Origin of the sequence: Streptomyces sp. NPDC056527 (assembly GCF_042794475.1) — a bacterium.
In the GTDB taxonomy this organism is placed as follows: domain Bacteria; phylum Actinomycetota; class Actinomycetes; order Streptomycetales; family Streptomycetaceae; genus Streptomyces.
Genome location: NZ_JBHTTQ010000026.1, coordinates 1 through 46,314, shown reverse-complemented (window position 1 = coordinate 46,314; position 46,314 = coordinate 1). Strand labels below are relative to the sequence as shown.

44 protein-coding genes are annotated in these 46,314 nt (G+C 71.7%); 34 read left to right on the top strand and 10 right to left on the bottom strand.

All coding sequences use genetic code 11. The features are described from left to right. The first annotated feature begins 240 nt into the window (after positions 1-240). The 6 genes from ACFQ7Q_RS15875 (at position 241) to ACFQ7Q_RS15850 (ending at position 7,662) form a co-directional block, all read left to right on the top strand. Positions 241-1,026: a hypothetical protein gene (locus ACFQ7Q_RS15875; protein ID WP_383554823.1), complete on the top strand. Its 786-nt coding sequence runs from the start codon at positions 241-243 to the stop codon at positions 1,024-1,026. 216 nt (positions 1,027-1,242) lie between these two features. Beyond that, positions 1,243-2,088 carry a DegV family protein gene (locus ACFQ7Q_RS15870; RefSeq protein WP_383554820.1) on the top strand — a complete coding sequence of 282 codons (846 nt, stop codon included), beginning with the start codon at positions 1,243-1,245 and terminating at the stop codon, positions 2,086-2,088. A 108-nt stretch (positions 2,089-2,196) separates the two neighbouring features. Further along, on the top strand, positions 2,197-3,258 hold the full coding sequence (locus ACFQ7Q_RS15865; RefSeq protein WP_383554818.1) for a helix-hairpin-helix domain-containing protein: 1,062 nt from the start codon (positions 2,197-2,199) through the stop codon (positions 3,256-3,258). Further along, entirely contained in the window at positions 3,255-5,711 is a 2,457-nt protein-coding gene (locus ACFQ7Q_RS15860) for a ComEC/Rec2 family competence protein (protein WP_383554815.1), read from the top strand. The genes ACFQ7Q_RS15865 and ACFQ7Q_RS15860 overlap by 4 nt, the downstream gene beginning before the upstream one ends. 43 nt (positions 5,712-5,754) lie before the next feature. Next, positions 5,755-6,396: a winged helix-turn-helix domain-containing protein gene (locus tag ACFQ7Q_RS15855; RefSeq protein ID WP_383554812.1), complete on the top strand. Its 642-nt coding sequence runs from the start codon at positions 5,755-5,757 to the stop codon at positions 6,394-6,396. A gap of 9 nt (positions 6,397-6,405) precedes the next feature. Then, positions 6,406-7,662, top strand: a complete 1,257-nt coding sequence (locus tag ACFQ7Q_RS15850) for an MFS transporter (RefSeq protein WP_383554809.1) — start codon at positions 6,406-6,408, stop codon at positions 7,660-7,662. 23 nt (positions 7,663-7,685) lie between these two features. Here ACFQ7Q_RS15850 and ACFQ7Q_RS15845 read toward each other — a convergent pair whose 3' ends face one another. Further along, complete coding sequence (locus tag ACFQ7Q_RS15845; RefSeq protein WP_383554806.1) at positions 7,686-8,168, bottom strand: pyridoxamine 5'-phosphate oxidase family protein; 483 nt, start codon at positions 8,166-8,168, stop codon at positions 7,686-7,688. A 123-nt stretch (positions 8,169-8,291) separates the two neighbouring features. On the opposite strand from ACFQ7Q_RS15845, the gene ACFQ7Q_RS15840 reads away from it, so the two are divergent. Continuing rightward, positions 8,292-9,122, top strand: a complete 831-nt coding sequence (locus ACFQ7Q_RS15840) for an arylamine N-acetyltransferase (protein ID WP_383554804.1) — start codon at positions 8,292-8,294, stop codon at positions 9,120-9,122. Between the two features lie 12 nt (positions 9,123-9,134). Here ACFQ7Q_RS15840 and ACFQ7Q_RS15835 read toward each other — a convergent pair whose 3' ends face one another. After that, complete coding sequence (locus tag ACFQ7Q_RS15835; protein WP_383554802.1) at positions 9,135-9,395, bottom strand: hypothetical protein; 261 nt, start codon at positions 9,393-9,395, stop codon at positions 9,135-9,137. A gap of 33 nt (positions 9,396-9,428) precedes the next feature. Here ACFQ7Q_RS15835 and holA point away from each other — a divergent pair, with 33 nt between their 5' ends. Next, entirely contained in the window at positions 9,429-10,415 is a 987-nt protein-coding gene (holA, locus tag ACFQ7Q_RS15830; RefSeq protein WP_383554799.1) for a DNA polymerase III subunit delta, read from the top strand. Positions 10,416-10,792: 377 nt separating this feature from the next. Here the strand turns inward: holA and rpsT are convergent, their stop codons facing one another. After that, positions 10,793-11,059: a 30S ribosomal protein S20 gene (gene rpsT, locus ACFQ7Q_RS15825; protein WP_137989361.1), complete on the bottom strand. Its 267-nt coding sequence runs from the start codon at positions 11,057-11,059 to the stop codon at positions 10,793-10,795. 185 nt (positions 11,060-11,244) lie between these two features. On the opposite strand from rpsT, the gene lepA reads away from it, so the two are divergent. The 3 genes from lepA (at position 11,245) to hemW (ending at position 16,563) form a co-directional block, all read left to right on the top strand. Then, the gene (gene lepA / locus ACFQ7Q_RS15820) at positions 11,245-13,116 is read left to right on the top strand and encodes a translation elongation factor 4 (protein ID WP_383554796.1); all 1,872 of its coding nucleotides are present in this window, start codon (positions 11,245-11,247) and stop codon (positions 13,114-13,116) included. 218 nt (positions 13,117-13,334) lie between these two features. Then, positions 13,335-15,209 carry an AMP-dependent synthetase/ligase gene (locus tag ACFQ7Q_RS15815; RefSeq protein ID WP_383554793.1) on the top strand — a complete coding sequence of 625 codons (1,875 nt, stop codon included), beginning with the start codon at positions 13,335-13,337 and terminating at the stop codon, positions 15,207-15,209. Positions 15,210-15,330: 121 nt separating this feature from the next. Continuing rightward, positions 15,331-16,563 carry a radical SAM family heme chaperone HemW gene (gene hemW / locus ACFQ7Q_RS15810; protein WP_383554790.1) on the top strand — a complete coding sequence of 411 codons (1,233 nt, stop codon included), beginning with the start codon at positions 15,331-15,333 and terminating at the stop codon, positions 16,561-16,563. Between the two features lie 194 nt (positions 16,564-16,757). Here hemW and ACFQ7Q_RS15805 read toward each other — a convergent pair whose 3' ends face one another. Both ACFQ7Q_RS15805 and ACFQ7Q_RS15800 read right to left on the bottom strand, forming a co-directional pair. Next, the gene (locus tag ACFQ7Q_RS15805) at positions 16,758-17,558 is read right to left on the bottom strand and encodes a DUF3097 domain-containing protein (RefSeq protein ID WP_383554787.1); all 801 of its coding nucleotides are present in this window, start codon (positions 17,556-17,558) and stop codon (positions 16,758-16,760) included. A 10-nt stretch (positions 17,559-17,568) separates the two neighbouring features. After that, positions 17,569-18,297 carry an MBL fold metallo-hydrolase gene (locus ACFQ7Q_RS15800; protein WP_383554784.1) on the bottom strand — a complete coding sequence of 243 codons (729 nt, stop codon included), beginning with the start codon at positions 18,295-18,297 and terminating at the stop codon, positions 17,569-17,571. A gap of 150 nt (positions 18,298-18,447) precedes the next feature. On the opposite strand from ACFQ7Q_RS15800, the gene hrcA reads away from it, so the two are divergent. From hrcA to ACFQ7Q_RS15780, 4 genes are all read left to right on the top strand, one after another. Further along, positions 18,448-19,467 carry a heat-inducible transcriptional repressor HrcA gene (gene hrcA / locus ACFQ7Q_RS15795; RefSeq protein ID WP_137989367.1) on the top strand — a complete coding sequence of 340 codons (1,020 nt, stop codon included), beginning with the start codon at positions 18,448-18,450 and terminating at the stop codon, positions 19,465-19,467. Continuing rightward, positions 19,468-20,607: a molecular chaperone DnaJ gene (gene dnaJ, locus ACFQ7Q_RS15790; protein ID WP_376433719.1), complete on the top strand. Its 1,140-nt coding sequence runs from the start codon at positions 19,468-19,470 to the stop codon at positions 20,605-20,607. Positions 20,608-20,680: 73 nt separating this feature from the next. Beyond that, positions 20,681-21,757 (top strand): nitronate monooxygenase, encoded by a 1,077-nt coding sequence (locus tag ACFQ7Q_RS15785; protein WP_383554780.1) that lies wholly within the window; start codon positions 20,681-20,683, stop codon positions 21,755-21,757. Then, entirely contained in the window at positions 21,754-22,497 is a 744-nt protein-coding gene (locus ACFQ7Q_RS15780; protein ID WP_383554777.1) for a 16S rRNA (uracil(1498)-N(3))-methyltransferase, read from the top strand. Before ACFQ7Q_RS15785 ends, ACFQ7Q_RS15780 begins: the two co-directional genes overlap by 4 nt. Here the strand turns inward: ACFQ7Q_RS15780 and ACFQ7Q_RS15775 are convergent. Continuing rightward, on the bottom strand, positions 22,494-22,862 hold the full coding sequence (locus ACFQ7Q_RS15775; RefSeq protein WP_383554774.1) for a hypothetical protein: 369 nt from the start codon (positions 22,860-22,862) through the stop codon (positions 22,494-22,496). The two genes, ACFQ7Q_RS15780 and ACFQ7Q_RS15775, sit on opposite strands and share 4 nt — an antisense overlap. Positions 22,863-22,956: 94 nt before the next feature. Here ACFQ7Q_RS15775 and ACFQ7Q_RS15770 point away from each other — a divergent pair, with 94 nt between their 5' ends. From ACFQ7Q_RS15770 to ACFQ7Q_RS15745, 6 genes are read left to right on the top strand one after another with little or no spacing between them, the layout of a single operon-like run. Further along, positions 22,957-24,429 carry an AAA family ATPase gene (locus tag ACFQ7Q_RS15770; protein WP_383554772.1) on the top strand — a complete coding sequence of 491 codons (1,473 nt, stop codon included), beginning with the start codon at positions 22,957-22,959 and terminating at the stop codon, positions 24,427-24,429. Further along, on the top strand, positions 24,426-25,487 hold the full coding sequence (locus tag ACFQ7Q_RS15765) for a tetratricopeptide repeat protein (RefSeq protein ID WP_383554769.1): 1,062 nt from the start codon (positions 24,426-24,428) through the stop codon (positions 25,485-25,487). Before ACFQ7Q_RS15770 ends, ACFQ7Q_RS15765 begins: the two co-directional genes overlap by 4 nt. Continuing rightward, positions 25,487-26,575: a tetratricopeptide repeat protein gene (locus tag ACFQ7Q_RS15760; protein WP_383554767.1), complete on the top strand. Its 1,089-nt coding sequence runs from the start codon at positions 25,487-25,489 to the stop codon at positions 26,573-26,575. Before ACFQ7Q_RS15765 ends, ACFQ7Q_RS15760 begins: the two co-directional genes overlap by 1 nt. Before the next feature lie 54 nt (positions 26,576-26,629). Beyond that, on the top strand, positions 26,630-26,989 hold the full coding sequence (locus ACFQ7Q_RS15755) for a histidine triad nucleotide-binding protein (RefSeq protein ID WP_383554873.1): 360 nt from the start codon (positions 26,630-26,632) through the stop codon (positions 26,987-26,989). A 4-nt stretch (positions 26,990-26,993) separates the two neighbouring features. After that, entirely contained in the window at positions 26,994-27,896 is a 903-nt protein-coding gene (locus ACFQ7Q_RS15750; RefSeq protein WP_383554764.1) for a ribonuclease Z, read from the top strand. Positions 27,897-27,900: 4 nt separating this feature from the next. Then, the gene (locus ACFQ7Q_RS15745; protein ID WP_383554762.1) at positions 27,901-28,899 is read left to right on the top strand and encodes an adenosine deaminase; all 999 of its coding nucleotides are present in this window, start codon (positions 27,901-27,903) and stop codon (positions 28,897-28,899) included. A gap of 30 nt (positions 28,900-28,929) precedes the next feature. Here the strand turns inward: ACFQ7Q_RS15745 and ACFQ7Q_RS15740 are convergent, their stop codons facing one another. Continuing rightward, the gene (locus ACFQ7Q_RS15740; RefSeq protein WP_383554760.1) at positions 28,930-30,264 is read right to left on the bottom strand and encodes an MFS transporter; all 1,335 of its coding nucleotides are present in this window, start codon (positions 30,262-30,264) and stop codon (positions 28,930-28,932) included. A 261-nt stretch (positions 30,265-30,525) separates the two neighbouring features. Here ACFQ7Q_RS15740 and ACFQ7Q_RS15735 point away from each other — a divergent pair, with 261 nt between their 5' ends. From ACFQ7Q_RS15735 to ACFQ7Q_RS15715, 5 genes are all read left to right on the top strand, one after another. Next, positions 30,526-31,641: a PfkB family carbohydrate kinase gene (locus tag ACFQ7Q_RS15735; protein ID WP_383554758.1), complete on the top strand. Its 1,116-nt coding sequence runs from the start codon at positions 30,526-30,528 to the stop codon at positions 31,639-31,641. Positions 31,642-31,746: 105 nt separating this feature from the next. Next, a complete protein-coding gene (locus ACFQ7Q_RS15730; RefSeq protein ID WP_376433743.1) occupies positions 31,747-32,769 on the top strand; it encodes a PhoH family protein in 1,023 nt (340 codons plus the stop codon). Positions 32,770-32,781: 12 nt separating this feature from the next. Beyond that, complete coding sequence (gene ybeY / locus ACFQ7Q_RS15725; protein ID WP_352187910.1) at positions 32,782-33,279, top strand: rRNA maturation RNase YbeY; 498 nt, start codon at positions 32,782-32,784, stop codon at positions 33,277-33,279. Positions 33,280-33,286: 7 nt separating this feature from the next. Next, positions 33,287-34,573 (top strand): hemolysin family protein, encoded by a 1,287-nt coding sequence (locus ACFQ7Q_RS15720; RefSeq protein WP_383554755.1) that lies wholly within the window; start codon positions 33,287-33,289, stop codon positions 34,571-34,573. Next, entirely contained in the window at positions 34,570-34,923 is a 354-nt protein-coding gene (locus ACFQ7Q_RS15715; protein WP_383554753.1) for an MmcQ/YjbR family DNA-binding protein, read from the top strand. Before ACFQ7Q_RS15720 ends, ACFQ7Q_RS15715 begins: the two co-directional genes overlap by 4 nt. A gap of 12 nt (positions 34,924-34,935) precedes the next feature. Here the strand turns inward: ACFQ7Q_RS15715 and ACFQ7Q_RS15710 are convergent, their stop codons facing one another. Continuing rightward, positions 34,936-36,324: an MFS transporter gene (locus tag ACFQ7Q_RS15710; protein WP_383554750.1), complete on the bottom strand. Its 1,389-nt coding sequence runs from the start codon at positions 36,322-36,324 to the stop codon at positions 34,936-34,938. Positions 36,325-36,415: 91 nt separating this feature from the next. Here ACFQ7Q_RS15710 and ACFQ7Q_RS15705 point away from each other — a divergent pair, with 91 nt between their 5' ends. The 7 genes from ACFQ7Q_RS15705 to era all read left to right on the top strand — a co-directional run bounded on the left by ACFQ7Q_RS15705 (position 36,416) and on the right by era (position 42,736). Continuing rightward, on the top strand, positions 36,416-37,303 hold the full coding sequence (locus ACFQ7Q_RS15705; RefSeq protein ID WP_383554748.1) for a helix-turn-helix transcriptional regulator: 888 nt from the start codon (positions 36,416-36,418) through the stop codon (positions 37,301-37,303). Positions 37,304-37,423: 120 nt separating this feature from the next. After that, entirely contained in the window at positions 37,424-38,152 is a 729-nt protein-coding gene (locus ACFQ7Q_RS15700) for a hypothetical protein (protein ID WP_383554746.1), read from the top strand. A gap of 27 nt (positions 38,153-38,179) precedes the next feature. Next, the gene (locus ACFQ7Q_RS15695; protein ID WP_329120733.1) at positions 38,180-38,542 is read left to right on the top strand and encodes a cytidine deaminase; all 363 of its coding nucleotides are present in this window, start codon (positions 38,180-38,182) and stop codon (positions 38,540-38,542) included. Positions 38,543-38,741: 199 nt separating this feature from the next. After that, positions 38,742-39,215, top strand: coding sequence for a hypothetical protein (locus tag ACFQ7Q_RS15690; RefSeq protein WP_383554744.1), 474 nt, complete (start codon positions 38,742-38,744; stop codon positions 39,213-39,215). Positions 39,216-39,408: 193 nt separating this feature from the next. Continuing rightward, positions 39,409-40,740, top strand: coding sequence for a beta-xylosidase (locus ACFQ7Q_RS15685; protein ID WP_383554742.1), 1,332 nt, complete (start codon positions 39,409-39,411; stop codon positions 40,738-40,740). Between the two features lie 68 nt (positions 40,741-40,808). Then, positions 40,809-41,756 (top strand): WxL protein peptidoglycan domain-containing protein, encoded by a 948-nt coding sequence (locus tag ACFQ7Q_RS15680; protein WP_383554739.1) that lies wholly within the window; start codon positions 40,809-40,811, stop codon positions 41,754-41,756. Between the two features lie 29 nt (positions 41,757-41,785). Then, entirely contained in the window at positions 41,786-42,736 is a 951-nt protein-coding gene (gene era / locus ACFQ7Q_RS15675) for a GTPase Era (protein ID WP_383554738.1), read from the top strand. 40 nt (positions 42,737-42,776) lie between these two features. On the opposite strand, the gene ACFQ7Q_RS15670 is transcribed toward era, so the two are convergent. After that, complete coding sequence (locus ACFQ7Q_RS15670; protein WP_383554735.1) at positions 42,777-43,040, bottom strand: protealysin inhibitor emfourin; 264 nt, start codon at positions 43,038-43,040, stop codon at positions 42,777-42,779. Between the two features lie 12 nt (positions 43,041-43,052). Further along, positions 43,053-44,120 (bottom strand): M4 family metallopeptidase, encoded by a 1,068-nt coding sequence (locus ACFQ7Q_RS15665; RefSeq protein ID WP_383554732.1) that lies wholly within the window; start codon positions 44,118-44,120, stop codon positions 43,053-43,055. Positions 44,121-44,451: 331 nt separating this feature from the next. On the opposite strand from ACFQ7Q_RS15665, the gene leuA reads away from it, so the two are divergent. After that, positions 44,452-46,209: a 2-isopropylmalate synthase gene (gene leuA, locus ACFQ7Q_RS15660; RefSeq protein ID WP_383554729.1), complete on the top strand. Its 1,758-nt coding sequence runs from the start codon at positions 44,452-44,454 to the stop codon at positions 46,207-46,209. Positions 46,210-46,314 lie beyond the last annotated feature (105 nt).

Here is a 46,314-nt window from a genome sequence, read left to right as displayed (position 1 = left end):
GGGGGGGGGGGGGGGGGGGGGCGCGGATACCCGCTGGGTGTGCGCCCCCCCCCCTCGGTTTCAAACCCGGGCCGCCGGGGGGGGCCCCCCCCCCCCCGGCGGGCCCGGGCGCCCACGGAGGTATAGGGGGCATCCCCTAAGGGCAGGTTGAGGGTTCCGATGGAACCCTCGGCCTGCCCGTTCCGTTTACCGTGGAAGAACGACAACCGAGGGAACTCGACCCACGCCGGAGGGGCGGACATGGAAGCCGCGATTGTGATCATGGCTCTGCTCTTCTTCGCCTTCGTGGCGCTGGGGGTCTACGCGACCGTGAAGGTGGTCAAGGCCGCCAAGCGCGGTGTCGACCGCACGATCAACCAGGCCCGGCGCACGGTCGAGGACACGACTCTGCGCGCCAAGAGCTACGGGCAGGGCGGGGTCGCCGGTGAGCTGGCCCAGCTGCGGCTCTCGCTGCGCACGTCGATGCGCGCGACCCAGGACGCCCTGCAGGCGGGCGTCGCCGAGGACGCCTCGCTCAGGGAGTCCCTCGACCTCTTCCGCCGGCTGAGCGCCCACGGCCAGGAGCTGGACGAGGACCTCAAGCGCCTGGAGCGGGAGCCGGACCGCTCGCGGGTCGCCGGACAGCTCACCGACCTGCGGGCGCGGACCGAGCAGATCACGCAGTCCGCGGACTCGCTCCGCTGGGCGGCCAGGGACCGCGCGCGGAAGTTCGCGGAGGACGACCTGTCCTCGCTGAGCCAGCAGATCGACGTGGAGGCGGGCGCGCTGCGGCACTGGTCGGAGCCCGCCGCGCAGGACTCCGCGCCGGGCGACTTCTCGTGGCCCGACGCCGGCGCCGCCGCCCCGGGAGCCGAGCGGGGGCAGGTGTGGCCCGCGGAGGCGGAGGCCGGTCCGCGCCCCGATGCGCAGGCCGCCGGGGCCCAGGCCCAGGGGCAGCAGGAGCCGCCGCCGGCGATCACGGCGCGCGATCCGCGCCTTGCCGCGTATCCGTGGGAGAAGTCGGCGCGGCCCGAGACCACCAACTGACACCGCCGATCCGCCCCGCGGGGCGCGCGGCCGACGTGCCGGGGTTCAGGCGGGCCGACGCGCCGGCTCAGGCCGTGTCCGCCCGGCGGTCGCGGGTGTGGCAGGGCGTTGCCGTGGCCGGTGAGGGAGGGCGCGGGGCCGGCGAGGGCGGTCCGGACGATCACCGAGCGAGGGCCGGGCTGCCATGCGGCGGCCTCGGCAGGTAACCTCCCGCTCATGTCCCGGCATGTCGCGATCGTCACCGATTCCACGGCCTACCTGCCACCCCAGGCGATGGAGCGGCACAGCATCACCGCGGTCCCGCTCACCGTCGTCATCGGCGACCAGGCCCTCGAGGAGGGGACCGAGATCTCGGCCCGCTCACTGGCCCAGGCGCTCCAGAAGCGACGGTCCGTGACCACCTCACGGCCGAGCCCCGACGTCTTCGCGGAGACCTACCGCGCGGCCGCAGAGGCGGGCGCGCGGGGCGTCGTCTCGCTGCATCTCTCCGCCGAGTTCTCCGGTACGTACGATGCCGCCGTGCTGGCGGCCAAGGGCGCCCCCATCCCGGTCCGCGTGGTCGACACCAGGATGGTGGGGATGGCGCTCGGCTTCTGCGCGCTCGCGGCGGCCGAGGCCGCGGACGCGGGCGGATCCCTCGACGAGGCGGTCGCCGCCGCGGAGAAGCGGGCGGCCGGAACCTCCGCGTTCTTCTACGTCGACACCCTGGACTATCTCCGCAGGGGCGGGCGGATCGGTGCCGCGCAGGCCCTGCTCGGCTCCGCGCTCGCGGTGAAGCCGCTGCTCCAGCTCGACGGGGGACGGATCGATCTGCGGGAGAAGGTGCGGACGGCCTCGAAGGCGATCGCCCGCCTCGAGGAGATCGCGGTGGAACGGGCGGGTTCCGGCGCGGTGGACATCGCGGTGCACCATCTCTCCGCGCCCGAGCGGGCCGCCGTCCTCGCCGACCGGCTGCGGGAACGGGTGCCGGGCATCGCCGAGCTGCAGGTCAGCGAAGTGGGCGCGGTGATCGGCGCGCACACGGGCCCCGGGCTGCTCGCCGTCGTGGTCTCGCCCCGCTGACGCGTTCGATCCCTCGTGTGAGTGACGGGTTTTTCCACAACTGAGCACTCATCCACGGAAATTGAGGCGTCTGAGCGGGTTCGGACAGATGTGCCTACCGTCCTGTCCATGGCTCTTCACACAGACACCGCAGCAGGCAACACCGCACGCACGGACGAGGCGGCACGGAGCGCGACGACGTCGGCGGCCACGTCCTCGGTGAGGAGGACGAGTGCGTCCAGCGGTCCTGGCCGCGGGCCCGGTTCGGACGGGAGGACCCGCGTCGGCGGGCGGGGATCGCCTCCTGGGCGGGCGCGGGGACGGGCGCGCGGGAGACGCGCGGTCGCGGCGAACGGTGCCGCCGTACGACGACGAGGCGAGGCGCTCTTCCCCTCCGCGGCCGCGCCCGCCGAGCCCGCACCGGCCGGGGAATGGGGCACGTCGGAGGTCGCGGCTCCGCCCGGAGCGCGGGAAGCGGAAGCCGCGCCCGGGAGGTGGGAGCGGCTCAGGCTCGCGCTGAGCGACCGGCTGCCGGTATGGGTGCGGTCGAGGTGCGGCCTCGAACCGAGGACGCTGGCCGCGCTGGCCGTGGTCCTGATCGTGGCCGCGGGGTTCGCCGGACGCTACTTCTGGGCCGGGCGGCCGGAAGCCGTCCGGGCGCCGGAGATCGTGAGCGCCGCGCCGCTGCCGGAGAGCGGGGCGTCCGCCGTGGTGTCGGCGGAGCCGCCGGCCGCGGCACCACCACCTCCGCCGGAAGTCGTGGTCGATGTGAGCGGCAAGGTGCGACGGCCCGGGGTGCTGACCCTGCCCGGCGGATCGAGGGTCGCGGACGCGCTGCGCGCGGCCGGAGGGGTCAAGCCGGGCACCGACGTCACCGGACTCAACCGGGCCCGCGTCCTCATGGACGGCGAACAGGTCGTGGTCGGCCTGCCGGCGGTGCCGAACGCCCTCGGCCCGGGCGTGGGCGGGGGCGGCGCGGGCACGGCCGGTGTCCGAGCGGGGCCGCTGAGTCTGAACTCGGCGACCGTGGAGCAGCTGGACACGCTGCCCGGGGTCGGGCCCGTACTCGCGCAGCACATTGTCGACCACCGTCTGGAGCACGGCGGATTCCGGTCGGTCGCCGAGCTGCGCGAGGTCACCGGGATCGGCGAGCGGCGGTTCGCCGAACTCGCTCCGCTGGTGCGGCCATGAGCGAGCGCCGCGCGCCGCGCGGTGCGGACGAGGAGGGCCCTGCGGATCTTCGACTCGTGCCACCCGCTTTGGCGGCCTGGGGAGCGGCCGCGCTGGCGGTGGGCGCCACCGGGTGGTGGGTGGTCGCGGGCGTGCTCGCCTGTCTGGCGGGGGCGGCGATGCTGCCGACGGTGGTCCGAGGACGGCCCGGTGGGCGGCTGAGGGTCACCGCGATCGCGGCGGCGCTGCTCTGCGCCGCGGCCGGTGCCGCGTCGGGCGGGCTGCACGCGGCGGATCTGAGGCGTGGACCCCTACCGGGCCTCGCCGGGGAGTACGCCCGGGTGGGCGCGGAAGTGACGGTCACCTCCGATCCGCGACTGACCCGGCCCCGGGTCCGGGGCGATCGGACGGCGCCGGTCTCCGTCGTCCTGAACGGAGAGGTGAACCGCGTCGAGGCGCCCGGCGGAGCGGTCCACCGCATCAGGACACCGATCCTGGTGATCGTGCCCGCCGGCGACGCGCAGCGGGCGTGGCTTCGACTGCTGCCGTCGACCGCGCTGCGCCTGACGGGGCGGCTCGCGCCCCCGGCGCGGCCGGGGGACCGGATGGCGGCGGTGCTGCGGGTCGACGGGGCGGGGCCGCCACGGATCACGGGGGCTCCGAGCGCCGTGCAGCGCACGGCCGGGAGACTGAGGGCGGGGCTGCGGCGCGCCACGGAGGACCTCGAACCCGACGCCCGGGCCCTGCTGCCCGGACTGGTCGTCGGAGACACGTCCCGGATCGGTCCGGAGCTGAGCGACGCCTTCGAGGCGACCGACCTCACGCACCTTCTGGCAGTGTCAGGTTCCAATCTCACGGTCGTGTTGCTGCTCCTGGTCGGTCGGCCGGGAGCCGCGATGAGGGTCGAGCGCGGCGGGCTCGCGCCCCGGCTCGGCATCCCGCTGCGGTCCACCGCTCTGATCGGCGGAGCTCTCACACTCGCCTTCGTCATCGTCTGCCGGCCCGATCCGAGCGTGCTGCGGGCCGCGGCCTGCGGCCTCGTCGTTCTGCTCGCCATCGGTACCGGGCGCCGCAGATCCCTCATCCCCGCGCTCGCGGCGGCGGTGCTGATGCTCGTGCTCTACGACCCCTGGTTGGCGCGGAGTCATGGCTTCCTGCTCTCGGTCCTGGCCACCGGGGCGCTGCTCACCATCGCTCCGCGCTGGAGCGAGGCACTGCGGCGGCGCGGAGTGCCGGGCAGGCTCGCCGAGGCGCTGGCCGCCGCCCTGGCGGCGCAGGCGGTCTGCGCGCCCGTCGTGGCGGTCTTCGCGGCACGGGTGAGCCTGGTCGCGATCCCCGCCAACCTGCTGGCGGAGCCGGCCGTCGCCCCGGCCACGGTCCTCGGGTTCGCCGCGCTGGCCCTCGCCCCGGTCTGGCTGCCGGCGGCCGAGTCGGTCGCGGAGATCGCGGCCTGGCCCGCGGGGTGGATCGCGGGGGTGGCCCGCACCGGAGCGGCGCTGCCGGGTGCGGAGACGGACTGGCCGGGTGGCTGGTGGGGCGGGTTGCTGCTGGCGGGTCTCTTCGGTCTGGTGGTGCTTGGGGCGTGGGGGCTGCCGTACCGGCGGCGGATGGCCGCGGGCTGCGTCGCACTGCTGCTCCTCGCGGTGGTCAGGCCACCGCCGCTGACCCGGGTGGTCACCGGATGGCCGCCGCCGGGCTGGGTGTTCGCGATATGCCAGGTGGGCCAGGGTGACGCGACCGTGCTCGCGGCGGGCGGGGACGCGGCCGTGGTCGTGGACGCCGGGCCCGATCCGGCTCTGGTGGACCGCTGCCTCCATGACCTCGGGGTCCGCCGGATCCCCTTGGTGGTGCTGACCCACTTCCACGCGGACCATGTCGCCGGGCTGCCCGGGGTGTTGCGAGGGCGGTCGGTGGGGGCGATCCAGACGACGGGGCTCGAAGAGCCGCGGGGGCAGGCGGCGTTCGTGCGGCGGACGTCCACGGCGGCCGGGGTTCCGATGGTCCGGGCCGGGCCCGGGGAGCGGCGGCGCCTGGGCTCGTTGGAATGGCAGGTGCTGTGGCCGCGCGGGGCCCCCGGGGCGGTGGAGCCGGAGGCGTCAGAGCCGAACGACGCGAGCGTCACCCTGCTCGTGCGGACGACGGGCGGGCTGAGCCTGCTGCTGCTCGGCGACCTCGAACCTCCTGCCCAGCAGCGCCTGTTGAGGGCATACCCCGGGCTGGCGCCGGTGGACGTCCTCAAGGTCGCCCACCATGGCTCCGCGCATCAGGACCCCGGGCTGATACGTGCGGTCCGGCCACGGTTGGCGCTGGTGTCGACCGGGAGCGGGAACCCGTACGGGCACCCCTCGCCCCGGACGGTGGAGGCGCTGCGGGAGGGGGGTGCGGAGGTGCTGCGGACGGACCGGGACGGAGCGATCGCGGTGACCGGGGCGGGCCGGGATCTTGTGGCCGTGCCGACCGGGCGACGCTTGTAAAGAAATCCTTGTAAAGAAGTCTTTCTATAGATAGCTTTACATCATGGAGAAGCCGATGAAGCAAGGCGACGACGAGCAGCCCCGGAGTATCAGCCTCACGGACCCCCGCGCCCTGCGGGCCTACGCCCACCCGACACGGATGACGCTGGTCGGTCTGCTGCGGCGGAGCGGTCCCTTCACCGCCACCCGGGCCGCCGAACTCACCGGGGAATCGGTCGCCAGCTGCTCGTACCACCTGCGGATACTCGCGAAGTACGGCCTGGTGGAGGTGGCGCCCGGCGGGCGGGGGCGGGAGAAGCCGTGGCGCGCCACGGCCCGGTACACCGCCTGGCCGGGGGACAGCGAGGACGCCACGGTCGCGGAGGCGGCGGACGCGCTGAGCACCGCGGTGGCCGAGCGGTACTTCGAGCGGGTCCTGCGTGCCATGGAGGACCGGCACCGGCTGCCGCGGGAGTGGCGGGAGGCCGAGATGTTCGGCGACTCCCTGCTCTACCTCACGCCGGACGAGCTGGCCGCCCTCGGCCGGCGGGTCGACGACTTGCTGCGGCCGTACGAGGGCCGGGAGTCCGACGCATCGCTGCGGCCCGAAGGGGCCAGGCCCGTCAGCGTGCTGCGCATCGCGTACCTGGACCGTGAGATCCCCGACGAGATTCCCGAGCTTCATGACGGCGACAGCGAGAGGTGAGGAATGAGAATGGCGGAACGCATACCCGCGCTCCTGCGTGAGCGGTCCTTCCGGCGCTACTGGACCGGCCAGACCATCTCGCTCGTCGGGGACCAGATCTCCCTCATCGCGATCCCGCTCGCCGCCGTGCTCGTGCTCGGCGCCGACGCGGCGGAGATGGGCTGGCTCAAGACCGCCGAACTGCTGCCCGCGCTGCTGCTCAACCTTCCGCTGGGAGCCTGGGCCGACCGGCAGGCCCGCCGCCGGCGCGCCATGATCGCCGCCGACCTCGGGCGGGCGGCCCTGCTCCTGACGCTCCCGGCCGCGTACCTGCTCGACATGCTCACCCTGGGCCAGCTCTACGCGGTCGCCTTCGGGGTGGGCGCCCTGACGGTGCTCTTCGAGGCGTGCAACGTGACGCTGTTGGTGGCGCTGGTCCCGACCGAGCGCTATGTACAGGCGAACTCACTGGTCAACGGCAGCCGTTCGATGTCGTGGCTGGCGGGGCCAGGGGCGGGCGGTCTGCTCGTGCAGTTCCTCACCGCGCCCTTCGCCCTGCTCGCCGACGCCCTCACGTACCTGCTCTCGGCGGGCTACCTGGCCCGGATCGAGCCCGTGGAACCGCCGCCCTCCCCGGTCGCCAAGGGCCACTTCACCGAGGGCCTGCGCTGGGTCGTCCGCAACGAGTCCATGCGGGCGCTGTTCGCGGCCTCCGGGACGATCCAGTTCTTCAACTACATGTTCCACACCCTGTTCGTGCTCTACGCCACGACCGAACTCGGCCTGAGCGCGGGCGTGCTCGGCGCCGTCCTCGGCGCGGGGGCCGTCGGCGGGCTGATCGGAGCCGCGGCCAGCGGTGCGGTCGTACGCCGCTTCGGCATCGGCCCGTCCATCGTCGTCGGCTTCCTCGGCTTCACCGTGCCGCTGTTGTTGATACCGCTCGCGGAGGGGCCGACGCTCCTGGTGGTCGGCCTGCTGTTCACGGCCGAGTTCCTCTCGTGCGCGGCCGTCATGGTCGTCGACATCGCGGCCGGGTCTTTCCAGATGGCGCTGATACCCGACGTCGTCCGGGCCCGGGTGATGGGTGCCTACCGCACCCTCAACCACGGGTTCCGTCCGGTGGGTGCGCTGGTCGGGGGCCTGCTCGGCGCGGCCGTCGGGCTGCGGCCGACACTGTGGGTCGCCACCGCAGGAGCCGTACTCGCCGTGCTGTGGCTGCTGCCCTCGCCGCTGCCGCGGACCCGTGAACTACCCGCGCCGGCGCAGGATCCGGTGCCCGCGGCCTGAGGCCGACGGGAGAGGAGCGCAGGTCAGACCAGCCACTCGCCGTCGCGCATCAGCTCCCGCTCGGGCAGTTCGTTCACCTCGCGCCAGGCCTTCACCGACCTGAGGGTGACCCGGAGGTATACCCAGGCGGACCGGTCGCGGGGATCCCAGGCCAGCTTGGTCGCGAAGGCATCGGCGGATGCCTTCGGCAGGTCGGAGCCCTCCACCTTCTCGGCCGTTCCCTCGATCAGGACCACGTCACGCGTGTGGCCGAGGCTGAGGCGGACCTCGCCGCTCGGGGTGAGGTTGCGGGCCGTGGGGTTGTTCCGCTTCGTGCAGAGCAGCAGGGTTCCCTCGTCGAGCCGGCCGTCCTGCGCGTCGGTGTCCCAGACGAAGGACAGCGGCACCAGGCACGGTTCGTCGTGGGCGGACGCGGTCGCGGCCCAGAGGTCCTCGTCCTGCTGAAGCCTGGTGAGGACGTGCTGCTTGCGTTCGGCGCGGGGGCGGGGCGGTTCAAGATCGCTCATGGCTCGCACGGTAGCGGCGGGGACCGGACCAGCACCTCGGGCAACGGGCCTAGGACCAGAGCCTCATGGGTGATCGGACGGAGGCCCGGCACACTCTCGGTATGAGCCCGGCACACTCTCGGCATGACTACTGAAACCCAGCCGGTCCCGGACGCGGTCGTCGACGCCTATCTGCACCGCATCGGAGCCACGCGCCCGCAACGCCCCGACCTGGCGGCCCTGCGCGATCTGCAGCTGCGGCACCTGAGAACGGTTCCCTTCGAGAACCTGTCGATCCACCTCGGCGAGGACATCGTCCTGGAGGAGAAGCCGCTGCTCGACAAGGTGGTCGGAGCCCGCAGGGGCGGGTTCTGCTACGAGATCAACGCCACCTTCGCCGTCCTCCTGCGCGAACTCGGCTACACCGTCACGCTTCTTCAGGGGCGCGGCTTCGGCCCGGGCGGCCGACTGGGCATCCCGTACGACCACATGGCAGTGCTGGTGGAACTGGACGGGGAACGGTGGCTCGCGGACGTCGGGTTCGGCGACCACAGCCACTTCCCGCTCGCGCTGGACGAGCGGGGCGATCAGACGGATCCGGGCGGTACGTTCCGTATCGCCGAGACCGAGGACGGCGATCTGGACGTGCTGCGGAACGGCAAACCGCACCTTCGGCTGGAGACGCGGTCGCGCGTGCTCGGCGACTTCACGGCGGGCGCCTGGTACCACCGCACCTCCCCGGACTCGCACTTCACCCGGTCCCTCATCTGCTCCCGGCTCACCGAGGAGGGCCGGATCACCCTCAGCGGCCTGAAGTTGGTCACGCACGCGAACGGCGAGCGGACCGAGAGGATGCTGGAGCGCGAGGAGGAGGTGCGGGCGGTGTACCGCGACCGGTTCGGCATCGAGCTCAGCGAGCTGCCCGTGCCTCCGGCGCGGTCCGCGCGGACCGCGGAAGCCGCGGGTGCCTCGTAGGCGTGACCCCGGTCACGGGGCCTCCAGCCAGCCTTCGTACTCGGCGGCCAGCGCGTCCAGTGCCGCCGAGTCGAGCCGGCCCTGCGGGTCCTCGACGACCACCAGCCACTGCGCGTCCTCGGCGTCGTCCTCGCCCGCCAGCGCGTCCCGTACGAGCTGAGGCTCCTCGGCGACGGCGAAGCGGGCGGGCAGTTCTTCGGCGACCTCCTCGGCGGCGTCGCGGTCGGGCAGTACCAGTACGTGTCGTTCGCTCACCCCGCCATTCTCGGGCATGGCTGTCAGTGGCCCGTGGGATGCTGGGAAGCGATGGCCACCAGGAAGAATTCGACCGACGACGTCCTCGCCCCCGTCACGCTCGCCGTGGGCCAGGAGGACCTGCTCCTCGACCGCGCCGTCCAGGAGGTGGTGGCGGCCGCCAGGGCAGCCGACGCCGACACGGACGTACGGGACCTCACCTCCGATCAGCTCCAGCCCGGGACGCTGGCGGAGCTGACGAGCCCTTCGCTCTTCTCCGAGCGCAAGGTCCTGGTCGTGCGGAACGCGCAGGATCTGTCCGCGGACACGATCAAGGACGTCAAGGCGTACCTCGACGCGCCCTTCGAGGAGATCACCCTCGTCCTGCTCCACGCGGGCGGCGCCAAGGGCAAGGGGCTCCTGGACGCGGCGCGGAAGGCGGGCGCGCGGGAGGTGGCCTGCCCGAAGACGACGAAGCCGGCGGAGCGGCTGACGTTCGTACGGCAGGAGTTCCGGGCGCTGGGGCGTTCGGCGACGCCCGAGGCGTGCCAGGCGCTGGTCGACTCGATCGGCAGCGACCTGCGGGAGCTGGCGTCGGCGGTGTCGCAGCTGACGGCGGACGTCGAGGGCACGATCGACGAGGCGGTCGTCGGGCGGTACTACACGGGGCGGGCCGAGGCGTCGTCGTTCAATGTCGCGGACCGCGCGGTGGAGGGGCGGGCGGCGGAGGCCCTGGAGGCGCTGCGCTGGTCGCTGTCGACCGGCGTCCCGGCGGTCCTGATCACGAGCGCGCTCGCGCAGGGCGTGCGGGCGATCGGCAAGCTGTCGTCCGCGCGGGGCGGGCGGCCGGCCGATCTCGCGCGGGAGCTGGGGATGCCGCCGTGGAAGATCGACCGCGTGCGACAGCAGATGCGGGGCTGGACGCCGGACGGGGTCTCGCTGGCGCTGCGGGCGGTGGCGGAGGCGGACGCGGGCGTGAAGGGCGGGGGGGACGACCCGGAGTACGCGCTGGAGAAGGCGGTTGTCGCGGTGGCGCGGGCGGCGCGGTTGCGGCGGTAGCCGCGGGTCGGTGGGGGCGCGGTTGATCCCCCACCCCGCCCCTACCCGAAACCCTGCCGGGGGCTGGCGGCGGTCGGCCGAGGACCAGAGACTCCGCCCCGCGACCAGCGGCAGCGTCACACCACACCGGCGGCACGTGGCTCCGCCGGGGTGCAGTGGCTTCCCCGGGTCCGTGAGCCCGGCCGGCTGGGAATGGTTTCCGGGGCGTTCCACGACGAAGGCCCCGCGTTCTCCTGGGGAAGGAGGGCGCGGGGCCTTGTCGTACGGCTGGTGGGCTCGTACACGCGTGGCGAACGCGTGTCGCGTACGAGTCCGGGGGCCGGTTGGGAGCGGGAGAGAGGGCCCGCTGGGTCCCGTCCGGCGTTACATCAGAGGGCTCAGCCCTGCAGAGCGGCAACCTTGGTGGCCAGCGCCGACTTCTTGTTGGCGGCGGCGTTCTTGTGGATGACGCCCTTCGAGACAGCCTTGTCGAGCGCGCGGGAGGCGGCGCGAGAAGCCACGACGGCCTTCTCGACGTCACCCGCGGCGACGGCCTCGCGGGCCTTGCGGATCGCGGTCTTGAGCGAGGACTTGACGGCCTTGTTGCGCAGGCGCGCCTTCTCGTTCGTCTTGTTCCGCTTGATCTGGGACTTGATGTTCGCCACGAAAAGAGCCTTTTCAGGTTCGGTGTTGTTTCTGAGGTGTGCCTCTTCGCTGAGAGGGCGTACGAGACACAGCTGTCCACGATATCAGGGGGTCTAACCTCTGCCCAAACCGAGCGGAGCCGCTCACTCATGGGACCATGGAGCCTACGTATCGATCCGACCATCGCCCCGAGACGAGACCCTGCGTGCCCGCGACTCCTACCAACGTGCCCGAGCCGAGCCGTACCGACCCGGCGCTGATCCGCAACTTCTGCATCATCGCGCACATCGACCACGGCAAGTCCACGCTTGCCGACCGGATGCTCCAGCTGACCGGGGTGGTCGACCAGCGGCAGATGCGTGCCCAGTATCTCGACCGGATGGACATCGAGCGCGAGCGCGGCATCACGATCAAGTCCCAGGCGGTCCGTCTTCCCTGGGCGCCCACCGAGGGCGCGGGCCAGGGCAAGACCCACATCCTCAACATGATCGACACCCCCGGGCACGTCGACTTCACCTACGAGGTCTCGCGGTCCCTGGCGGCCTGCGAGGGCACGGTCCTCCTCGTCGACGCGGCCCAGGGCATCGAGGCGCAGACCCTCGCGAACCTGTACCTCGCGATGGAGAACGACCTCACGATCGTTCCCGTGCTGAACAAGATCGACCTGCCCGCCGCGCAGCCGGAGAAGTTCTCCGAGGAGCTCGCCAACCTCATCGGCTGCCAGCCCGAGGACGTGCTCAAGGTCTCCGCCAAGACGGGTCTCGGTGTCGAGGCGCTGCTCGACCGGGTCGTCGAGAGCGTGCCGGCCCCCGTCGGCGTCGCCGACGCCCCCGCCCGCGCGATGATCTTCGACTCCGTCTACGACTCCTACCGCGGTGTCGTGACGTACGTCCGTGTCGTCGACGGCAAGCTCAACAAGCGCGAGCGCATCAAGATGATGTCGACCGGCGCCACCCACGAGCTGCTCGAGATCGGTGTCTCGTCCCCGGAGATGACGCCGTCCGACGGTCTCGGCGTCGGCGAGGTCGGCTACCTCATCACCGGTGTGAAGGACGTCCGCCAGTCCAAGGTCGGTGACACGATCACCTCCCTGAGCAAGGGCGCCACGGAGGCGCTCGGCGGCTACAAGGACCCCAAGCCGATGGTGTTCTCGGGCCTCTACCCGCTGGACGGCTCGGAGTACCCGGACCTGCGTGACGCGCTCGACAAACTGCAGCTCAACGACGCCGCGCTGGTCTACGAGCCGGAGACCTCCGCGGCCCTCGGCTTCGGCTTCCGCGTCGGCTTCCTCGGTCTGCTGCACCTGGACGTCATCCGGGAGCGGCTGGAGCGAGAGTTCGGTCTCGACCTGATCGCCACCGCCCCCAACGTGGTCTACCGCGTGGTCATGGAGGACGGCAGCGAGCACACGGTCACCAACCCGAGCGAGTTCCCCGAAGGCAAGATCAACGACGTCTTCGAGCCCGTCGTGCGCGCCACGATCCTCGCCCCGAGCGAGTTCATCGGCGCGATCATGGAGCTCTGCCAGACCCGCCGCGGCACGCTGCTCGGCATGGACTACCTCTCCGAGGACCGGGTGGAGATCCGCTACACCCTCCCCCTCGCCGAGATCGTCTTCGACTTCTTCGACCAGCTGAAGTCCAAGACGCGCGGTTACGCCTCCCTCGACTACGAGCCCACCGGCGAGCAGGCCTCCAGCCTGGTCAAGGTCGACATCCTGCTGCACGGCGACAAGGTGGACGCCTTCTCGGCGGTCACCCACAAGGACGCGGCGTACGCGTACGGCGTGCGGCTCGTCGCCAAGCTGCGCGAGCTCATCCCGCGGCAGGCCTTCGAGGTGCCGATCCAGGCCGCGATCGGCTCCCGGGTGATCGCCCGCGAGACCATCCGCGCCATCCGCAAGGACGTCCTCGCCAAGTGCTACGGCGGTGACATCTCCCGTAAGCGGAAGCTGCTGGAGAAGCAGAAGGAAGGCAAGAAGCGGATGAAGATGGTCGGCTCCGTGGAGGTCCCGCAGGAGGCCTTCATCGCCGTGCTGTCGAGCGATGACTCCGCGGGCGGCAAGTCCAAGAAGTGATCGTCAGTAATCGGCCAATCAGCTGACAGATACATCGAACGGGCTCACGTGCGAACAGCGCGGGGCCCGTTCGTTATGAACCGGGTATGAAGAGGCGGCCCGCAGCCTCTTACGCGCCGGACCCCGGCGCCTTACTCTGATCGCGGCTCGTAGGTTACTCGCCAGTTAGCACGCAGGAACGCACCGCCAGAACGCACCGCCGCCGCCCGGAGGACGTCGTGAGCGACACACAGACCCTGATCGAGAACCGGCCGCCCTCCGTGGCGACCCTCTTCCTTGAGCGCGTCGCGCGGACTCCCGACGCGGAGGCCTATCGCTACCCGGTCCCGTCGGCTTCCGGCCAGGGACCGGACGACTGGAAGTCGCTCAGCTGGGAGCAGGCCGCCGAGCGGGTCTACGCCATCGCGGCCGGACTGGTCGACCTGGGCGTCCAGGCGGAGGAGCGGGTCGCGCTGGCCTCCTCCACCCGGGTGGAGTGGATCCTCGCCGACCTCGGCGTGATGTGCGCGGGTGCCGCCGTCACCACCGTCTACCCGCAGACCAACGCCGAGGAGTCGGCGTTCATCCTCTCCGACTCCGATTCCGTGGTGCTGATCGCGGAGGACGCGGCCCAGGTCGCCAAGGCCGTCGAGCGCCGCGCCGACCTGCCGAACCTCCACCACGTCGTGGTCATCGACGCCACCGGCGTCGAGACCGACGACTGGGTCCTGAGCCTCGCCGACCTGGAGAAGCGCGGCAAGGCGTACCTGGATAAGAACACCGAGGCCGTCAAGGAGCGGGTGGCCGCGATCACCGCGGACCAGCTCGCCACCCTCATCTACACCTCGGGCACCACCGGCCGCCCCAAGGGCGTCCGCCTCCCGCACGACAACTGGTCGTACATGGCCAAGGCCATCGCGGCGACCGGACTGGTCACCAAGGACGACGTCCAGTACCTCTGGCTGCCGCTCGCGCACGTCTTCGGCAAGGTGCTGACCTCCGGCCAGATCGAGGTCGGGCACGTCACGGCCGTCGACGGCCGCGTCGACAAGATCATCGAGAACCTGCCGGTCGTCCAGCCGACCTACATGGCCGCCGTGCCGCGCATCTTCGAGAAGGTCTACAACGGAGTCGCCGCCAAGGCCCGTGCCGGTGGCGGCGCCAAGTACAAGATCTTCCAGTGGGCGGCCGGCGTGGCCCGCGAGTACGCCAAGGTCAGCCAGGACAACTTCCGCCGCACCGGCACCGCCGCCACCCCCTTCGGGCTCACGGCCAAGCACAAGGTCGCGGACGCGCTCGTCTACTCCAAGCTCCGTGACGCCTTCGGCGGCCGGCTCCGCGCCGCGGTCTCCGGCTCCGCCGCCCTCTCGCCCGAGATCGGCTACTTCTTCGCCGGCGCCGGCATCCACATCCTGGAGGGCTACGGCCTGACGGAGACCAGCGCGGCCTCCTTCGTCAACCCGGGCGAGGCCTACCGCACGGGCACCGTCGGCAAGCCGCTCCCCGGCTGCGAGGTCCGCATCGCCGACGACGGCGAGATCCTGCTCCGCGGCCCCGGCGTGATGGAGGGCTACCACGGCCTGCCCGAGAAGACGGCGGAGGTCCTGGAGTCCGACGGCTGGTTCCACACCGGCGACATCGGCGAGCTGTCGGCCGACGGCTACCTCCGGATCACGGACCGCAAGAAGGACCTGATCAAGACGTCCGGCGGCAAGTACATCGCCCCGGCCGAGGTCGAGGGTCAGTTCAAGGCCGTCTGCCCGTTCGTCTCCAACATCCTGGTCCACGGCGCCGACCGGAACTACTGCACGGCGCTGATCGCCCTCGACGAGCCCACCATCATCGGCTGGGCCGCCGAGAACGACCTCGGCGGCAAGTCGTACGCCGAGATCGTCGCCGCCCCGCAGACCGAGAAGCTGATCCAGGGCTACGTCGACCGCCTCAACGAGGGGCTCCAGCGCTGGCAGACGATCAAGAAGTTCCGTCTGCTGCCGCGCGACCTCGACATCGAGCACGGCGAGCTGACGCCGTCGCTGAAGCTGAAGCGGCCGGTGGTGGAGCGCACGTACAAGGAGCTCATCGAGGAGATGTACGCGGGCTCGCGGGAGGCCTGACGCGGCCCTGACGGGCTCTGACGACGCCTGATCGGGGTGTGGGGGTCGGCCGGCGGGATCGGCCGACCCCTTCGTCCACAGGCGCGGAGGGTTACCTCGGGCAGTACGGGACAATGGGCTCATGCCTTCCGTACTGCCCGATGGTGAGCCCATGCCCGAGGACGGGGCGCTGCCCGCCCACGCCCTGGAAGGGGCCGGGGACCGGCCGCTCGGGTTCTATCTGCACGTGCCGTACTGCGCCACGCGGTGCGGCTACTGCGACTTCAACACGTACACCGCGAGCGAGCTGCGCGGTGCCGGTGGCGTGCTCGCCTCCCGGGACAACTACGCCGGGCAGGTCGTGGAGGAGATACGCCTCGCCCGCAAGGTGCTCGGCGACGACCCGCGGCCGGTGCGGACCGTCTTCGTGGGCGGGGGCACGCCGACGCTGCTCGCCGCCGGGGATCTCGTACGGATGCTGGGGGCGATCCGGGACGAGTTCGGGCTCGCGGACGACGCCGAGGTGACGACCGAGGCGAACCCGGAGTCGGTGGATCCGGCGTATCTGGCCGAGCTGCGGGCCGGGGGCTTCAACCGGATCTCGTTCGGGATGCAGAGCGCCCGGCAGCACGTCCTGAAGGTCCTGGACCGTACGCACACGCCCGGGCGGCCCGAGGCATGCGTCGCCGAGGCACGGGCCGCGGGCTTCGAGCACGTCAACCTCGATCTGATCTACGGCACGCCCGGAGAGTCCGACGACGACTGGCGTGCGTCGCTGGAGGCGGCGATCGGCGCCGGGCCCGACCACGTCAGCGCGTACGCGCTGATCGTGGAGGAGGGGACGCAGCTGGCGCGACGGATCCGGCGCGGCGAGGTGCCGATGACGGACGACGACGTGCACGCCGACCGGTACCTGATCGCGGACTCCGTCTTCGCGGAGGCCGGATTCGAGTGGTACGAGGTGTCGAACTGGGCGACCTCGGAGGCCGGGCGCTGTCTGCACAACGAGCTGTACTGGCGCGGCGCCGACTGGTGGGGCGCGGGGCCGGGGGCGCACTCGCACGTCGGGGGCGTGCGGTGGTGGAACGTGAAGCACCCGGGCGCGTACGCGGCGGCGCTGACCTCCGGGAGGTCTCCTGGTGCGGGGCGCGAGGTCCTCTCCGCGGAGGACCGGCGCGTGGAGCGCGTGCTGCTCGAACTCCGTCTCCGGGAGGGTGTGGAGCTGGAGCTCCTGCGCCCGGCCGGGCTGGCCGCGGCGCGCAAGGCACTGGCGGACGGGCTGCTGGCGGCGGAGCCGTACGCGGCCGGCCGGGCGGTCCTGACGCTGCGGGGGCGGTTGCTGGCCGACGCGGTGGTCCGGGACCTGGTGGACTAGGCGTCCGCGCCCGCGGGGGCGGGCGCGGTCGTTCTGGGCGCCGCCCCCGACGAGGGGCCTGTGAGGGCGCCGCCCCCGTCGGGGTCGTGCCCACCCCCCGGACTTCCGGGGGTACCCCCACCGCCCCAGCGGAACAGTTGCCCACGACGGGTACGGGTGGGTGGGGGCGTACGGGGGGCTCTCCGGGTCTCGTTCTACGGCGCCGTCACGAAGTCGATCAGTTCTTCCACGCGGCCCAGCAGCGACGGTTCCAGGTCCTTGTACGAGCGGACCTTCGACAAGATGTGCTGCCAGGCCGCGCCCGTGTTGTCCGGCCAGCCCAGGGCTCGGCAGACGCCCGTCTTCCAGTCCTGGCCCCGCGGGATCACCGGCCACGCCGGGATGCCCACCGACGACGGCTTCACCGCCTCCCAGACGTCGATGTACGGGTGGCCGACGATCAGGACGTCCGGGGACGACACCTGGGCCGCGATGCGGGACTCCTTCGAGCCCGGAACCAGGTGGTCGACCAGGATGCCCAGGCGCGCGTCCGCCGCCGGGGCGAAGTCCGCGACGATGGCCGGGAGGTCGTCGATGCCCTCCAGGTACTCCACCACCACGCCCTCGATGCGCAGGTCGTCGCCCCAGACTCGTTCCACCAGCTCGGCGTCGTGGCGGCCCTCCACATAGATCCGGCCCGCCCGTGCCACCCGGGCCCGTGCGCCCGGGACCGCGATCGAGCCAGAGGCCGTGCGGTTCGGGCGGGTCGGAGCGGCTGACGGGCGGGTCAGGGTCACCACCTTGCCCTCCAGCAGGAAGGCCCTCGGTTCCAGCGGGAACACCCGGTGCTTGCCGAAGCGGTCCTCCAGGGTCACCGTGCCCGCCTCGCAGCGGATCACCGCCCCGCAGAAGCCCGTCGAGACCTCCTCGACGACGAGGTCCACCTCCGCCGGCACCTCGGGCACGGGCGCGGATCGCTTCCAAGGGGGCGTCAGGTCCGGGTTGTAGCTGCGCATTCGGGCGACGTTATGCGACGGAGAAGCGTCGTGCCAGCTCATCCCGCTGGCGCCGTACGAACGCCGCGTCCACCACCGCCCCGTGCCCCGGCACGTACACCGCGTCCTCCCCGCCCAGCGCCAGCAGCCGGTCCAGCGCCGCCGGCCAGCGCGAGCCGATCGCGTCCCGGCCCGCCTGCGGCTCGCCCGACTCCTCCACCAGGTCACCGCAGAAGACGATCTCCGCCCCGTCGGCGTCGGGGACCAGGAGCGCCAGGTCGTGGCCCGAATGCCCCGGCCCGACATTGGCCAGCAGCACCTGCCGGCCGCCCAGATCCAGGGTCCACTCGCCCGACACCGTGTGGCGGGGGAGGACGAGGACGTCCACGGCCTCCGTCGCCGCCGACTCCTCGACCCCGTGACGCACCGCGGACACCCGCAGCGCCTCCCGCTCCCTCCGCAGCAGCTCGTCCAGGCCCACGGCCCCGTACACCTCCGCCGCCGCGAAGACCGCCGTGCCCAGAACATGGTCGAAATGGGGGTGGCTCAGTGCGATGTGCGTCACTCTCCGGCCGCCCGAAAGTGCCTCCGCCTGTGCCCGCAACTCCGCGCCCTCGGCGAGCGTGGAGCCCGTGTCGTACAGCAGGACGCCCTTCTCCCCGAGCACCAGGCCCACCGTGGCGTCCCAGCCGGGCAGCCGCCGCCTGCCGACCCCGTTCCCGAGCCGCTCCCAGCCGTACTCTTCCCAATCGACATCCATACGGCGACGCTATCTGCTACGACCCGGCGACCCGGCCTCCTTGCCAGGAGCGATGCCCGCCGCCGTACACTGGCCGGGGGATTCCTGGCACTCGAACAGGGCGAGTGCCAAAAGCGGAGCAAACCGATTCGACAGCTGGAGGTGTGCGCGATGCTCAGCGAACGCAGACTCGAGGTGCTGCGCGCCATCGTCCAGGACTATGTCGGGACGGAGGAGCCTGTCGGCTCCAAGGCGCTCACGGAGCGCCACAAGCTCGGCGTCTCGCCCGCCACCGTGCGCAACGACATGGCCGTCCTGGAGGACGAGGGCTACATCGCCCAGCCCCACACCAGTGCCGGACGCATCCCGACCGACAAGGGCTACCGCCTCTTCGTCGACAGGCTGGCCGGCGTGAAGCCGCTGTCGACGCCCGAGCGGCGCGCCATCCACAACTTCCTCGACGGCGCGGTCGACCTCGACGACGTCGTCGGGCGCACGGTCCGGCTGCTCGCGCAGCTGACCCGTCAGGTCGCCGTCGTGCAGTACCCGTCGCTGACCCGCTCGACGGTCCGGCACGTGGAGCTGCTCTCGCTCGCCCCCGCCCGTCTGATGCTCGTGCTGATCACGGACACCGGCCGGGTCGAGCAGCGGATGATCGACTGCCCCGCGCCGTTCGGCGAGACCTCGCTGGCCGACCTGCGGGCCCGGCTCAACAGCCGGGTCGTCGGCCGCCGGTTCGCGGACGTGCCGCAGCTGGTGCAGGATCTTCCGGAGTCGTTCGAGGAGACGGAGGACCGCGGCACGGTGTCGACGGTGCTCGCGACCCTCCTCGAAACCCTGGTGGAGGAGCACGAGGAGCGGCTGATGATCGGCGGCACCGCCAATCTCACCCGCTTCGGACATGACTTCCCCCTCACGATCAGGCCTGTGCTCGAGGCGCTGGAGGAGCAGGTCGTGCTCCTCAAGCTGCTCGGCGAGGCCAAGGACTCGGGCATGACCGTACGGATCGGGCACGAGAACGCCCACGAGGGGCTCACCTCCACGTCCGTCGTCGCGGTCGGCTACGGTTCGGGCGACGAGGCAGTCGCCAAACTCGGCGTGGTCGGACCGACCCGCATGGACTACCCCGGAACGATGGGAGCGGTACGCGCAGTGGCACGTTACGTCGGACAGATCCTGGCGGAGTCGTAAGTGGCCACGGACTACTACGCCGTACTCGGCGTACGCCGCGACGCGTCCCAGGACGAGATCAAGAAGGCATTCCGGCGGCTCGCACGCGAGCTGCACCCGGATGTCAATCCCGATCCGAAGACGCAGGAGCGCTTCAAGGAGATCAACGCCGCCTACGAGGTGTTGTCGGACCCGCAGAAGAAGCAGGTCTACGACCTCGGTGGCGACCCGCTGTCCGCGTCCGGCGGCGGCGGTGGAGCCGGTGGCTTCGGCCAGGGCGGCTTCGGGAACTTCTCGGACATCATGGACGCGTTCTTCGGTACGGCGTCGCAGCGCGGGCCGCGCTCGCGCACGCGCCGCGGCCAGGACGCCATGATCCGGCTGGAGATCGACCTCAACGAGGCCGCCTTCGGTACGACCAAGGACATCCAGGTCGACACGGCCGTCGTCTGTACGACGTGTTCGGGTGAGGGCGCCGCGCCCGGCACCTCCGCGCAGACCTGTGACATGTGTCGCGGTCGCGGCGAGGTCTCGCAGGTGACCCGGTCCTTCCTGGGCCAGGTCATGACCTCCCGTCCCTGCCCCCAGTGCCAGGGCTTCGGCACCGTCGTCCCGACCCCGTGCCCCGAGTGCGCGGGCGACGGACGGGTCCGCTCGCGCCGGACGCTGACCGTGAAGATTCCGGCCGGTGTCGACAACGGCACGCGCATCCAGCTCGCGGGCGAGGGCGAGGTCGGTCCGGGTGGCGGTCCGGCCGGTGACCTGTACGTCGAGATCCACGAGATCCCGCATGAGGTCTTCCAGCGTCGGGGCGACGACCTGCACTGCACGGTCACCATCCCGATGACGGCGGGCGCGCTCGGTACGAAGGTGCCGCTGCAGACGCTCGACGGCCTCGAGGAGGTCGACATCCGCCCGGGCACGCAGTCCGGCCAGTCGATCCCGCTGCACGGGCGCGGCATCACGCACCTGCGCGGTGGCGGTCGCGGCGACCTGATCGTGCACGTCGAGGTGCTGACGCCGTCGAAGCTCGACCCCGAGCAGGAGCGGCTGCTGCGGGAACTGGCGAAGCTGCGCGGCGAGGAGCGGCCGACGGGCCAGTTCCAGCCGGGGCAGCAGGGGCTGTTCTCGCGGCTGAAGGACGCGTTCAACGGCCGGTAGGACGAGTGTCGTGCCTGGAAGGGCGGCATCCGCGGGGAGCGGGTGCCGCCTTTCCGTATGGCACGATGCCCACATGTCCACCGCACTGAACGATCTCTCCCGGTACCCGATCGTGCAGGCCCCCATGGCGGGTGGCGCCTCCGGTCCTCAGCTCGTCGGGGCCGTGTGCGAGGCCGGCGGGCTCGGGTTCCTCGCCGGGGGGTACAAGACCGCCGGCGGGCTGTACCAGGAGATCAAGCAGGTGCGCGGGCTGACCGGGCAGCCCTTCGGCGTCAACCTCTTCATGCCGCAGAGCGGACAGCCCGCGGATTCCGCGGCCGTCGAGGTGTACCGCCACCAGCTCTCGGGCGAGGCCACCTGGTACGAGACGCAGCTCGGCGACCCGGACAGCGGGCGGGACGACGCGTACGACGCGAAGCTCGCGATCCTCCTGGAGGACCCGGTCCCGGTCGTCTCGTTCACCTTCGGCTGCCCCGGCCGCGACACGTTCGACGCGTTCTCCCGCGCCGGTACGTACACGATCGTCACCGTCACCTCGCCCGAGGAGGCGCAGGCCGCGCAGTGGGCCGGGGCCGACGCGGTCTGCGTGCAGGGCGTCGAGGCCGGCGGGCACCAGGGCACCCACCGCGACGACCCGGACGCCTCCGTCGCGGGCACCGGGCTCCTCACGCTCGTCACGCAGGTCCGGGAGACCGTTCAGCTGCCGCTCATCGCGACCGGCGGGATCATGCGCGGGGCGCAGATAGCCGCAGTCCTCGCCGCCGGGGCCGACGCGGCCCAGCTGGGCACCGCGTTCCTGGTGTGCCCCGAATCGGGCGCGCATGCCCTGCACAAGCAGGCCATGACGAACCCCCTCTTCGTCCGCACCGAGCTCACCCGCGCCTTCTCCGGGCGCCCGGCGCGCGGGCTCGTCAACCGTTTCATGCGTGAGCACGGGCCGTACGCCCCCGCCGCCTATCCCGAGATCCACCACCTCACCGCCCCCCTGCGCAAGGCCGCCGCCACCGCGGGCGACGCCCAGGGCATGGCCCTGTGGGCGGGCCAGGGGCACCGGCTGGCCCGCGAACTCCCGGCGGGGCAACTGGTCGAGGTGCTGGCCGCCGAACTCGACACCGCACTGACCGCGCAGGCCCACAGGAGCGCTTCATGACCGCACCCGTCTTCGTCGTCGAGGCCGTTCCCGGCCTCGGCTCCTTCCTCCTCGACGGCCCCGAGGGCCGTCACGCCGTCTCCGTGAAGCGGATGCGCGCGGGGGAGGAGCTCGTCCTGACGGACGGGCGGGGCGCGTCGGCCGACTGCGTGGTGCTCGCCGCCGAGGGCAAGGACCAGCTGACGGTCCAGGTCTCGGCCACACAGGTCGAGCCGGAGCCCGTGCCCCGTATCACCGTCGTCCAGGCGCTGCCCAAGGGCGACCGGGGCGAACTGGCCGTCGAGATCATGACGGAGACGGGCGTCGACGCGATCGTGCCCTGGGCCGCGTCCCGCTGCATCACCCAGTGGAAGGGCGAGCGCGGGCTGAAGGCCCTCGCCAAGTGGCGGGCGACCGCGCGCGAGGCCGGCAAGCAGTCGCGCCGTACCCGCTTCCCCGAGGTCGCCGACGCGATGACCACCAAGCAGGTGGCGGCGCTCCTCGCCGGTGCCGACTTCGCCGCCGTCCTGCACGAGGACCGGGACCACCCCAGCGGCGCGCTCGCGGACGCCCAACTCCCCGTCGAGGGCGAGATCGTGCTGATCGTCGGACCGGAAGGCGGCGTGTCGCCCGAGGAGTTGGCGGTCTTCGAGTCGGCGGGCGCGAAGCCGTACCGTCTGGGCCGCAGCGTGCTCCGTACCTCCACGGCCGGCACGGCGGCCACCGCGCTCCTCCTCGGGCGTACGGGCCGCTGGAGCTAGGCCGCCCCGCTCTCCTGCGCCACCAGCGCGTCGAACAGCGGCCAGCCGTCCGTCTCATGCATGCCGTGGGCCGTCGGAAGGAGGTCGCGGGCCGTGGCCTCGTCGAGGAACCGGCGTACCACGCCGGGCTCGTTGAGGTTGAGGTAGCCGTCCTTGGTGTCCGCGACCTGGCCCGCGCCCATGTACGCGCCCTGCGTCACACGGTTCGGGCCCTCCTGGAAGACCAGGCGCAGTTGGGCGTGGGGAGCGTCGGCGCGGCGCAGTGTCAGCAGCTCCCGGCAGGGTGGATGCAGATGCCCGACCGACCAGAGCCAGACCGTGTCGTCCACCGTCAGCCTGCGCGGTACGCGTTCTCGTCGTCCCATGGGCCCACGGTATGCCGGGAACCCGGTGGTCCGGCAACCAGGATTTCGGGAACCCGGTGGGCGCGGGCGGCGGGTCGGTTCATAGGCTGACCGCATGTCCGACGAGTCTCCCCTGATCCGTAGTCTGCGCGCAGCGGTCGCCGCCGCGCCCGAAGACGTGCCCCTGCGGCTCCACTTCGCCGAACTGCTCCTCGCCGAGGGCCGCGGGGACGAGGCCGTCACCGAGGCTGCCGTCGCGCTCCAGCACGCGCCGGGTGACGAGGCGGCACGTGCGTTGATGGTCCGCGCGATGGGACTGCCCGCCGTAGCCCCGGCAGCCCCGCAAGCCCCCACAGCGCCGCAAGCCCCCACGGCCCCGACGTCGACCCCCGGAGCCCCCTCGGCCCCCGGAGCCCCCTCGGCCCCCGGAGCCGCCTCGGCCCCCGGAGCCGCCTCGGCCCCCGGAGCCGCCTCGGCCCCTGGAACCGCTCCGGCCCCCGGAACCCCCACGGACCCGGCACCCCCCGGGAACCCGGCAGCCCCCGGGAACCCCGCCCGGCCCTCCGGCTTCGACTGGGACAAGGCCGAGCAGGAGGTCGGGGACCTCGTCGGGCCCCGGTTCGTCGAGAGCGGCAGCGGCGCCGGTGGTGATCTGGAACAGCCGCTGACCGCCGACGGCAGCGGCGACCCCGGGGACGCCTCCGCCTGGGACATCGACGCCCCCGGCTCCGTACGCCTCGCCGACGTCGGCGGGATGCAGGAGGTCAAGGACCGGCTGGAGGCCGCCTTCCTCGCCCCCATGCGCAACCCCGAACTCCGCAAGCTGTACGGCAAGTCCCTGCGCGGCGGCCTGCTGCTCTACGGTCCGCCGGGCTGCGGCAAGACGTTCATCGCCCGCGCCGTCGCCGGTGAGCTGGGCGCGAGCTTCATGTCGATCTCGCTCTCGGACATCCTGGACATGTACATCGGCTCGTCCGAGAAGAACGTCCACGACATCTTCGAGACCGCCCGCGCCCAGGCCCCCTGCGTCGTCTTCCTCGACGAGCTCGACGCTCTCGGAGCCAAGCGCTCCCGTACCCACCACAGCGGACTGCGCAACGTCGTCAATCAGCTCCTCACCGAGCTCGACGGCGTCGACGGGGCCGAGAACGAAGGCGTCTTCGTGCTCGCGGCCACCAACGTCCCCTGGGACGTGGACCTCGCGCTGCGCCGCCCCGGCCGCCTCGACCGCACCCTGCTCGTGCTGCCGCCCGACGCCCCGGCCCGCGAGGCGATCCTCCGCTACCACCTGCGCGAGCGCCCCATCGAATCGGTCGACCTCGGCAAACTCGTCAAGGCCACCGAGGACTTCTCCGGCGCCGACCTCGCCCATGTCTGCGAGACCGCGGCCGAGACGGCGCTCCTCGACTCCGCCCGCACCGGCACCGTACGCATGATCAACATGAAGGACCTGCTGGGCGCGGCGAAGCAGATCAAGCCGTCGAGCGAGTCCTGGTTCGCCTCCGCCCGCAACGTGGCGATGTTCGCCAACGACGGCGGCATGTACGACGACCTGGTCGCCTACCTGAAGAAGAAGCGGAAGCTGTGAGCCCTCATCCTCAGGTTCAACGGGCCAGCCTGCTCTACGAGATGGCGCGGGACGATGAGGCCTACGAGCTGATCGGCCGCCGCCTCGCCGAGGCCCCCGACGATCACCACGCGTGGTCCGTGCTGGGCCAGTGTCTGATCGGCCTGGGGCGGCCCTCGGAGGCCCTCGCCGCCGCCGTCGAGTCGCTGCGGCTCGAACCCCTGTACCTCGAGGCCCACTTCGTACGCGGTGTGGCGCTGCGCCATCTCGGGCGGCTGAAGGAGGCCGAGGCGGCCCAGCGTGAGGCGATCCGGATCGACCCGTACGCCTGGGGCCCGCGTCGGCACCTCGCCGAACTGCTCCTCGAACTGGTCCCGGAACGACCGGAGGAGGCACTGGAGCAGGCCCACGCGGCGGTGCGGGTCGGGCCGGACGCGACCTACACGTGGCAGACCATGTACAAGGTCGCCTCGTTCCACGAGCGGGCCGAGCTGGCCGACGAGGCCGTCCGGGAACTCATCCGCATCGACCCCACGCACTCCCTCGCGGTCACCGTGAGCACCGAGCGCGAGGCCGCCAGACCCGGCACGTCCGCCGCCGAGGCCGCCGACATGTACGCGAGCGGACTCGCCGCGGCCCCCGACTCCGACGCCCTGCGCACGAACCTCGACAAGGCCGTCTACCGGATGCTGCGCGGCACCCGCTGGCTCGCCCTGCTCTGTCTGGTGATGGCGGGCGTCACCCTCGACGTCTTCCCGACCGACGGCGAGGAGCCGAAGGAACTCCCGATCCACCTCGGCACCCGGCTCTGGGCGCTCGCACTGATGGCGGCCGTGTGGGGCTTCGGCGCCCTGCGCCGCTATCTGCGGATGCGCACCGGCGCGAAGCTGACCGTACGCGACCTCGTACGGCGGCTGTTCTGGCCCCGCGTGGTCCTCGGGCAGGCCGTCCTCGCCACGCTCTGCGCCCTGCTGATCGTCCTCGTGCCGTGGACCGACCGGACGATCCCCCAGGTCCTGTTCTGGCTCGGACTCGTGCCGAACCTGCTCAGCATCACCCATGACCGGGACAAGGTCTGATGAGCCGGCACTTGGACAGGGCCGACGCGCTCTTCGACGTCGGTCGGTACGAGCAGGCGGCCGCCGTCGTCGCCCAGCATCTGGCCACCGACCCGCAGGACGCCGCCGCGCTGGTCCTGCTGGCCCGCTGCAGGCACCGCCTGGGCCGCGAGCAGGAGGCGTTCGCCGCCGTCGAAGAGGCCCTGCGCGCCGAGCCCGACTCGCTGCCGGCCTGGCTGATGCGCACGCACATCCTGCTCGCGCTGGCGAGGTACGAGGAGGCGGAGCGGGCCGCCCGGCACTCCGTCGAACTCGCCCCGCAGTACTGGGGAAGCCACTACGCCCTCGGCACCGTCCTCGACCGGTCCGTCCGCACCGAGCGCCGGCGCGAGGCGTACGAAGCGGCCCGGACCGCCGTCGCTCTCGCCCCCGAGGAGAGCGACGCGCACTTCCTCGTCGGGCTCACCGCCCAGCGCACCGGCAACCACGACATCGCCAAGCAGGCCTACGAGACGGCTCTGCGGCTCGATCCGCAGAGCAGCGAGGCCCACAACAACCTCTCCCTGCTGCATCTGCGCCGCCGCTGGATGAGGCCCGGGTCCTGGACGAAGGCCGCCGAGGGCTTCGTCGAGTCCGCGGCCCTCGACATGAACGACCGACAGGCCCGCTACAACCTGGAGACCATGGCCTGGGGCACCGCCGCCGGAGCGCGCTGGGTGGCCCTGCTCGGCTTCGTGGCCGCCGCCATCGGCTCGGCGTCGCTGCGGACCGGCTCGTCGGGCGCCGAGGCCTTCGTCCCCTACGCGATCGGCGCGGTCGTCCTCGTCGGCGGCTGGGCCGGCTGGGCGGTCTGGATCACCCGGCGCGTACCCTCGCGGCTGCGCCGCCCCCTGCTCCTCGTGGCACGCAACTGCAGGCCCGTGCTGGCCATGGCGCTCGCCGTCGGACTGCTCGGTCTGCACTCGCTGGTCTCGATGGCGCTGTGGACGCTGGACGCGTCCGTCGTCGGGGCGCTCGGCTATCCGCTGTTCTGGATCGTGATCATCACCTACTGGGTCAGCCGCTCCGCCCTGCAGCGCCGCGCCCCCACGGCCGAGCGCGGCCGGTGACACGGCCGATACGATGCCCGGGTGACTGATCACCAAGGCGAGGAGGCCCGGGCCATGGCCGGAGAGCCGCAGAGCGACTGCCTGTTCTGCAAGATCGCGGAGGGGGAGGTCCCGGCGACGATCGTGCGCGAGACGGAGACGACCGTCGCCTTCCGGGACATCAACCCGCAGGCACCCACGCACGTGCTCGTCATCCCGCGCGTCCACTACCCCGACGCCGCCACGCTCGCCACCGCGGCGCCGACCATCGCCGCCGACGTGCTGCGCGAGGCCGGCGAGATCGCCGCGCAGGAGAAGGTCGACGGCAGCGGCTTCCGGGTCGTCTTCAACACCGGGGCCGGCGCCGGCCAGACCGTCTTCCACGCCCACGCGCACGTCCTCGGCGGCCGCGGTCTCAACTGGCCCCCCGGATAAAGACGTGTCCGTACGTGAACTCGTCGTGCTCGGGACCGCCAGCCAGGTCCCGACCCGGCACCGCAACCACAACGGCTATCTGCTGCGCTGGGACGGACAGGGCATCCTCTTCGACCCGGGCGAGGGCACGCAGCGCCAGATGCTGCGCGCCGGTGTGGCCGCCCACGACATCGACCGGATCTGCGTCACGCACTTCCACGGCGACCACTCCCTGGGCCTGGCGGGTGTGATCCAGCGGATCAACCTCGACCAGGTCCCGCACCCGGTCACCGCGCACTACCCGGCGAGCGGACAGCGCTTCTTCGAGCGGCTGCGGTACGCGACGGCCTACCGCGAGACGGTGAAGCTGACGGAGGCCCCGGTGGCCGCCGACGGCGTCCTCGCCGCCACCGAGTCGTACACCCTCGACTCGTACAAGCTCTCGCACCCGGTGGAGTCGTACGGCTACCGGCTCACCGAGCCCGACGGGCGCCGCATCCTGCCCGAACGGCTCGCCGCCCACGGCATCAAGGGCCCGGACGTCGGCCTGATCCAGCGCGAGGGCGTCCTGAACGGCGTGACGCTGGAGGAGGTCAGCGAGGTCCGGCGCGGGCAGCGGTTCGCGTTCGTCATGGACACCCGGCTCTGCGACGGTGTGCACGCGCTCGCCGAGGGCGCCGACATGCTCGTCATCGAGTCGACCTTCCTCGACGAGGACGTCCGGCTCGCCGCCGACCACGGCCATCTGACGGCCGGACAGGCCGCGGCCATCGCCCGCGACGCGGGGGTGCGGCACCTGGTCCTGACCCACTTCTCGCAGCGGTACGGCGATCCCGCGGAGTTCGAACGACAGGCGCGGGCGGCCGGGTTCGACGGCGAGCTGAGCATTGCCCAGGACCTCATGCGGGTCCCCCTACCGAAAAGATAGATCCATGCCCCTCCCCAAGGCCGAACTCCACCTCCACATCGAAGGCACCCTCGAACCCGAGCTGGCGTTCGCGCTGGCCGCGCGCAACGGCGTGACCCTGCCGTACGCGGACACCGAGGAGCTGCGCAAGGCGTACCTCTTCAGCGATCTGCAGTCCTTCCTGGACCTGTACTACGGGCTGATGGCCGTCCTGCACACCGCCGACGACTTCACCGAGCTCGCCGACGCGTACCTGGCGCGGGCGGCGGCGCAGGGCGTGCGGCACGCGGAGATCTTCTTCGACCCGCAGGCCCACACGGCCCGCGGGATCCCCATCGGGACGGTGATCGAGGGGCTGGCCCGCGCCCTCGACCGGGCCGAGGAGCGGTACGGCGTCTCGACGCGGCTGATCATGTGCTTCCTGCGTGACGAGTCCGCCGAGTCGGCGATGGCGACGCTGGAGGCCGCGAAGCCGTATCTGCACCGCATCACCGGTGTCGGTCTGGACTCGGCGGAGGTCGGCCACCCGCCGTCGAAGTTCCGCGAGGTGTACGCGGCGGCGGAGGCGCTCGGTCTGCGCAAGGTCGCCCACGCGGGCGAGGAGGGCCCGCCGGCGTACATCCGTGAGGCCCTGGACGTCCTCGGTGTGGAGCGGGTCGACCACGGGCTGCGCTGCATGGAGGACCCCGAGCTGGTGTCACGCCTCGTGCGTGAGCGGGTGCCGCTCACGCTCTGCCCGCTGTCGAACGTACGGCTGCGGGCGATCGACGTCCTGGAGGACCACCCGCTGGCGTCGATGCTGGCCGCCGGGCTCATGGCGACGGTCAACTCCGACGACCCGGCGTACTTCGGCGGCTACGTGGGCGACACGTTCAACGCGGTGCGGGGTGCGCTGGGGCTGGACCGGGAGCAGCTCCGCACGCTGGCCCGCAACTCCTTCGAGGCGTCGTTCCTGGACGACGACGAGGACCGCAGGGCGCGGTACCTCGCGGAGGTCGAGGCGTACGACTTCGACGCCGAGTAGGGGACGGGGGCGGGTCCGACCGGGCCTGCTTCAGCCCCGGTCGCTCGGGCGGGCCAGGCGGAAGGCCCGGCGGTCGGCGCGGCGGCGGGACGGGACCGGGATCTCGGTGACCTCCTGCTCGGGCGCGCCCATCTGCGGGACGAGGCCCGTGGCGGCGGTCGTCGTACCCGCGAGCACCGCGGCCGGGGCGCCGCCGCGGCGCCGGACGGAGCCGGGGACCAGCGGGCGGCCCGAGGTGTGCAGGGCGACCGCGGTCATCGGGCCCGCGACCAGCAGGAGCAGGGCGCAGAGCACCACGCCCATGCCCGGGTACCCCGCCTGCTCCGACAGGACGCTGCCCATGACCGGGCCGCAGGCCACGCCCAGGGAGGACGCCGATCCGACGAGGACGGCCCAGCGGCCGCGCGGGTCGAGGGAGGCGGCGAGCCCCAGCAGATAGGACAGGACGACCGGGTAGAAGAGGTTCCAGAGGATCTCGCCGGTCGCGAAGGCCGGCAGGCTCCCCGCGCTCGAACTGACCAGGACGCAGCCGGCGATGATCGCCGTCCCGGCCCCGATCGGGACCGCGCGGCCCAGCCGCGAGCCGAGCGCCCCGGCCGCCGTCACACCCGCGAGTCCGGCCCCCAGCGCCACGGCGAAGACCGCGCCGACGGTGACCTCGCCGAGCCCGGCCTGGGTGACGCCGATCCGCCCGCTCACGCCCCAGAGGGCGTTCTGCGCCATGGACCAGAGCAGGATCGCGGCGGCGAGGACGAGGCCCGAACGACGGTGGGGGAGTGGAGAGCCCCTGCCCGGCGTCTCGACGAGACGGTCGGCGTCCGCCCGCCCCGTCCCGTCCGCCAGGCCGCCCGTCAGCGGCCACACCAGGGCCGCCGCCAGTGCGATCGACGCGAACGGCAGCGCGTGGCCGCCGCCGAGGTGCGGCAGGGTGAGGTAGAGCGCGCCGGCCGTGGCCGAGACCGAGAGCAGGCCGAGCGTCGAGGCGCGGTGCGGGTCCTGCTGCGCCGCGATGCCCGCCGCGGCCACCGCCAGCGTCGTACCCGAGCCGAATCCGCCCAGGACGGCGCCGCCGATCACCAGCGGAACGCTCGCGGTGAGCGCCGCCGCGCCGTAGCCGACGCACATGGCCAGCAGTCCGGCCCGGGCCGCCCGTCGCGGCCCGAACCGTTCCACGCGCGCGGCCAGGGTGAAGCCGGCCGCGGCGGAGGCGAGGAGGAGGACCGATCCCACCAGGCCCGCCTGGGCGGGGGTGAGGCCGAGTCCGGCGGAGAGCCGGCCGACGACGGTCGGAAGCAGGTACGGGGCGAGATAACCGGCCGTGAACAGGGCGACGAGGGGCCCCAGGGCACGCGGGCGCGACAACATGGGCGTTCCAGGGAACGAAAGGAGAGGGGGAGGAGCGCCCGGTGTTGCACGGGATCGCGGGACATATGTATCAAGCAACCAAGGGCTCGGAGAAGCCCGGAGAGGCCGAAATCCACCACTTCTTCCTGTGATCTGGGTCACTATGGGTTTGGGGTCGGTTTCCCCGGGTAGATGCGCGAACTTTCCTGACTGCGCCACCCCCGTCACCGGACCCTCATCAGGCACACTGACCTGATCCGCACCACGTTCGGGGAGGTCGCCGTGACCGCAGCAAGGGGAGACCAGCAACGCGACGCCGGGGTCGACCCGTTGGTGTGCCTGCGCGAGCCCACCGACCCCCAGTGCGACGTCTTCCTCACCGGCACGGTCTTCCTCGACATCATCTTCACCGGCCTCGACAGCGCCCCCGTGCGCGGCACCGAGTCGTGGGCCCGCGGCATGGGCTCCAGCCCCGGCGGCGTCGCCAACATGGCCACCGCCCTCGCCCGCCTCGGCCTGCGCACCTCGCTCGCCGCCGCCTTCGGCGACGACCACTACGGCGAGTACTGCTGGGACGCCCTGGAGCAGGGCGAGGGCATCGATCTCTCGCTCTCCCGGACCGTGCCTGGCTGGCACTCCCCGGTCACCGTCTCCATGGCGTACGAGGGCGAGCGCACGATGGTCTCCCACGGCCACGAGGCCCCGCCCCTGGACGGCGCGCTGCCCGCCTACCCGCCGCACGCCCGCGCCGCGGTCGCCTCGCTCGTGCCGGGGCGCGCCGAGGAGTGGGTCGCGCAGGCCGCGCGCGGCGGTGCGAAGGTCTTCGCCGACGTCGGCTGGGACGACACCGGCCGCTGGGACCTGAACGGCCTGAGCGACCTGGAGCACTGCGAGGCGTTCCTGCCCAACGCGCAGGAGGCGATGCGGTACACCCGCACCGACTGCCCCCGGGCCGCCGCCCGCGCGCTCGCGGACAAGGTCCGTTACGCGGTGGTCACCCTGGGTGCGGAGGGTGCCTACGCGGTCGACGGGGCCACCGGCGAGACCGCCGAGGTGCCGGCCATCGAGGTCTCCGCCCTCGACCCGACCGGCGCCGGTGACGTCTTCGTGGCCGGGTTCGTCACCGGGACGCTCGCGGGCTGGCCGCTCGCCGACCGGCTGGCCTTCGCCGGGCTCATCGCGGCGCTGTCGGTGCAGGAGTTCGGCGGCTCGCTCTCCGCGCCCGGCTGGGGCGAGGTCGCCGCCTGGTGGGAGCACGTCCAGGAACACGTCTGCCAGGACCCGGAGGCCCTGCGCGGGCGCTACGCCTTCCTGGAACCCCTGCTCCCCGCGGGCTCCCGTCCCTGGCCGCTGCGCCGTGCGGTCCCGACCATCGGGTTCCGGGCAGCGCAGTCGTAAAAGCCTTCGGCCTTGTCAGTGACAAGTCGTAGGCTTGTAGCCCAGAGGTTGTCGAGCAGCGAGAACCCTGCAACGGGAGGTATGTGCAGGCCACAGTGCCGGCCCATGACTCAGACACCCACAGCCCCCAATGGTGCGCCGGGCGAGACCCGCGCCCACTTCACCGTCCCCGCCAAGCATCCGATGGTGACCGTTCTCGGCTCCGGTGACGCCCTCCTGCGCGTGATCGAGAAGGCGTTCCCGAAGGCCGACATCCATGTCCGGGGCAACCAGGTCAGCGCGGTGGGCGAGGCGGCGGAAGTCGCTCTGATCCAGCGCCTGTTCGACGAGATGATGCTGGTGCTCCGCACCGGACAGCCGATGACGGAGGACGCAGTGGAACGCTCGATCGCCATGCTCAGGGCGAGCGAGAACGGCAAGGCGGAGGCAGGCCAGGAGACCCCGGCCGAGGTGCTCACGCAGAACATCCTCTCCAGCCGCGGCCGCACCATCCGCCCCAAGACCCTCAACCAGAAGCGGTACGTCGACGCGATCGACAAGCACACGATCGTCTTCGGCATCGGCCCCGCGGGCACCGGCAAGACGTATCTGGCCATGGCCAAGGCGGTCCAGGCCCTGCAGTCCAAGCAGGTCACCAGGATCATCCTCACCCGGCCGGCCGTCGAGGCGGGCGAGCGGCTCGGCTTCCTGCCCGGCACGCTCTACGAGAAGATCGACCCGTATCTGCGGCCGCTGTACGACGCGCTGCACGACATGCTCGATCCCGACTCGATCCCGAAGCTGATGGCCTCGGGCACGATCGAGGTCGCGCCGCTGGCCTACATGCGAGGACGGACGCTCAACGACGCGTTCATCATCCTCGACGAGGCGCAGAACACGAACCCCGAGCAGATGAAGATGTTCCTCACCCGCCTGGGCTTCGAATCGAAGATCGTCATCACCGGTGACATCACCCAGGTCGACCTCCCCGGCGGTACGAAGAGCGGTCTGCGTCAGGTCCGGGACATCCTCGACGGAGTCCAGGACGTCCACTTCTCGATGCTCACGTCGCAGGATGTCGTCCGGCACAAGCTCGTCGGCCGTATCGTCGACGCGTACGAGCAGTACGACAGCCGCAACGGGAAGTAGCGCAGAAGCACCATGTCGATCGACGTCAACAACGAGTCCGGAACCGAGGTCGACGAGCAGGCGATCCTCGACATCGCCCGCTACGCCCTCGCGCGGATGCGCATCCACCCGCTCTCCGAGCTCTCGGTGATCGTCGTGGACGCGGAGGCGATGGAGCAGCTCCACATCCAGTGGATGGACCTGCCGGGCCCGACGGACGTCATGTCCTTCCCGATGGACGAGCTGCGCCCGCCGACGAAGGACGACGAGGAGCCCCCGCAGGGGCTCCTCGGCGACATCGTGCTCTGCCCCGAGGTCGCCACCCAGCAGGGCAAGGACGCGCCGACGCAGCACTCCATGGACGAGGAGCTCCAGCTCCTCACCGTCCACGGAGTGCTGCACCTGCTCGGCTACGACCACGAGGAGCCCGACGAGAAGGCCGAGATGTTCGGCCTGCAGGCGGCCATCGTCGACGGCTGGCGTGCCGAGAAGGGCCTCACCGGCCCGTCCCCCGCGCCGACCGTCTCCTGAGCCCCCGATGAACGCTTCGCTGATTCTCGGCGCGGTCGGCCTGGTGATCGTCGCCTGGCTGGCCGCGTGTGCCGAGGCCGGTATCGCACGCGTCTCCAGCTTCCGCGCCGACGAGGCCGTACGGTCGGGGCGGCGCGGCGCCGAGAAGCTCGCGCAGGTCGCCTCCGACCCCACCCGCTACCTCAACGTGGCGCTGCTCGTGCGCGTCTCCTGCGAGATGGCGGCCGGGGTCCTCGTCACGTACGCCTGTCTGGAGGAGTTCTCCGAGACCTGGGAGGCACTGCTCGTCGCCATCGCGGTGATGGTGCTGGTGTCGTACGTGGCCGTCGGCGTCTCGCCGCGCACCATCGGCCGGCAGCACCCGCTGAACACGGCGACCGCCTCCGCGTACGTCCTGCTGCCGCTGGCCCGGATCATGGGCCCGATCCCCCAGCTGCTCATCCTCATCGGCAACGCGCTCACCCCCGGCAAGGGCTTCCGCAAGGGCCCCTTCGCCTCGGAGGCCGAGCTGCGGGCGATGGTCGACCTCGCCGAGCAGGAGTCGTTGATCGAGGACGAGGAGCGCCGGATGGTGCACTCCGTCTTCGAGCTCGGCGACACGCTCGTACGGGAGGTCATGGTGCCCCGCACCGACCTGATCTGCATCGAGCGGTTCAAGACCGTCCGTCAGGCGCTCACGCTCGCGCTGCGTTCCGGCTTCTCGCGGATCCCCGTCACGGGTGAGAACGAGGACGACATCGTCGGCATCGTGTATCTGAAGGACCTGGTCCGCAAGACGCACATCAACCGCGACGCCGAGGCCGACCTCGTCTCCACGGCGATGCGCGCCGCCGCCTTCGTGCCGGACACCAAGAACGCCGGCGACCTGCTGCGCGAGATGCAGCAGGAGCGCAACCACGTCGCCGTCGTCATCGACGAGTACGGCGGCACGGCCGGGATCGTCACGATCGAGGACATCCTGGAGGAGATCGTCGGCGAGATCACCGACGAGTACGACCGCGAGCTCCCGCCGGTCCAGGAGCTGGGCGACGACCGCTTCCGCGTCACCGCCCGCCTCGACATCGGGGACCTCGGCGAGCTGTACGGCTTCGGCCCGGACGAGTACGACGACGAGGACGTGGAGACCGTCGGCGGACTGCTGGCCAAGGCGCTGGGCCGGGTGCCGATCGCGGGTGCGAAGGCGAAGGTGGAGCTGCCGGACGGCCGCACCCTGCGGCTGACGGCCGAATCCCCGGCAGGCCGGCGGAACAAGATCGTCACCGTCCTCGTGGAACCGGAGGAGAAGCCGGAATGACCCCCGACCAGCTGCGTGCCTTCTGCCTGGACTTCAACGACGCGACGGAGGAGTTCCCCTTCGGGCCGGACACCTCCGTCTTCAAGGTCGCCGGGAAGATGTTCGCGCTGGCCTCGCTCGACGGCCGGCCGCTGAGCGTCAACCTCAAGTGCGAGCCGGAGGAAGCCGTACGGCTCCGCGAGGAGTATCCGGCCGTCGCCCCCGGCTATCACATGAACAAGCGCCACTGGAACACCGTGACGGTCGGCGGGCTCCCGGACCGGATGGTCCGGGAGCTCATCGAGGACTCCTACGATCTGGTGGTCGCGGGCATGCCGAAGGCGGTACGACTCCGCCTCGACCGGCCGTAGACGCCCCCTGGTTCAGGACCGCCGCCGCAGTCCCAGGCCGATCAGCGCCGCCGTCACGAGCACGATCGCCGCGTCCAGGGCGAGGACCGTGCGGACCCCTCCGTACAGGTCCTCGCCCGTCGTGGCGAGCACCCCGAGCAGCGGGATCCCGACGGTGAGACCGACCTGCTGGGTGGTGGTGACCAGGCCGGTCGCCAGGCCCTGCTCCTCGTCCGGGACGCCGGACGTGACGGTCACCCCGTACGAGATGATCGCGCCGAGGTGGCACATGGACGCCAGCGAGACGCCGACCCCCGCGAGGATCGCGCCCGACTCCGTGCCGATGGCGAGCAGCGTCGCCACGAACAGTCCCTGCCCCGCGAGCGAGAGGACCAGGACGCGTCGCGCGCCGAACCGGCCGATCGCCTTCGGGGCGATCGTCCCGGCGAACACGGACACCACGCCCTGCACACCGAAGACGAGGCCGGTGGCGAAGGCCGAGAGCCCCAGCGTCTCCTGCAGGTACAGGGTCAGCACGAAGATGACGGTGGACATCATCGAGAAGGTGATCAGACCGCCCAGGTTTCCGAACGCGATCGTCCGGCGGCGCAGCATCGGCAGCGAGACCAGCGGGGCCGCATGCCTCGACTCGACGACCACGAACACGCCGAGCAGCAGCACCCCGGCCACCAGCGTCACCAGGACGTCCGCGCCGCCGAAGCCGCGTTCGGCCGCCGTCGACAGGGCGTAGATCAGGGAGAGCAGACCACCCGTCACGGTCACCGCGCCCGGCACGTCGAGCCGGGGCCGGTCGGTAGTGCGCGACTCGGGCAGCAGGCCCGGTGCCAGCGGCAGCACGATCAGCGTGAACAGGGCGAGCAGGCCCATCGTCGAGCGCCAGCCGAGGGTGTCGGTCATGACACCGCCGAGGACCATGCCGATCGTGAAGCCGAGCGAGAGCAGGGTGCCCGAGATACCGAGCGCCCGGTCGCGCTGCGGGCCTTCCGGGAACGTGGTGGTCAGCAGGGACATGCCGGTCGGCACGATCGCCGCCGCGCCCAGGCCCTGCAGGGCGCGTCCGGCGAGGAACGAGGCGGGGTCCCAGGCGAAGGTGGCGAGCAGCGAGGCCGCGCCGAAGAGCGCGAGTCCCGCGAGGAACAGCTTCTTGCGCCCGTACAGGTCGCCGATGCGGCCGAACAGGAGCAGGAACCCGCCGGACGGCAGGGCGAACGCGGTCACCGCCCACTGCAGCGCGGACGCGTCGAGACCGAGATCGGCACCGAGCACGGGCAGCGCCACGTTCAGTACGGAGAAGTCCAGCGCCACCATGAACTGGGCGGCGCACAGCACGAAGAGGATGAGCCGGGAGCGGCCGGTCAGGGCCGGCTGGGTCGGGTTCGGGGGAGCGAGGGTCGTTGCCATGGCAACCACCCTCGGCGCGCGGGAACAACCGTGGGGAGCGGGAACTTATCCTGTTGGTCGCACCACCACGCATCCCGGGGGAGAAGCACACGTGGCCACAGCGGTCGAGAGCGCCGACGCCAAGGGACACCGACTGGCCGAACTGCGCGAGTTCCTGATGAGCCGTCGGGCCCGGGTCACCCCGGCCGAGGCCGGTCTGCCGGACGGCGGAGCCCGCCGCCGGACGCCCGGCCTGCGCCGCGAGGAGGTCGCCGTCCTCGCGGGCGTCGGGGTCTCCTGGTACCAGTGGCTGGAGCAGGGCCGGGACATCACGGTCTCGCCGCAGGTACTCGACTCGGTGGCGCGGGTACTGCGGCTCAGCGGGGCGGAGCGGCGCCACCTGTACGTCCTCGCCGGACTCAACCCGCCCGCGCCGGAGGTCGATCCGGAGGCGCGGGACATGTGCGCGGGGCTGCGCCGGCTGATCGACGCGTGGATGCCGTTCCCGGCGCACATCATGGACGCCTACTGGAACACGATCATGTACAACGACTCGGCGGCCGTCGTCCTCGGGATGCGTCCCGAGATCTCGCAGAACTGCCTGGTCTCGTTCTTCACCGACCCGATCTACCGCTCCCGGTCGACCGACTGGCAGCGGCTCGCCCCGCAGGTCGTCGCCCAGTTCAGGGCGGCCTGCTCGGAGTGCCCCGACGACGAGGGCTTCCGCACGGTGGTGGAGGAGGCGAAGGCGGTGAGCGAGGAGTTCGCCGAGCTGTGGGAGCGACGGGACATCTCCCCGGGCGGCCAGATCCGCAAGGAGATCGAGCACCCCCTCGTCGGCGTCCTGCACGTGGAGTCCACGCAGCTGCGGGTGCCGGCGCGCCCCGACCTGACGATCATCATGCACACCCCGCTGCCGCAGGGCGACACGGCCGCGAAGCTGGAATGGCTGGTCTCCCCGGAGGGTCGGCGCGGGGCGATGTACCCGATCGCGGGCTGAGCCGGGTCCTGGCGTACGGCCCTGTCAGCGGGTCCGTATATTCTCCTGGCGATCCGGCCGTCCCTCACCGTGCGCCGGGCTTGTCCCATCACCCTCTTACCCGCAAAGGGCTCATTCACCATGCGCACTCGCATCCGCCACGGACTGGCCGCCGCTCTCGCGGTCTCCGCGCTCTCCCTCACCGCCGCCTGCGGTGGCGGTGACGCCAAGGACGGCGCGAAGAAGGACACCGACAAACCGGCCGCCACCACGTCCGCGGCGCCCACCTCCGAGGCGCCGGCCACGCCGCTGACGGCCGCCCAGATGAAGGCCGCGGTTCTCGAGGTGAAGGACCTGCCGGCGGGTTGGAAGAGCGGCTCGGCCGACACCGACCAGATCCAGCCGAAGGCGGACAAGACGGAGTGCCAGCCTCTCGCCGGCCTGATGGCCGACACCATCGCAGGGGCGACGATGGGCCCGTCCGGTAGCTTCGAGCGGACCAGCGACACGACCGGCCTCGACAGCCAGGTCTTCACCTTCCCGGCCACCGGCGCCACGGACTTCGTCAAGGCGCTCGGCACCTCGCTGGATACCTGCAAGGGGTTCGCCGCCGACCTCCAGGGTATGAAGATGACCGTCACCGCCGAGAAGCTCAACGGTCCGAAGGCCGGCGAGGAGTCGCATGCCTTCCGGCTGAAGATGAAGATCGCCGACCTCGCCATGAACGTCGAGTCGAACATGCTCGTCGTGCGGCAGGGCACCGGCGTCGTCCGGATCTCCCACGTGCCGCCGAACGCCTCCGGCCACAAGGACTTCGACGCCCTCGCGAAGCTCGCCACCGACAAGTTCGTCAAGGGCGCGCAGAGCTGAGTCGATGCCCCGACCTATGCTCGGGGCATGACACTCAACCCCGACCACGGCGATCTCGGCGCCGAGGACCTCAAGATCATCACGCTGGCGCGCAGCGCCCGCGCCCGCAACGGTGTGCCCGAGGGCGCGGCGGTACGGGACGAGACCGGCCGCACGTACGTGGCAGGGACCGTGGCTCTGGAGTCGCTCAAGCTGAGCGCGCTCCGGACCGCGGTCGCGATGGCCGTGGCCAGCGGTGCCCAGTCCCTGGAGGCCGCGGCCGTCGTCTCGACCGCCGACGCCGCCTCCGACGAGGACCGTGCGGCGGTGCGTGACCTCGGTGGGCCCGAGACCCCGGTGCTGCTCGCCGGCCCCGACGGGCAGCTGCGCGCCGCGGTCACCGCGGGCTGAGGTCCGACGGGAGACTCGGAGGGGGCCCGGCGACATGCCGGGCCCCCTTCGCGCGTCTGTGAACAATCAACGAAGCCCCTCTTGTCTTCCCCGGTCCGTTGCGCGTCAATGACAGCGGTCCGTCCGACGGACCGTCAGATCGACGCCTTCACGCAGCGTCCGCACCCCTGCGTGCTTCATCGGGAAGGGGTACGACCTCATGAGAGGCAGCAACTTAGGAATCGGTGCGGTCCTCGCGGGCGCGCTCGCCGTGACCGGACTCGCCTTCGCCCCGGCGGCGGCCGCCGTCACTCCGGGGACCGCCACGGCCACGTACGACTGCGGGATCTGGGGCGGCGGTCTCGCCACCCTCCAGGCCACGCAGAGCGGCACGGCCGCGACGATCACCCTCACCTCGGCCGTCAAGACGCCGGTCTCGGTCGGCGCCGACACCATCAACGCCCGGCTGACGATGGCCAAGGGCGGTGGCGGCACCCGTGTCTTCAGCGGCCAGAAGAACCCGGCGCTCGCCGCGAACCAGTCCGTCACCATCGGTCCGCTCAATGGGACCGTGGCCGTCGGCGACAGTCTCGACTCGTACTTCGCGGGCACCGCGCTCACCATGACGATCTTCGGGGTGACCGTGAACTGCGATGCGGTCACCTCGCAGTCGCCCGGGCCGTTCGTCTTCTGACGGGCCCTGCCGCACCATTCACCGGCGTCGCCTGAGGCGGCGCCGGTACCTGTGTTGCGCACGCGCCTGACCAGGCAAAACGTCGATCTTGACATTATCTGATGGGCCATCAGTCGGTGCATTTCGATTCCATTGACTTCTCCTCGCGCGCGGCCGTCAATGGCGCCCTCTCATCCCTCAGGAGGGGGCACACATGGCATTGAGAACCCCGACCCGAAGACGGCGCTGGACCGCCGCGCTCGGCGTCGCCGCGCTCGCGGTCGCGAGCGGCGCGCTGGCCGCTCCGGCCGGCGCCCTGGCGACCGCGTCCCAGGCGGTGGACTTCCCCACGCACTGCGTCCCGCCGCCGATCGCCGGCATCCCGCCCATCGACGGCACCACGACCGCCGAGATCACCGTGGACAAGCCCACGCCCAAGGTCGGCGACACGGTCACGGTCACCTACAAGGTCACCAAGCCCGCCGCGTCCAACCCGGTCGACCTGGCCCTCCCGGCCGACATCATGACCCCGAGCGGCAAGGTCGTCCTCGGTGGCGCCCAGTCCGGCGCGATCACCGTCACCGGGCCCAAGAAGAACGACCCGGTCCCCGGCAAGGGCGCGTTCCCGCCGTTCTCGATGACCGGCACGTTCACGGTCACCGCGCCCGGCTCGATCACCCTCTCGCCCGGCGACTACAACATCCACACCAGCTACATCATGGAGCTGGACACCCCCTGTACGGTCACCAACCCGCCCGCCCCCGTCTCCGAGACGATCACGGCGAGCGCGCAGCCGGGTGCCAACGAGCGCAACATCTCGCTCGGCACGCCCTCCGGCGCACCGGGCGTCCGGGTCACCGTGACCGGCGCCAAGTTCACCCCGCTCGCCGAGGTCACCGTCGTCGGCCGCTCCGGCGCGGCGGAGACCGCCGACCGGATGACCGTCACGACCGACAGCCAGGGCGGCTTCACCGCCCGTCTGATGGTCAACGACAAGGCGACCACCGGAGTCGTGGCGTACGAGGGGACGGCCTGGGACCCGGAGAAGGGCGCCGGACCGGCCGCGTACACCGTCATCGACGACACCCCGCAGCCGCCGAACAGCCAGAAGCTCACGGCGGCCGTCACGGCGGGCGAACTGTCGATGACCCAGGCCGGCGACACGGTCCAGCTGTCGTCCGTCGACTTCGGTCAGGGCGGCGCGGCGACCGGCGATCTGAAGACGGTGACGGTCAAGGACTTCCGCGGCGGCCCCGCGGGCTGGTCCCTGACCGGCAAGGTCACCGACTTCACCGGCCCCGGCGGCTCCATCGGCGCCGGAAAGCTCAGCTGGACCCCTGCCTGCACCACCAAGGCCGGCAGCCCCAGCACCTGCGTCCCCGGCTCGGCGGGCACGGTCGGCAGCGGCGGGGCGACCCTCGCCTCGACCCCGAATGGCACGGTCACCGGCGGTGAGTTCACCGTCGACGCCAAGGTCTCCCTCGACGTCCCGGCGTTCACCGCGCCCGGCTCGTACGCGGGCGTCCTGACGCTCACGCTCAGCTGATCCACAGCGAAACAGCGGGCCGGGCGCGCACCCGGTCGGCCCGCTCCGACCCCGGGGGGTTCCGCACCGTGCGCACCAAGCTGTACGTCCTCCTCGTCGCGGCAGCGCTCGTGCTGCTCGGCGCGCCCGCCGCCCAAGCCGCCGAGAACGGCGAGTGGGCGGTCTACCCGGCCGCCTCCCGACTCGGGAGCCGGCCGTACTTCTATCTCGCGGCCGACCCCGGGACGACCCTGACCGACCGTGTCACCGTCACCAACAAGACGGGTGCGCCGCTCACCTTCCGCATCTACGGGGCCGACGCCTACAACACCGAGCGAGACGGCGGCTTCGCCGTCCGCACCAGCCAGGAGAAGCAGACCGGCGCCGGCGCCTGGATCACGCCCGAACGGACCCGCGTCACGGTCCCGCCCCGCTCCTCCGTCACCGTGCCCTACACCCTCGCCGTCCCCGAGGACGCCGAGCCCGGCGACCACCCCGGCGCCGTCGTCGCCCTCGACGAGCGCGTGGAGGCCGGCGGCAAGGGCTCCGTCGCGGTCGGCGTGCAGCGCGCCGTCGGAGCCAGGGTCTACCTCCGGGTCAACGGCCCCACCGTCCCGGCCCTCGCCGTCGAGGACGTCACCCTCGACCAGGACCGGCCGCTCGTCCCCGGCGCGGGCACGAGCACCGCCCTCATCTCGTACACCCTGCACAACCGCGGCAACGTGACCCTCAACCCCAAGGTCGCCCTGCGCGCCGAGGGGGTCTTCGGCCGCACCCTGCTCGCCCGGGATCTGGCGAAGATCCCCTCGGAGCTGCTGCCCCGGCAGAAGATCCGGCTCACCGAGCGCTGGACGGGATCACCGCAGTTCGACTGGGGCGAGGTGACCCTGACGGCCACCGCGAAGGACGTCCGGGAGTCCGGGCGCGCCTCCTTCCTCGCCCTGCCCTGGCTCGCCGCCGCGGCCGTGATCGCCGGGGGAGTCGCGGCGCTGATCGGGCTGCGGGTCCGGCGTCGCAGGGTCCCTGACGGGCACTGAGTACGTGACGACGTCCCGCATCGGGGAGAATGGCCCCCATGAGCGCTCGTAACCAAGAATCCGAAGCCGTCCACCGGGCCGGCTTCGCCTGCTTCGTCGGCCGCCCCAACGCGGGCAAGTCCACTCTCACGAACGCTCTGGTCGGCCAGAAGGTGGCGATCACCTCCAACCGGCCGCAGACCACCCGGCACACCGTCCGCGGCATCGTGCACCGCCCGGACGCGCAGCTGATCCTGGTGGACACCCCAGGGCTCCACAAGCCGCGCACCCTCCTGGGCGAGCGGCTCAACGACATCGTGCGGACGACGTGGGCCGAGGTCGACGTGATCGGCTTCTGCCTGCCCGCCGACCAGAAGCTCGGCCCCGGCGACCGCTTCATCGCCAAGGAGCTCGCCGGGATCAAGAAGACCCCGAAGGTCGCGATCATCACCAAGACCGACCTGGTCGACTCCAAGACGCTCGCCGAGCAGCTCATCGCCGTCGACCAGCTCGGCAAGGAGCTGGGCTTCGAGTGGCAGCAGATCGTCCCCGTATCGGCGGTCGGCGACAAGCAGGTCCAGCTCGTCGCGGACCTGCTGATCCCGCTCCTGCCGGAGTCCCCGCCGCTCTACCCGGAGGGCGACCTCACGGACGAGCCGGAGCAGGTGATGGTCGCGGAGCTGATCCGCGAGGCCGCGCTGGAAGGCGTACGGGACGAGCTGCCGCACTCGATCGCCGTCGTGGTCGAGGAGATGATCCCGCGCGAGGACCGCCCGGCGGACAAGCCGCTGCTCGACATCCACGCGAACGTCTACATCGAGCGCCCCAGCCAGAAGGGGATCATCATCGGCCCGAAGGGCAGCCGCCTGAAGGAGGTCGGGATGAAGTCCCGCAAGCACATCGAGGCGCTGCTGGGGACCCCGGTCTTCCTGGACCTCCACGTCAAGGTCGCGAAGGACTGGCAGCGGGACCCCAAGCAGCTGCGGAAGCTGGGCTTCTAGCGACAGCGACACCGGCCCGGCCGCATCCGGACGAACCGCCCTACGCCCCTTCCCTCAGGACCCTCGCGATCAGCGCGCGCTGCGCGTCCGTCAGGCGCGGGTCGCCGCAGCGGATCGTCTCGCCGTCGACCGTGATCTCGTACGAGAAGCCGTCGGGCACACCCCGGACGTCGCCGTCGCCCTCCCGGAGGACGGCGACGGCCAGGGTGTGCCAGTCCCCGGCGTCCGCCCGGCCGGAGGTGTCCACCTCGGCCGACCGCTCGATGCCCGCGAAGCCGCCGGTGCGCCGCACTCGAATACGCATGCCGCAGGTCTATCAGTCCGTCGGTACGCCGACGGCTCCCCAGGCCTTCAGCACGGCCTGGATCTCCTCCCCGTCCCCGTACCGGGCATTCGCCGCCGCGACCGTGGCCGCCGCGAACTCGGAGAACCGGGTCTCGGGCGTGAGCACCCCGCCCGTCATCACGTCGTACCAGATCTGGCCTGCCCGCTCCCACGCCTTGCCGCCCAGCTCGGTCGCCGCCAGGTAGAACGCGTGGTTCGGGATGCCCGAGTTGATGTGCACCCCGCCGTTGTCCCGGCTCGTGCGGACGTAGTCGTCCATGTGGCCCGGCTGCGGGTCCTTGCCGAGGACGTCGTCGTCGTACGCCGTGCCCGGAGCCTTCATCGAGCGCAGCGCCGTCCCCTCCACGTTCGGGTGGAAGAGGCCCTCGCCGATCAGCCAGTCGGCTTCCTGCGCGCTCTGGCCCAGGGTGTACTGCTTCACCAGGGAGCCGAAGACGTCCGAGACGGACTCGTTGAGCGCGCCCGACTGACTGAAGTACTCCAGGTTCGCCGTGTACTGCGTGAAGCCGTGGGCCAGCTCGTGGCCGATCACGTCCACGGGGAGGGTGAAGTCGAGGAAGATCTCGTCGTCGCCGTCGCCGAACACCATCTGCTCGCCGTTCCAGAACGCGTTGCCGTAGTTCCGGTCGTAGTGGACCGTCGCCAGGAGCGGCAGCCCCGCGCCGTCGATCGAGTCCCGCTCGAAGGCCTTGAGGAAGAGGTCGAAGGTGGCGCCGAGGCCGGCGTACGCGCGGTTGACCGTGGCGTCCCCGGTGGCCTCCTGGCCCTCGCCGCGGACCTCGGTACCCGGCAGCTCCGTGCCGCCCTGGGCGTCGTACACCGTGCGCCGTGGGCGGGCCGGCTCCGTGGGCGCCACGGCCGAGGCCGCGCCGGGCAGCGAGAGGACACGGCTGGTCCGGTTCATGGCGTCGGCGACCAGCGTGCGCCGGGCGACCGCAGCGACGGCCGGGTCGGCGGAGGCGGCGAGGTGCTCCAGAAGGTGGGGCGGCACGATCGTGCAGAAGACCGGGTGGGTGGGTACGTACGCGTGGGAGGTCATGCCAGCAATGTGGCACTGGGTCACGTCACTGTCACTAGAGGCGACCATGATCCGCGAAATGGAGTGATTCGTCACCCTTTCCTATTGACGCACCGGTCGTCCCGCATACTGAAACGGACGTCCGCTCCCAGGCGGACCTGAGCTAGGCTGCGGCACATCATGCGTTTCGGGCTGCTTCTCCTTAGCTGCCGCGGCGAGGGCCTGTAGTCGTAGGCCGACCCCCTCCCCGCGGGATCTGGTGTTGCGTTCGACCAGTCGGCCTCCCCCAAGCTCTCGACTCCGTTCGAGCAGGGGGACCCCCACTCCCGCTGGACCCGAGGAGCCCTACGCAATGTCTCAGCCCGTTGGCCGTCCGACGCCCATCACCAACGCCACCCAGATGCAGAAGCCGTCCGGGATGCCGATCCACAAGTACGGCCGGTACGAGGCCGTACAGATCCCCGATCGCACCTGGCCCGAGCAACGCATCACCAAGGCTCCCCGCTGGCTGTCGACCGATCTGCGCGACGGCAACCAGGCGCTGATCGACCCCATGAGCCCCGCCCGCAAGCGCGAGATGTTCGACCTGCTGGTGCGCATGGGCTACAAGGAGATCGAGGTCGGCTTCCCGTCCTCCGGCGAGACCGACTTCAACTTCGTACGCTCCATCATCGAAGAGGGCGCGATCCCGGACGACGTCACCATCTCCGTGCTGACCCAGGCCCGCGAGGACCTGATCGAGCGGACCGTGGAGTCCCTGGTGGGCGCCAAGCGCGCCACCGTCCACCTGTACAACGCCACCGCGCCCACCTTCCGCCGGGTCGTCTTCCGCGGCTCGAAGGAGGACATCAAGCAGATCGCCGTCGACGGCACGCGGCTGGTCATGGAGTACGCGGACAAGCTGCTGGGCGACGAGACCGTCTTCGGCTACCAGTACAGCCCGGAGATCTTCACCGACACCGAGCTGGACTTCGCCCTGGAGGTCTGCGAGGCGGTCTGTGACGTCTGGCAGCCCGAGGAGGGCCGCGAGATCATCCTCAACCTGCCCGCCACCGTGGAGCGTTCGACGCCGTCCACGCACGCGGACCGGTTCGAGTGGATGTCCCGGAACCTGACCCGCCGCGCGTACGTCTGCCTGTCCGTCCACCCGCACAACGACCGCGGTACGGCGGTGGCGGCCGCCGAGCTGGCCATCATGGCCGGCGCCGACCGCATCGAGGGCTGCCTGTTCGGCCAGGGCGAGCGCACCGGCAACGTCGACCTGGTGACGCTGGGCATGAACCTGTTCTCGCAGGGCGTCGACCCGCAGATCGACTTCTCGCAGATCGACGAGATCCGTCGCACCTCCGAGTACTGCAACCAGATGGAGGTCCACCCGCGCCACCCCTACGCGGGCGACCTGGTCTACACCGCCTTCTCCGGCTCCCACCAGGACGCCATCAAGAAGGGCTTCGACGCCATGGAGGCCGACGCGGCCGCCGCCGGCAAGACCGTGGACGACATCGAATGGGCGGTGCCGTACCTGCCCATCGACCCGAAGGACGTCGGCCGCTCCTACGAGGCCGTGATCCGGGTCAACTCGCAGTCCGGCAAGGGCGGTATCGCGTACGTCCTGAAGAACGACCACAAGCTGGACCTGCCGCGCCGGATGCAGATCGAGTTCTCGAAGATCATCCAGCAGAAGACCGACACCGAGGGCGGCGAGGTCACCCCCGCCGCGATCTGGTCCGTCTTCCAGGACGAGTACCTGCCGAACCCGGACAACGCCTGGGGCCGTATCCAGCTGCGTTCCGGCCAGACCACCTCCGACACGGACGGCACGGACACGCTGACCGTCGAGGCGGTCGTGGACGGCGCCGACACCGTCCTGAGCGGCTCCGGCAACGGTCCGATCTCGGCCTTCTTCGCCGCCCTGCAGGCGATCGGGGTGGACGCCCGCCTGCTGGACTACCAGGAGCACACGATGAGCGAGGGCGCCTCCGCGCAGGCCGCCTCGTACATCGAGTGCGCGATCGACGGCAAGGTCCTGTGGGGCATCGGCATCGACGCCAACACCACCCGCGCCTCGCTGAAGGCCGTCATCTCGGCCGTCAACCGCGCGGCGCGCTGACCGGCCGCGTTCGTCCCCGTCACCCTTTCAGGTCGACTTGAGGGGTGGCGTCGCGAGGGGGCTCGCCCCAAAGGGGGGGCCCCCATACGCAACACGTGGCGGGTG

What these genes read in the sequence shown, in the direction of transcription:
- ACFQ7Q_RS15875 (WP_383554823.1), top strand. Translation starts at nt 241, where the DNA reads ATGGAAGCCGCGATTGTGATCATGGCTCTGCTCTTCTTCGCCTTCGTG.
- ACFQ7Q_RS15870 (WP_383554820.1), top strand. Translation starts at nt 1,243, where the DNA reads ATGTCCCGGCATGTCGCGATCGTCACCGATTCCACGGCCTACCTGCCA.
- ACFQ7Q_RS15865 (WP_383554818.1), top strand. Translation starts at nt 2,197, where the DNA reads ATGGCTCTTCACACAGACACCGCAGCAGGCAACACCGCACGCACGGAC.
- ACFQ7Q_RS15860 (WP_383554815.1), top strand. Translation starts at nt 3,255, where the DNA reads ATGAGCGAGCGCCGCGCGCCGCGCGGTGCGGACGAGGAGGGCCCTGCG.
- ACFQ7Q_RS15855 (WP_383554812.1), top strand. Translation starts at nt 5,755, where the DNA reads ATGGAGAAGCCGATGAAGCAAGGCGACGACGAGCAGCCCCGGAGTATC.
- ACFQ7Q_RS15850 (WP_383554809.1), top strand. Translation starts at nt 6,406, where the DNA reads ATGGCGGAACGCATACCCGCGCTCCTGCGTGAGCGGTCCTTCCGGCGC.
- ACFQ7Q_RS15845 (WP_383554806.1), bottom strand. Translation starts at nt 8,168, where the DNA reads ATGAGCGATCTTGAACCGCCCCGCCCCCGCGCCGAACGCAAGCAGCAC.
- ACFQ7Q_RS15840 (WP_383554804.1), top strand. Translation starts at nt 8,292, where the DNA reads ATGACTACTGAAACCCAGCCGGTCCCGGACGCGGTCGTCGACGCCTAT.
- ACFQ7Q_RS15835 (WP_383554802.1), bottom strand. Translation starts at nt 9,395, where the DNA reads ATGCCCGAGAATGGCGGGGTGAGCGAACGACACGTACTGGTACTGCCC.
- holA (WP_383554799.1), top strand. Translation starts at nt 9,429, where the DNA reads ATGGCCACCAGGAAGAATTCGACCGACGACGTCCTCGCCCCCGTCACG.
- hemW (WP_383554790.1), top strand. Translation starts at nt 15,331, where the DNA reads ATGCCTTCCGTACTGCCCGATGGTGAGCCCATGCCCGAGGACGGGGCG.
- ACFQ7Q_RS15805 (WP_383554787.1), bottom strand. Translation starts at nt 17,558, where the DNA reads ATGCGCAGCTACAACCCGGACCTGACGCCCCCTTGGAAGCGATCCGCG.
- ACFQ7Q_RS15800 (WP_383554784.1), bottom strand. Translation starts at nt 18,297, where the DNA reads ATGGATGTCGATTGGGAAGAGTACGGCTGGGAGCGGCTCGGGAACGGG.
- hrcA (WP_137989367.1), top strand. Translation starts at nt 18,448, where the DNA reads ATGCTCAGCGAACGCAGACTCGAGGTGCTGCGCGCCATCGTCCAGGAC.
- ACFQ7Q_RS15785 (WP_383554780.1), top strand. Translation starts at nt 20,681, where the DNA reads ATGTCCACCGCACTGAACGATCTCTCCCGGTACCCGATCGTGCAGGCC.
- ACFQ7Q_RS15780 (WP_383554777.1), top strand. Translation starts at nt 21,754, where the DNA reads ATGACCGCACCCGTCTTCGTCGTCGAGGCCGTTCCCGGCCTCGGCTCC.
- ACFQ7Q_RS15775 (WP_383554774.1), bottom strand. Translation starts at nt 22,862, where the DNA reads ATGGGACGACGAGAACGCGTACCGCGCAGGCTGACGGTGGACGACACG.
- ACFQ7Q_RS15770 (WP_383554772.1), top strand. Translation starts at nt 22,957, where the DNA reads ATGTCCGACGAGTCTCCCCTGATCCGTAGTCTGCGCGCAGCGGTCGCC.
- ACFQ7Q_RS15760 (WP_383554767.1), top strand. Translation starts at nt 25,487, where the DNA reads ATGAGCCGGCACTTGGACAGGGCCGACGCGCTCTTCGACGTCGGTCGG.
- ACFQ7Q_RS15755 (WP_383554873.1), top strand. Translation starts at nt 26,630, where the DNA reads ATGGCCGGAGAGCCGCAGAGCGACTGCCTGTTCTGCAAGATCGCGGAG.
- ACFQ7Q_RS15745 (WP_383554762.1), top strand. Translation starts at nt 27,901, where the DNA reads ATGCCCCTCCCCAAGGCCGAACTCCACCTCCACATCGAAGGCACCCTC.
- ACFQ7Q_RS15740 (WP_383554760.1), bottom strand. Translation starts at nt 30,264, where the DNA reads ATGTTGTCGCGCCCGCGTGCCCTGGGGCCCCTCGTCGCCCTGTTCACG.
- ACFQ7Q_RS15730 (WP_376433743.1), top strand. Translation starts at nt 31,747, where the DNA reads ATGACTCAGACACCCACAGCCCCCAATGGTGCGCCGGGCGAGACCCGC.
- ybeY (WP_352187910.1), top strand. Translation starts at nt 32,782, where the DNA reads ATGTCGATCGACGTCAACAACGAGTCCGGAACCGAGGTCGACGAGCAG.
- ACFQ7Q_RS15720 (WP_383554755.1), top strand. Translation starts at nt 33,287, where the DNA reads ATGAACGCTTCGCTGATTCTCGGCGCGGTCGGCCTGGTGATCGTCGCC.
- ACFQ7Q_RS15715 (WP_383554753.1), top strand. Translation starts at nt 34,570, where the DNA reads ATGACCCCCGACCAGCTGCGTGCCTTCTGCCTGGACTTCAACGACGCG.
- ACFQ7Q_RS15710 (WP_383554750.1), bottom strand. Translation starts at nt 36,324, where the DNA reads ATGGCAACGACCCTCGCTCCCCCGAACCCGACCCAGCCGGCCCTGACC.
- ACFQ7Q_RS15700 (WP_383554746.1), top strand. Translation starts at nt 37,424, where the DNA reads ATGCGCACTCGCATCCGCCACGGACTGGCCGCCGCTCTCGCGGTCTCC.
- ACFQ7Q_RS15695 (WP_329120733.1), top strand. Translation starts at nt 38,180, where the DNA reads ATGACACTCAACCCCGACCACGGCGATCTCGGCGCCGAGGACCTCAAG.
- ACFQ7Q_RS15690 (WP_383554744.1), top strand. Translation starts at nt 38,742, where the DNA reads ATGAGAGGCAGCAACTTAGGAATCGGTGCGGTCCTCGCGGGCGCGCTC.
- ACFQ7Q_RS15685 (WP_383554742.1), top strand. Translation starts at nt 39,409, where the DNA reads ATGGCATTGAGAACCCCGACCCGAAGACGGCGCTGGACCGCCGCGCTC.
- era (WP_383554738.1), top strand. Translation starts at nt 41,786, where the DNA reads ATGGCCCCCATGAGCGCTCGTAACCAAGAATCCGAAGCCGTCCACCGG.
- ACFQ7Q_RS15670 (WP_383554735.1), bottom strand. Translation starts at nt 43,040, where the DNA reads ATGCGTATTCGAGTGCGGCGCACCGGCGGCTTCGCGGGCATCGAGCGG.
- ACFQ7Q_RS15665 (WP_383554732.1), bottom strand. Translation starts at nt 44,120, where the DNA reads ATGACCTCCCACGCGTACGTACCCACCCACCCGGTCTTCTGCACGATC.
- leuA (WP_383554729.1), top strand. Translation starts at nt 44,452, where the DNA reads ATGTCTCAGCCCGTTGGCCGTCCGACGCCCATCACCAACGCCACCCAG.